A 57,671-nucleotide genomic window follows, 5' to 3' on the forward strand; every position below is an offset into this window, starting at 1 on the left:
TGAACCCTAACTAATAAGGAGTTGTTTGAAGTGATTGTAGTCGAAAAAACAATAATAGACAATCGAATCCCTACATTACATATTGTAAAAGACGAAAATAAGGATAAACCTTCACCTTTTGTTATTTTTATTCACGGTTTTAATAGCTTAAAAGAAAAGAATCTTCATTATGCTTATCTCTTGGCTGAAAAAGGTTTCCGTGTCGCATTACCAGAATCCATTTATCACGGTGAACGAAGCAAGGATATGAAAGAAGATGAACTAAAAATGCACTTTTGGAATATTGTTATTCACACCATAGATGAAATCGAACAAGTAAAGGACTATTTTCTGTCTAAAAAAATTATTGATGAAACCCGAATTGGTTTGGCGGGAACATCAATGGGTGCCATAATTACATTTGGTGCTTTAAAAAAGTATAGCTGGATAAAGGTTGCCACGAGTTTAATGGGGTATCCTTGCTACAAAGATTTAGCCCTTCACCAATTAAAGTATATAGAAACGAATATAGGGATTAGTATTACAAAGCAACAAGTAGAACGTGAATTAAGCAAATTAGACGATTATGACTTAGGTCAATCTAATGAAAAATTAGCTGGACGTCCTCTTCTTTTTTGGCACGGACAATTAGATGATGTTGTTCCTCATGAAGGTGCTTATGATTTTTATCAGAACGTAAAGCCAATGTATGTAAACTATCCGCATCGTCTCTCTTTCATTTCCGATCCAGACGAAGGACATTCAGTGTCAAATCAAGGGATTATGGAGACGGTTGCTTGGTTTGTTCAACATTTATAATGTATCGTCTTGTTAGATCATAAAGGCTTCTTTTTTAAATTTCAAGCAAAGTTCGTTATAATGGAGGAGACTATGAAGGAAGGAGTGAAAGTAAAATGGATGAAGCACTTAAGGAAAATTTAGAAGGGGCTTTAGAGCAGGTGATTGATCCAGAGCTAGGTGTTGATATTGTCAACTTAGGTCTTGTGTATGATATAGATTTATTAGAAGAAGGTACATGTAAAGTGACGATGACTTTAACTTCAATGGGTTGTCCACTTGCAGGCACCATTGTAGAACAAGTAAAAGCGGCTTTAGCTGATATCCCTGAAGTAAAGGAAACAGAAGTGGATATCGTGTGGAACCCACCTTGGACAAAAGATAAAATGTCTAGGTATGCAAAAATCGCCCTAGGAATTACTTAATTAATATATGATTATACTTGGATATTAAGGTAAAATAGTACCTTAATATCCAAGTAAATAGAGGTAACCTTGCACCTCTCCATATTCTGTTATATAATATGACGTAATTTCAGAAAATTTTAAATTTCAAAAATAATAAGGGTGGTTGACTTGAAAGTTGGAATAATTGGCGCAACTGGTTATGGTGGAATCGAAGTATATCGATTTTTACAAAAACATAAGAACGTACACTCATGTAAACTACTTACTACATCACAGCAAGACATCCCATATGCAAATGTATATCCTCACTTACATGGTATTAGCGACGAAAATTTAAATCTCGTCAATGAAGAAAAATTAAAAGAAGAACTTGATGTAATTTTCCTCGCAACACCTTCAGGGGTTTCAACAAACTTAACCCCACGTCTTATCAATGGAAAAGCTAAAATTATCGACCTTTCTGGAGACTTACGTATAAAAAATCAAGAGCAATATGAATCCTATTATCAAAAGAAATATCCTCCTAAAGAAGTTATTGACCAAGCAGTATACGGCTTGAGTGAGGTCAATCGAGAGGCTATTAAAGACGCTGATTTAATTGCCAATCCCGGTTGTTATCCTACAGCTTCGTTATTAGGTTTATATCCGTTAGTAAACGAAGGTCTTATAAGACCAAGTTCAATTATTATTGATGCCAAATCAGGGTTATCTGGTGCGGGTAAAACCCCTTCTTTAGTGTCAAGTTTCACAGAATCGAATGAGAACCTCAGAATTTATAAAGTTCATGAACACCAACACACACCCGAGATCGAGCAGCTATTGCAAAGTGTGAACGATCAAGTGGGGCCTATCACTTTTTCCACTCATCTTATTCCTATGACAAGAGGCATTATGTCAACCATATATGTTGAATTACATGAAGCTCAAAAAACAAATAGATTAAAAGAATTATATCAGTCTTATTACAGTCAAGAACCCTTTATCCGTATCAGAAAAGAAGGGCAATTTCCAAGTACGAAAGAAGTAGCTGGAACGAATTATTGTGATATTTCTTTAAAGTATGATCCTCGTTCAAACAGGCTGTTAATTGTTTCTGTCATTGATAATTTAGTAAAGGGAGCTGCTGGTCAAGCTGTTCAAAATATGAATTTAATGTTCGGTATTGAAGAAACGGAAGGGTTAGTCGATACCCCTATTTATCCTTAAGGAGATGAAAGAAGAAAGTGATTAACTTAACAGAAGTGAACATCAAAAAGAAGTCTGGTTCACCAATAAGTCCGAAAGGTTTTTTTGCTTGTGGACTACATATCGGTTTATATGAATCTAAAAAAGATTTTGGCATTCTTTATAGCGATACTCCGGCTAGCTGTGCGGCTGTTTACACGCAGAGTCATTTTCAAGCTGCCCCAATCCATGTCACAAAGAAAAGCATTGAACAAGCAAAAAAAATTCAAGCCGTTGTTGTCAACAGTGCCATTGCAAATGCTTGTACAGGGGAAGAAGGAATGGAAAACGCATTGGAAATGAGGGACTTAACGGCGGAGGCACTGTCTATAAAAAGTGAGCAAGTTGCTGTAGCTTCAACAGGAGTCATTGGTCAACAACTTGATATGGAAAAAATAAGAAATGGTTGTAAGTCTATAAAGTTATCGAATCAAGACCAAGCAGGAGAAGACTTTCAAGAAGCGATTTTAACAACAGATTTAGTCACAAAAACCTCTTGCTATGAAGTAGAAATTGATGGTGAAAAGGTGACCTTAGCTGGTACAGCAAAGGGTTCTGGTATGATTCATCCGAACATGGCAACGATGCTTAGTTTTATTTCAACGGATGCAAATATTGAGTCCAATGATCTTCAATCGGTACTTAAAGAAGTAGTCGATCAATCTTTTAACCAAATAACGGTAGATGGAGAAACATCGACGAATGATATGGTATTAGTAATGGCAAATGGTCAAGCCAAAAATGAAAGACTATCGCCATCCCATTCACAATGGACCCATTTTAAAGAGACCATGAAGCTTGTTTGCCAAGATTTAGCTAAACAAATTGCTAAAGATGGTGAAGGGGCGACAAAATTGGTTGAAGTAATAGTGGAAGAGGCATTTAATCATGAAGAAGCTAGAATTCTTTCAAAAAAAATAATAGGATCTAACCTAGTGAAAACAGCCATTTTCGGAGAAGATGCTAACTGGGGAAGAATTGTTTCCACTATTGGTTATAGTGATATTCAAGTCGAACCGAGTAAATGTAAGGTTTATATCGGAGATACGTTAGTATTTAAAGATGGTGTCGGTCAAAATGATTTTGAGCAAGAACTTACTGATTATTTAAAAAACAAAGAAGTTTTGATTAAAGTTCAATTAGGGTTAGGAAATGGCTATGCTCAAGCTTGGGGGTGTGATTTAACTTATGACTATGTCAAAATCAATGCCTCTTACCGAACGTAAACAAACAGCAGTCATAAAACTGGGTGGGAGTATGATTGATGAAATCTCTGAATCGTTTATTAAAAGTATTGATCATGTTCAAAAATATTATGATTGTTTAATTGTACATGGTGGTGGACCTCACATCAACGCAATGTTGAATAAATTGAATGTGACAAGTAGTTTTCATAAAGGTCAAAGACAGACGACTGCTCAAGTGATGGAAGCTGTCCAATTATCTCTATGTGGGGAAGTCAATCCTACATTAACCGCATTACTTAATGACCATCAAATTAAAGCCTTAGGTCTCTCTGGAGCTGGTGGGGCTTTATTGACAGGAGAACCGATTGATGAACAAACACTAGGATTTGTTGGGGAAATAACAGAGGTGAACACGGATCTTTTGTATAAGATTATGAAAATGGGTTATTTACCAGTTGTATCCCCAGTTGCAAGAACGAAGCAAGGGGTCAAGTTAAATATTAATGCAGATATAGCGGCTGCAGCTATCGCCTCGGCATTACATGCTGAAAAACTCATTTACATTACAGATGTGGAAGGTATTTTACGAGAAGGAAAGAAGCTACCGGTTGTGACGAAAGAAGAGGCGAAGGAAATGATTGCAAAAGGGGAAATTACAGGTGGTATGATTCCTAAAGTTCAGTCTGCCTTATCAAGCCTTCAAAAAGTCAAGGAAGTGATTATTTCAAGTGGAAGACAGCCGTTATTACAAAGTGATCAATTTGATGGTACAACTCTAGTCAAAGAGAAGGGAGCAATAATAAATTGAGTTATTTATTTCCTAATTATGGGCGAATCCCGCTGGAAATTGTTTCTGGAGAAGGGACAAACGTTTTCGATGATCGAGGTAATCGTTACCTTGATTTCACATCAGGAATTGGGGTATGTAATCTAGGTCATCGACCAGTTCAAGTAAAGTCAGCCGTTGATCACCAATTAGAGAAAGTTTGGCATACTTCAAACCTTTTTGAAAGCTCTATACAGGAAGATGTAGCTCAATTACTTTGTCAAAACAGTGGTGGAGATGCGGTTTTTTTCTGTAATAGTGGAGCTGAAGCAAATGAAGCAGCTATTAAATTAGCTAGAAAATTTAAAAAAAAACATCGGATGATCTCTTTTCAACAATCATTCCATGGACGAACAATGGCTACTTTAAGTGCGACAGGCCAAAAGAAAGTTCGCGATGGATTTGAACCTTTAGTGGAGAATTTCGAATATTTCCCCTTCAATGATATAGATGCTATTACTCAATTAACAGGTGATGATATAGGAGCAATCATCATTGAAGTTATTCAAGGAGAAGGCGGAGTGATTCCAGCTAATCAAGCTTTTTTAAAGGCAGTTGAAAAGAAGTGTAAAGAGCTAGATGCGCTATTAATAGTGGATGAAGTTCAGACTGGAATTGGACGAACGGGTGTACCGTTTGCCTTTATGCATTATGATATAAAGCCAGATATTATAACAGTAGCCAAAGGTTTAGGGAGTGGCTTTCCAGTTGGTGCAATGATTGGATCTGAGAAGTTAATCGGTTGTTTTTCAGCAGGTACCCACGGCTCAACTTTTGGAGGAAATCCCGTGTGTATGTCGGCAGCGAGAGCGACGTTAAATGTTGTTTTCACCCCGTCCTTTCTTATAGAAGTTAATCGTAAAAGTGAATTGATTATGAATAAATTAGATCAACTAAACAAACTTTCTTTAGTGAAATCAGTAAGAGGAAAAGGTTTGATGATTGGAATCGAATTAAAGCTAGAAGCAAAGGAAGTTCTTGCTGACTTGCGTAAAAAAGGTCTTCTCGTTCTACCGGCAGGGCCAAAAGTCATCAGGTTGCTTCCACCGCTAACTATAAAAGAAAGTGAGATAGAAGAAGGTTTATCTCTAATAACAAAGACGTTAGAAGAAAAGGAAACAATTCAATCAGTATAATAATCGAAAAAATAAAGGGGGAGACTAAAAGTAGCCTCTCCCTTTATTAAAAAATATTTCTATAGGACAAGATTAAGTAATAGTCCTTATCTTACAAAAATAGGAGAATGAGCACTCCAACAAACCAGCAATAGTAAGAGAAATATTTTAAATTTCCTCTCTCCATAATTCCCATAAACCAACGAAGAGAATAATAAGATGCAAAAATAGATGATAAAAATGCTAAGAAATAAGGAATCCACTTTTCACTTAAATAAGGGTCGTTTATTAAGTCTGATAATCCTAACATCATTCCCCCTACACTAACAGGGATAAATAGTAGAAATGAAAATCGAAAGGCTGTCTCCCTCTTCATTCCTAAGGCCATGGAGGCAACAATAGTTGCTCCTGAACGGCTGATTCCTGGTATAAGAGCAACTGCTTGAGCACACCCTACAATGATGGCATCTTTAAAAGATAGATCCTTGTCTAATTTCTTTCCTTTCAAATTACGAATTAAGAATAAAGCAAATCCAGTAATAATTAATGTGATAGCAATAGTATAAATATTTTCTTTAAAGATTGCTTCAATTTGATCATCAAATAGGACACCTACTAATCCTGCTGGAATGGTAGCTAGTATTAAATAGACGATAAATAAAAAATCACTCTTAGATTGTTCTTCTCTCGTAGTTATATAGCTCAATCCATTGACAGTTAAACGAGTTAAATCTTGACGATAAATGATTAATACGGCTATTAATGAGCCTGCATTGACTAATAATTCAAATGTAAACCCCTCTATGTTTAGGTCAAATAAATGTTGAACAATGACTAAATGACCGCTTGATGATACCGGAATAGGCTCCGTAAATCCTTGAAACAAGCCTAATAATATATATTTTATGATCTCTAAAAAATTCTCCAAGAAATGAATCCCCTCTCTAAAATGAATATCTATTTTTAACGTTGATATAGATACGTTTAGTTTTGAAAATTTAAAAGTACTATTTATCTTTAAACGTGCGCTTCTGCTTTTCTTTTCCTATCTTTTCATTTAACAATAATAATGGGTCTAGGTAAAGAGGAAATTTAAAATAAAGACTCATAAAAGAGTAAATGTTCATACGAAGATGAAGGTGGGGGAACAATAAAAACGGATTGCTTACTAACTTTGAAGGAGGACTTAATAATGGGGCAACAAAGACAATTTAAGCCTGGTCAAAAGGTTCCAAATAACGGTACGTATGTAGAAATTGGAGAAACAGGCTCAATGGTAAAAAACCCTAAAAAATTAAAATTACAGACAGGAGAGCATTTTCCTGAAACGTCAAATGACGATCGTTACTGGACGTACCAAAGAAAACCTTAATAGTAAAATTTAAACACAACAACCCTGCTTCTTTAAAGAAGCAGGGTTGTTAAAAAGACTCAATATGTAGTTTAAAAAACAATTTATGCTGATTTAGATTCTGTATCCATTGGTAAAACCTCACCAATAATAAAAATTAGCACGGTAGCAACTATTGCAATAATAGAAGCAGTACTAAAATGATAAGCTACACCGTTCATCGATGATACGATATATGCTCCCATATTGAATAGTAAAAAGGACCAAAAGAAACTCACGATAAAACGCACATTCATCACCTCATTATTTTGACAATTCTCATTCTATATTATCACACATACATTAAAGAATAAAACAAGTTTATGTGGACTTTTTGAACAACCACTTTTACTAATTTTTAAAAATAGGCGAATACCTCATACCATTTAATATCTTTTTCATACCCTATATGGAGCTAGGCAAAATGGAGGGAATGTATCTTCACATGAAAGGTGGTGGACTTGTGGCGGAGATTACAGAGAGATTTTTTCAGATGGAAAATCAATGGAACGTGATCCATTTACCTATAAAGCCCAGAGGGTTTGGGATATTAATTTTTGGTGATCAAAATCAATATGTAGAGAATGGAACAAGTTTTTGGATACAACATTATGGACGTAGACACTTACTTGATATATTGAGAAATGAGGGATATACCTTAATAAATTCAAATTTATATGGGAGTCATTGGGGTAGTCCTAAAGCAATAAAGTTAACTAAACAGTTGTATTCACATGTTCGTAAAAAAGAAATTTTAAACCGGAAATTTCACATATTTGCTGAAGGAATGGGCGCATTAGTTGCTTTGCAATTGATGGAAGAAATTCCTGATTGTATCCGGTCAGTAGGTCTGCTCGATCCTTGTATAAACCTTGTTGCTCACCTTCAAGAGGAGAGAGAATCAAAGTTCTTTTATTCACGACTTCGAGAAGAACTAGCAAAAGCATATCAATTTGATCCGAAAGAAATTGAAAAACAATCCTTTGTAAAAATAGAAGATTACCAATCTACAAAACCTGTACGTATTTGGCAAAGAATGACAGGTAGTCAATATCCTTATGATAAGCATAGTAGAAAGTATGAAGAATGGAGGAGGAAGCTCGGTTCACCTATTAAAATGACGTATCATTTAGCTGATGATTATTTTCGAATTCACCAATCTGTTTCTCGTTATTTTCAACAAAATGAAAAGGAACTATAAGAGGCTATGTTGGTCTTTCACTGTTCCTTTTCTTTCTTTTATCCAACCTTGAGCATACATATAAACTAAGGTATTTTTTTAGGAGGGGAAAACGGATGAAGAAGGTACTTATTTTAGGGGTAGAACATTTTATAGGGATACAATTAGCAAATAAACTTTTGGAAGAGGATGTTCAAGTAGATGGACTCATTCTGAAAGAAGATCATATGTTAGAGAGAGGGTGGAATAATGAAGCTTTATTGTTTATTGGCAGAAATTCCTTTTTTACAGTTAAACAAGAACAAGACTTAGATCTTTTTAATGATTCATATGATGATATTTATATGCTCCATTTTTTGTTCGAAGGATCATGGTTTAATACAAAGTCAATGATTACGAAGTGGTTGCATTATGTATATGAACATAATCCAAATAGAGTTATGGTCTTGTCGACATACGAGATTATAGGGGAAAAGCAACAATCCTTCGGTGAGAAAAACCAACCTCAACCTTCAACTAGACGTGGGGAACAATTATTAAACGCCGAAACATGGCTAGATGATCAGTTATCGTATACGACAATTTCCCATGTGTTTTTACACATTCCAACCGTATTTGGACCTTGGCAACCACCAAATCATTGGATAAGTGAATGTATAATTAGTACAAAAAATTCATCTAGTACAAGAGGAACAAAGATTATTAGAGATGTATTATATATTGATGAAGTTTTGAATAAAATAATAGACCCTCCAATTGATGGAAAGAACATTTCTTATTTCTTATCTTCTCAAAATGAAAAAAGAATACAGCAGTTTATTGAATTGTTGAATAGCCCTCATGTGATTTATTTACCAATTGAATTAGATGAATCAGTCGTAATTTCTGTACCTACCTTAATAAATATAGAAAAGGGAGTTCAGCGCCAAAAAGAGTTTTTAGTTTCTTACAAAAGGCGCTTGTCCATGTAGATATTTTTAATAAAAGAAACTATTATTTTACATTTCGCACATCTCTATTATCTTAAATATAATTCTTAATACCTTAATACCAAAAGGTTTTATCTTTTTTAGAGGTTTAATGTTAAATGGTATTACGCTAATTTCAGCTCCTTTTTTAGGTTTTTTCTTTAGAGTAACCTATGCAGAGAAATACCAATGTTTATAAAACCTCATTATACCAAGCTTTAAAATAATCTTAAATAATTGGATAGGATGCGAAATGTGAGTATTATCACATTTGGATTAAATAATTATTAAAAAAGTAATAGAAATGTTGCACAATCATTTCATTTATAGCTAAAATGAATACAGGTATAATATTTTATTTCTTAAAGTAGTCGTCGTTTTTATATGAGGAGTGTGATAGCATGAAACTTCGAATTAGCCTTATTTTACTCCTTCTTTTTTCACTTCTTGGATGTGAGCAAATGCAAACAAATAACCTTAATAAGGTCGGTCTTCTTGTTTATGAAACTGTAAATGATCAAGTTTGGGGAACAAAAGGTTATAAGGGCTTGTTAAAAATACAGTCAGAACTAGGGGTAGATGTCGATTATAAAGATCAAATGAATAATGAGAGTGCGATTAAGCAAGCGGTGAAAGAATTTGATGAGGATGGCATTAATCTAGTTTTTGGACATGGTGTTCAATATGAAGATACGTTCAATTCTTTAAGCAAACAATACCCATCGATGCATTTTGTGTTTTTTAATGGAGATGCGCAAGGAGAAAATGTAACCAGTTTAAATTTTGAAGCATATAGCATGGGTTTTTTTGCTGGAATGATTGCTGCTTATATGTCTGAAACTAAGCAACTTGGGGTCATTGCTTCTAAAGAATGGCAACAAGAGGTGGTTGGATTTAAAGAAGGGGCATTATTTCAAGATTCAAATGTTAAGGTAGACATAGAGTATACAGATGATTGGGATAATGTTCCGGTTGCTCAAAATAGGTTGGACTCATTACTTCAGAAACAAGCAGATGTTGTTTACCCTGCAGGTGATGGTTATAATGTTCCTGTAATTGAGAGGTTAAAAGAGGAAGGGAAATATGCAATTGGTTATATTACGGATCAAAGTGTTTTGGGAGAACAAACAGTTTTAACTAGTACTGTTCAGCATGTAGATGAACTGTATGTTCTTGTAGCAAAACGTTTTCAAGAAGGAAATTTAACAAGTGGTAACTTAACCTTTGGTTTTGAACAAGAAATCATTGATTTAGGTGAGTTTAGTCCTTTGATTGATGAAGATTTTATTGAGAAAATAGAAAATGATATTAAAAGATATAAAGAATCAGGTGAGTTACCTAATGAAAAGGAGTGATTTTTATGGATCAACATCCGAAGTCCTTAGAATTTATGCAAATTGCAATGAAACATTTTCCTGAAGCCAAAGAACAGTTAGAAAAGTTCGATGTAGAAATTACCATGGATATGGTTCAACCATTAATCGGCATTTTTTCAAAGGTCATGGCGGAAGCATATGAACTAGGTAAGGCTGATGGTGAAAGAGAGTGAAAGCTGAGTAGGGTGACTCCTACTCAGTTTTTTTAAAGTTTTATTCTTTTTTTTATATAATTAACAATGGGAGTAAATTCCTTTAACATTGGTTTTAATTCTTCGAGAGACTGAACGATATCATTGATTTGTTCCATCATTTGCATTTCAATTGATTCTTCTTCTTTAGCAGAAGGTTCCTCTTTTTGTACATTTTTTCTTCGTCCAAACATGATGTCATCAAAGACCGGTCTTTTAGTCGGTTTAACTGTTTCTTGTGAATTTGAATCGTTGTCACTTACTACTTGTTCACTAGGTAATTCATTTACCTCATTGACTTGATTTTCTTTTACTTCTTCATTTTTCTCTTTCGATTCTTCACTCAAATTTTTCTTGCTCCTTTCTTCATAGTATATATAACTATTTCGTGGGTGGGTCTATTTTTTAACGCACGATTAAGCTGTATTATTTTAATTTTCATTTTTAAAATTTTTGATGCTAGACATACGCGTACGCCTTTTTTTAAAAAGGTAAGAATGTATAAACTTTGTCCTTTATAAGAAGGTGCAAACATCGTTGTCTAGCTCCAGCGCCCAGCAACTCTTAAGTTTTTCGACGCACAGGAAGTGCTAGCATCATCGTTGCTCACAGGACGTGTGCGCCTTTAGATGATGTTCCATCTCTCTACGATAAGTCAACAGAGACGCCTCCAGGAGGGAGGTGGATCTACGTTGCCACAGGACGTGGCTGAACTTAGTAGATCCTCAGTTTCTGGCTTTTCGTGTTTCCTTTATCTCATATGGCGATGAAAAGGATGTTCTAGCATCAACGTTAGTCACAGGACGTGACTGTACTTAGATGACGTTCCTTTGCCCCTTCGATGCTAAACGGGCGCGTGCGCTTTTCTTATAGCTTATGTATTCGTTGTGTAATCGGTTTAGGCGGTTATACTAAAAAAATCATTCTATTGAATAAATGTTTGAAATAGGCTAAAATTAGTATCAAGTACTAGTAATTGATTATAAAGGGTGATAATGAATGAATGCTGGGATTATTGGTTTAGGCCGTTATATACCCGATAATGTTATTACAAATATTGATTTAGAGAAAAAAATGGACACCACAGATGAATGGATTAAAACAAGAACAGGGATTGAAGAAAGAAGAATTGCATCTGAAGAAATTGATACTTCACATATGGCTTATTATGCGGCTAAAGAAGCGATTGAATCGGCCAATTTACAAGCTGATGATATTGATTTAATTCTCGTTGCAACTGTCACTCCTGATCAATCGTTTCCCTCTGTTTCATGTGTGATTCAAGAACGTTTAGGGGCAACAAAAGCAGCAGCAATGGACTTAAGCGCAGCTTGCTCTGGTTTTATTTATGGAATGGTGACAGCAAAACAATTTATTGAGACCAATACTTATAAACATATCTTAGTAGTAGGAGTAGAAAAACTCTCTAAGTTAATTGATTGGAATGAACGTTCGACAGCCGTTTTATTTGGAGATGCAGCAGGTGCTGTCGTAATAAGTCAAGTTTCAGAAGGAAGGGGAATCCTCTCCTTTGAACTTGGTTCAGATGGTACAGGTGGACCACATCTTTACGAAAATGAACGAAAAAAAATTATTATGAATGGTCGTGAAGTGTTTAAATTTGCAGTAAGACAAATGGGGGAATCTAGCTTAAACGTGTTACACAAGGCTGGACTAACGAAAGAAGATGTGAACTTTTTAATTCCCCATCAAGCCAATATACGGATTATGGAAGCCTCAAGGCAACGATTAGAGCTACCGATAGAGAAAATGTCGAAAACCGTTCATAAATATGGGAATACATCAGCTGCTTCTATACCAATCTCTTTATATGAAGAAGTGAAATCAGGTAAAATTCAAGTTGACGATGTTTTAGTAATGGTAGGCTTTGGAGGAGGATTAACTTGGGGAGCAATTGCCATGAAATGGGGCAAATAAATGGGTAAGCGTTTTAATTAGATTTCTAGTTTTTTGCTTTAGCAAGATCGATTGAAAAAATAGCTTGTGTATAATTATTTTTTTATAGATATTAAATAGTGAGGTGTAAATGAAACAATGACAAGAAAAAGAGTGGTAGTTACAGGACTTGGAGCTGTTACACCGATAGGGTTAAGTGCAAACGAAACGTGGGAAAATGCGATATTAGGAAAATCAGGTGTAGGTGAACTTACACGTTTAAATAAGGATGATTATCCAGCAAAAGTAGCTGCTGAGATGAATGAATTTAACCCGGAAAATTATATGGAAAAGAAAGATGCTCGGAAAATGGATCGTTTCACTCAATATGCTTTAGCGGCAGCAAAAATGGCTGTGGAAGATGCGAGCTTAACGATTAATGACCAAAACGCAGAGCGAGTAGGTGTGTGGATCGGTTCAGGAATTGGTGGAATGGAAACGTACGAGAAACAATATGATGTGTTTAAAGAGAAAGGGACAAGGCGCGTGAGTCCGTTCTTCATTCCGATGATGATTCCTGATATGGCTGCAGGTCAAGTATCAATCTTTCTAGGTGCAAAGGGAATGAATTCTTGTACAGTAACGGCTTGTGCAACAGGAACGAATTCCATTGGCGATGCTTCTAAGGTCATTGAACGTGGGGATGCAGATGTAATGATCGCAGGAGGAACTGAAGCTCCTTTTACAAAAATGTCACTAGCAGGGTTTAGTTCTGTAAAAGCTCTCTCATTTAATACAGACCCAACAAAAGCAAGTCGTCCATTTGATTTAAACCGCGATGGGTTTGTCATGGGTGAAGGGGCAGGGATTCTCGTTCTTGAAGAGCTCGACCACGCTTTAGCAAGAGGTGCACATATTTACGCGGAACTTAGTGGTTATGGAGCTACTGCGGATGCCTATCATATCACTTCTCCAGCACAAGATGGTGAAGGAGGAGCAAGAGCTATGAACCTTGCATTAAAGGATGCAGGATTAAGCCCTAATGACATAGACTATATTAATGCACATGGAACAAGTACAGAGTACAATGACAAGTTTGAAACGATGGCCATTAAAACAGTTTTTGGAGAACATGCATATAAGCTAGCCATAAGTTCAACAAAATCGATGACGGGTCATTTACTAGGGGCTGCAGGTGGAGTGGAAGCAATCTTGTCCATTTTAGCGATCGAAAAAGGAATGATACCACCAACGATTAACTATGAAACGCCCGATCCCTATTGTGATTTAGATTATGTTCCAAATAAGGCAAGAAGAGCGGAAGTGAGAGCCATTTTAAGTAATTCATTTGGTTTTGGCGGTCATAATGCGTCGATCATCTTTAAAAAATATGAAAGCTAATCATCAATTTAAGAGAGCTATCCATGAAAGTCTTGGATAGTTCTTTTTTTATGCTTGCATAAACGAACCATAATCCTCCGGAATTCATAAAATGGGTTGTAGTGGAGGGGATTTTATTGGGCGTGAAAAACACAAAAGAATGGCTGGAGATTAACCGATCAAACTTATATATAAGTGAGCGTTTAAAGAGGTATTTTCAAGAAAAAACAAATGCTCGGTTTATACGAGATTTATTAATTCAGCATGGACTTTATAAAGGAACGATATCCAAAACCATTATGGAAGCCATGATCGAAAAAAATATTTGGAAAAGAGTTGCAGAATCATACGAGCAATTAAGAGAAGAGTGGCAAGGGAAGGATGTGCCAATTTTTATATTACCAGTTGACCCTACGAGCAACCGTATACAAAAGGAATTTAATGGTCGATCTGGACTAGCTTTTTGTGACAAACTTTTTCTTTTCTTAACTTCATCAGCTTCTGATGAAGATATACAGGCTATTTTAACACATGAGTATCATCATGTTGTTCGTTTGCAACATTACACAAAGAATGAGGAAGATTATAATTTATTGGACACTATTATAATGGAAGGTTTAGCTGAAAATGCAGTGAGAGAACGCTTAGGAGAAGGATATACAGCAAGTTGGGCGGAGGAAGTACCGGAAAAAATAGCATTAAAATGGTGGGGAAATCTTATTTTACCAAATTATCAACTTCCAAGAGACAGCAGAAAGTACCACCAGCTTTTATATGGAACTGGTTTTTATCCGAAAATGGTTGGTTATTCTGTAGGGTATAGGGTCGTGAAAGATTATATGAAAAAGTCTGAAAAAAAGACGGAGGAATGTTTTGATTTAGAGCCGAAAGCCGTGATTCAAAAATAAAGAGGATCTTAAGAAAAGAAATAAAAAGGCCGTTATTTTTTAGTCGTTAAAGAATAAGGAATATAAAAAGGACAATTGTGGAGATTTTGGAATAAATGTTAGTAATTCTGCCCATACTGAATCACAAATTCGATTGAAATGAGGGGTAGAGATGTTATTTCTTCATGATGTTTGGGTTAATTGGTTTGAGGGTGAAGAAAACGGTTACAACGTGTGTCACTACCATGAATGGAGAAAAGATGACGGAGTGGAGCTTCTTGATCAAGTACCTTTACTAAAACTGGATAAGCTCTTATATGATTATATTGAGAATAATCTTTCTGAATTACCATCAGGCTTACTTAAAGAAATTCATCAAAAAGCATATATAAGAAAGAATCATGAGCGAATTCAACTTGAGTATTGTTTCATTGTGACAGATGGAACGGGGATTATTGCTGTTGATACAATGGGATATGCAATTCCAATTAGAAAAAGCCGTTTAATTCCTAGGCAAGAACAATTAGTGTATGAAATGATAAAGGACGCTCAAGTAGAACAATATGATTGGACTGTTGAAGATAGTGAAAAATATCATCACATCTTATCATTGTCACCCGAACATATGAGAGGATTGACCCGGAAAGAAAGGCAGCTAAAACAACTTTTATTCATGGCTTTAGATCATTTACAATCAACGAAAAATACGGCTGAGATCCAATATTGGTATACAGAATGGGATCCAAGTATGTATAGGAATATAAGGAATAAATCATTCGAACAAACTTTTCAAATGCTTTATGAAGAAGTCATTGATGGTTGGGGAGAAAGGCATTTACACCTTTGTGAACGATTAGTGAAAGGGCAACCTTTCTTTGAAAAACTTTGGGACTTAGAACAAGAATATAAAGTGAATTAAAAAAAAGGGAGCGTACAGTATTTTAAACGCTCCCTTCTTCCATTGTTTATTTTTTGACTCTACCAAGTCCCATTGCTTTTTCCATCTTCTTTATCATTTTAATAGCAACTTTATTTGCTTTATCGGCTCCTTGATCTAAAATATCATCGAGTTCTTTAGAGTCAATCAGGTTATAGTAGCGTTCCTGAATAGGAAGAAGTGCATTTTTAACTACCTCAGCTAAATCTCCTTTAAATTCCCCATATCCTTTTCCTTGATACTTCTCTTCTAAGGAAGTAATTGAAACATTCTCTAATATAGAGTAAATCGCTAAAAGGTTCGAGACGCCAGGCTTATTTTCTACATCAAACTTTACGATTCCTTCTGAATCCGTTACTGCACTTTTTATTTTCTTTTCAATTTGTTTTTCTGAATCTAACAATGTAATAAATGATTTTTGATTAGGATCAGACTTGCTCATTTTTTTCGTTGGTTCCTGTAATGACATAATTCTTGCACCGACTTTAGGAATCATCGGTTCGGGAATGGTAAAGATGTCATTATATTTGTTATTAAATCTTTCTGCTAAGTTTCTTGTAAGTTCAATATGTTGTTTTTGGTCTTCGCCAACAGGTACTAAATTCGTTTTATATAAAAGAATATCGGCTGCCATTAATGGAGGGTATGTTAATAACCCAGCTGATACAGCTTCTTTCCCTTTTGATTTGTCTTTAAATTGTGTCATTCTTTCCAATTCTCCAATATAGGCAATACATTGCATCATCCATGCTGCTTGAGCATGTGCTGGAACTTCCGATTGAACAAAAATAGTTGCTTTTTCTGGATCGAGACCAACTGATAAATAAAGCGCTGCTAAACTTTTAATGTTTTTTCTAAGTTCGAGTCGGTCTTGATAAACCGTAATGGCATGCTGATCTACGATACAAAAGTAACATTCGTAATCGTTTTGTAATGGTACAAATTGTTTCATTGCTCCAATATAATTTCCTAGTGTGACATTTCCAGTAGGCTGTATGCCTGAAAATATGGTTTCCATTGTAACAACTCCTTAAATGAAATATAAAAAGGTCCACTCATCCCCGATAAAAAGGGACGAATGGACCGTGGTACCACCCTTATTGAAAGCAAGTTATTGCTTTCCACTTAGTCGTTAACGCCTGACAAACGTCTTTCCCTACTACTCGACATCCAATGATGGTTCTGTCAATTTCAGAAAAAAACTCGAAAGTCCATTCCACATTGCTTCATACTTGTTTACACCAACCACAAGCTCTCTTAAATGCTGGCAATATGTACTACTCTTTCTCATCGATTTAAAAGATTTAACTCATTCAATTATGTTGAATAAATATTATACAACACATCAATAATAAAAGAAAAGTAAGGATAGAAGCATTGTTGCTAATAGAGCCATTCCCGCAGTAAAGATGGCGGAAATATTAAATGATACTAGTTCAGAAGGAATGCTCATTTCTTCTAAATCATCTCTGTCCCATCTATTACTAATAGTGGGAAGAACTTTGCGAAAGCTGATCGTAATGGCGTCAAAGAACCCTTTTTTTGTCGTAAACAAAAATGAAGAGACGATAATAAGGCCACTCGCTAAATAAAAGGTACTATTGATGAAGTGGAGCAACATATTTGTTCTTTCAATTGAAAAACTGATCATTAGAGAAAGAAATAAAGAGATAGTATATATATACATTGTCTTTCTTAAGAGCATTGGTTCACCTATCCTTATATGAATTATCAATTCAAAAATAGTATATCCGTAAAGCGAGTTTCTTTCAATTATTGCAGAGTATATTTATAATTTTTGGCGAATAAACACCAATAATTTATATTTTTCAGTTATTTTTATATAGGTCTTTATACCTATTTTTTTCTCATTGAAAAGCATCGCATAAGAGTTTTTTAAATTTTTCTGTAAATTTAGTATGTACAAGATTCATTTTTAATATATAATTACATTTAGATTACAAATCAATTTTCAGGAGGTAAAGTTTATGTTAAAAAACAAATTTTCAGTATTTTTAATTTTATCATTAGTACTGAGCTTAGTTCTAACTGCTTGTAGCGGTGGATCTGATAATGCAGAAGGTGATAAAGATGAAGAAAAAGATACTACTGAAAGTGTAGAGCAAGTATTAAATACATTAGAAAGTGCTGAAATCCCAACGATGGATACCGTTATGGGAACAGATGCAGTATCATTTAACGTCATGAACCAAGTGTTTGAAGGTTTATACCGTTTAGGTGAAAATGATGAAGTTGTTGAAGGTTTGGCTGAAGGTGAACCGGAAATAAGTGAAGACGGTAAAACTTATACGATTAAGTTAAGAGATGCTGAATGGTCAAATGGAGATCCTGTAGTTGCAGAAGACTTCGTTTATGCTTGGCAACGTGCTGTAAATCCTAAAACTGGATCTGAATATGGCCCTTATATGATGGGTGGTAAAATTCTTAACGCAACAGAAATTGCGGCTGATGAAAAAGATCCAAGTGAATTAGGAATTAAAGCATTAGATGAAAAAACATTAGAAATTCAATTAGTGAAACCACTTCCTTACTTTGAATCTTTAATGACGTTCGCAACGTTCTTACCTCAAAATAAATCATATGTTGAAGAACAAGGTGATGACTATGCAAAAACTAGTGATAACCTTGTCTACAATGGACCATTTGTTCTTACAGATTGGGATGGAACAACAGCTACTTCATGGAACATGGAGAAGAGCGATACTTACTGGGATAAAGATGCAGTATCTCTTGAAAAAGTTACTGTAAAAGTAGTAAAAGAGCCAAGTACATCTGTTAATCTTTATGAGACAGGCGAAGTTGATACAATTGCTTTATCATCTGATTTTGTTGATAAATACACAGACCATGAAGATTTAATGCAATATGGTGAACCAGTTATTTTCTGGTTGAAATTAAATCAAGAAAATGAAATCCTTGCAAATAAAAATATCCGTATGGCTCTTAACTATGCGATTGATAAACAAGGCTTAACAGACGGTATCTTGAAAAACGGTTCAATTCCAGCATACTTCGCTGTTCCTAAAAACTTTGTTTCAAACCCTGACACTGGAGCAGACTTTAGAGAAGCGAACGGTGATTTCTTAGGATATGATGTGGATAAAGCGAAAGAGTATTGGGAAAAAGGGTTAGACGAATTAGGTATGGAAGAAGTTACGTTGGAAATATTAGGTGGAGACACTGAAACATCTAAGAAATCTGATGCGTATTTAAAAAATCAATTAGAGACAGTACTTGAAGGATTAACAATTGACTTAGCTCCAGTACCATTCAGTGTACGTATTGAGCGTGACAAGGAAATGGATTATCAAATTCAAGTTGCTGGATGGGGACCTGACTACAAAGACCCTATGACATTCTCTGATTTATGGGTAACTGATGGTGGACATAACTTTATGGCATATTCTAACTCAGAGTATGACAAACTAATTGAAGAAGCTAATACTACGTTAGCGCAAAAACCAGTAGAGCGTTTTGAAGCCTTACAAGAAGCTGAAAGAATCTTATTAGAAGAAGATGCAGCGATTGTTCCTCTTTACCAACGTGGTATATCTAGATTAACGCAACCATATGTCAAGGATCGTTACATTCATACATTTGGTCCAGATTTTTCATTCAAATGGACAAAAATTGAAAAATAATCTTACCTAATAAAATAAAAATATTAATGGGAAGAGAGTATATGAGCTATGTGTATATACTCTCTTTTCATCTTGAGTTGAAAAAAAATTATTTTTGAAGGATAATATGAAAGTGAAATTTTTTAGGAGGTGCTCTAGTTGGCCAAATATATTACTCAACGGATAATCTATATGGTTATCACTCTTTTTCTTATTACCACAATAACCTTCTTTCTCATGAAGATATTACCAGGATCTCCTTTTACTCTTCAAGATAAGCTTTCGGATGCACAAGTAGAAGTGCTGAACGAAAAATATGGTTTAGCTGATCCAGTACCTGTTCAATATGCAAATTACATGTTGAATTTACTTAAAGGAGACTTAGGGGTTTCTTTCAAGTTTGGTGATACGGAAGTTACCAAACTATTACTTGATCGGATAGGACCTTCTGCTACACTCGGATTTCAAGCAATGGTTTTTGGTGTAGTATTAGGTTTGTTACTTGGAATCATTGCGGCATTAAAACAGAATACTTGGATTGATTATTTTTCAACCTTTTTAACAGTTATCTTTGTTTCTATCCCTTCGTTTGTTTTCGCTGCGCTATTACAATATTATTTTGCAGTTAAATGGGAAATACTACCAGTAGCCTTTTGGGACAGCTTTGCTCATACCATTCTTCCTACGATTGCTCTAGGCGTATTTCCGTTGGCCATTACGGCTCGATTTATGCGTACCGAAATGATAGAGGTGCTGGGGTCTGACTTTATTACGTTAGCAAAAGCTAAAGGAGCAAACTTTTTTTGAAGTAGCTTTTAAACATGCTTTAAGAAATGCTCTTATTCCCGTGATAACGGTTTTAGGACCTTTAACGGTAGGTTTAATGACTGGGACGCTAGTTATTGAAAAAGTTTTCTCTGTTCCTGGAATTGGTGAACAATTTGTCACATCAATAATAGTTAATGATTATCCTGTCATAATGGGGACGACTATATTTTTCTCTGTTTTATTTGTTGTTGTTATTTTTATTGTGGATATTCTTTATGGGGTCATTGATCCTCGAATTAGATTAGCGGGAGGGAAAAAATAATGTCCGATAAACAATATACAGAAGATATAAAACCAGGTTTATTTGAACCCGCTAAAATGGACTTAGAGGCAACGGAAAAGATATCGAAGCCTAGTCTATCTTATTGGCAAGATGCTTGGCTTGTATTAAGGAAGAATAAAGCAGCTGTTTTCAGTGCATTTATTTTAATATTGGTTACTTTGTTAGCAGCATTTGCTCCATTATTAAGCTCTAAAGAATATGATGCACAAAACATTTCACATGCGAGTCTTCCTCCGAAAGTACAAGCGCTAGAGAATATTTCTTTTTTAGGTTTTGATGGAACGAAAACGGATAATGGTGTAACGACAGACGTTTATGAACAAAAAGGAGTCGATACGTACTATTGGTTCGGAACAGATAGTTTAGGTAGAGACCTTTGGACTCGTGTTTGGATGGGTACGAGAGTATCTTTATACATTGCCTTTCTAGCTGCATTAATTGATATGGTTATTGGAGTAGCCTATGGTGGAATATCTGGGTATTACGGTGGTCGTGTCGATAATTTGATGCAAAGATTTATCGAAATCTTAACTGGAATTCCTAACCTTGTTATCGTTATTTTAATGATTCTTGTCTTAAAGCCAGGGATATTATCTATCACCATTGCTATTGCATTGACAGGTTGGATATCTATGTCAAGGGTTGTTCGAGGTCAATTTTTAAAATACAAAAATATGGAGTTTGTGTTAGCTTCTAAAACATTAGGATTAGAGGATCGAAAAATTATAAGTAAACATTTAATCCCTAATGTATCGGGTGTCATTATTATTAATACGATGTTTTCTATTCCAAGCGCTATCTTCTTCGAAGCTTTTTTAAGCTTTATCGGTTTAGGTCTACAAGAACCAAATACTTCTCTTGGGGTGTTAGTTGAAGATGGATACAAGTCTATGCAAATCCATCCGCACATTTTACTGTTTCCAGCAATCGTAATCTCAATCATTATGATTTGCTTCAACTTATTAGCCGATGGTTTTAGAGATGCGTTTGATCCTAAAATGAGAGATTAAGAAAGGTAAGTGACGAAAATTGACGAATATACTAGAGGTGAAAGATTTAAATATTTCTTTTCATACGTTTGCAGGGGAAGTGCAAGCCATTCGTGGTGTTGATTTCGAACTTAAAAAGGGTGAAGTCCTTGCGATTGTTGGAGAATCTGGTTCAGGAAAATCAGTCACTACCAAATCGATTATGGGTCTTTTACCAGAAAAAGTATCCGATATTAAAAAAGGTCAAATCCTTTTTGAAGATCAAGATTTAACAAAGCTTTCCGAACGTGAAATGCAAAAGATCCGTGGGAAAGACATTTCGATGATTTTTCAAGATCCGATGACTTCGTTAAATCCGACGATGAGAATTGGTTCGCAAATAATGGAACCATTAAGAAAGCATCAAGGAATGAGCAAAGCCGCAGCTAAAGAAAGAGCGCTGGATCTTTTAAGGCTGGTCGGAATTCCAAAACCTGAAATAAGACTTAAACAATATCCTCATCAGTTTTCAGGAGGAATGAGACAACGTGTGGTAATCGCGATAGCCTTAGCTTGTAATCCGAAAGTACTAATTGCTGATGAACCGACAACAGCTTTAGACGTAACCATTCAAGCACAAATTTTAGAATTAATGAAAGATTTACAAAAAAAAGGTTGAAACTTCGATTATCTTTATTACTCATGACTTAGGTGTTGTCGCAAACGTTGCTGATCGAGTGGCCGTAATGTATGGAGGACAAATTGTCGAAACGGGAACGGTTGACGAGATTTTTTACAATCCTCAACATCCGTATACGTGGGGTTTAATTAGTTCAATGCCAGATTTAGAGACGACTAGTGATGAACTATATGCTATACCAGGTTCTCCTCCTGATTTAACCGATCCACCTAAAGGAGACCCATTTGCCGCAAGGAATGAATACGCGATGAAAATTGATTTTGAAAAACAGCCTCCACTTTTTAAAGTTTCCGAAACTCATTATGCGGCAACGTGGTTGCTCCATCCTAATGCACCGAAGGTAGAACCGCCGAAAGCAGTAAGAATGAGACAACAGCAGTTCAACGCGAACAAGGGGGTGTAAGGAACGTGGCAGAGAAAATTCTTGAAGTGAAAAATTTAAAACAACATTTTAATATAGGAAAACCGAATGAAGTAAAAGCAGTAGATGGAATCACGTTCGATATTCGTGAAGGTGAAACATTTGGTTTAGTTGGTGAGTCAGGGTGCGGTAAATCAACAACAGGTAGAACCATTATTCGTTTATATGATGCCACAGATGGACAAGTTCTTTTTAATGGAGAAAATGTTCATGGGAAAAAATCAAAGTCTGAACTTAAAAAGTTTAATCGAAAAATGCAAATGATTTTCCAAGATCCTTATGCTTCGTTAAATCCTCGTATGAAAGTTGAGGACATTATTGCTGAAGGAATCGACATTCATGGATTAGCTAAGGATAAGGCTGAAAGAAAGAAAAAAGTTCATGATTTATTGGAAACGGTAGGGCTAAACAAAGAGCATGCAGGTAGATATCCACATGAGTTCAGTGGTGGACAACGTCAACGTATCGGTATTGCTAGAGCATTAGCAGTTGATCCAGATTTTATTATTGCGGACGAACCGATTTCAGCATTGGATGTATCAATTCAAGCACAAGTAGTAAACCTACTTCAAAAACTTCAAAAAGAAAAGAATTTAACGTATTTATTTATTGCCCATGATTTATCAATGGTCAAGTACATTAGCGATCGTATCGGTGTAATGTATTTTGGTAATATGGTTGAGATTGCTGACTCGGATGAGTTATATAAAAACGCTCTTCATCCGTATACAAAATCACTTTTATCAGCTATTCCACAACCAGATCCTCATTCAGAAAGAAATAGAAAACGTGTGGAGTATAACCCATCTGTTCATAACTATGATGAAGGTGAAGAACTTCAATTACGTGAAGTAAAGCCAGGTCATTGGGTGCGTTGTTCGGAAAAAGAATTTAAGCAATATCAAAATCAACTATCGTAATGAATAAAAAGGTATTTGTCTATATTTAATATAGGCAAATACCTTTTTATCATTTGTGAGAACTGCACACTCAAATTTTTATCGCCTTAATAGCGTACTCCACCCTTTTTGAGTCTGTTTTGACATACGATAATGCTGATCTATTACACTCTTTCTAAATAACTTAGTTGCAACTGTATAGACAATAGGTGAAAAGAAAGCAAGGATCGAAATTGAGACCAAGAAAAATAAAGAAAAATCAATCCAAAATGCCATGTTACACCCTCCTTCAAGTAAACTAAAAATTGTCTCCCTCTCTCAATTAACCAGCAAAAACTGAAAATGAAGGTTTTACTGTTTTTTTTCGATTTCACGATAAATTTCAAAAGAAAATCCAATATATCATAAAAAGGTATTGCATACTTACTTTTTTATAGTATAATGAATATAGATTACTTATTTACACTTATTATAATTTAAGAATGAATGATTCTTAAAGAGGAGTGAAAAGAGTTAATGGTTACTTTGTACACAGCACCTAGCTGTACGTCTTGTCGAAAAGCAAAAGCATGGTTAGATGAACATCATATAGAATATAAAGAACGTAATATTATTTCAGATCCACTGAATGTTGAGGAAATTAAAGAAATTTTCCGCATGACAGAAGATGGAACAGATGAAATCATTTCAACGCGTTCAAAAGTTTTTTCAAAGTTGAATGTGCAAATTGATTCTTTACCATTAAAGGAATTGTATCAATTAATTGAAGAAAATCCAGGTTTACTTCGTAGACCGATTATTATGGATGAGAAACGTCTTCAAGTAGGCTACAATGAAGATGAAATCCGTAGGTTCTTACCACGTAAAGTACGTACGTATCATCTTCGTGAAGCACAACGTATGGCAAATTAACATAGAAACTTATATAAAGTTGAATTAGAAATGTAAACAACACTTCTAATTCAACTTTTTGTTATTTTTGATGTAATGGAAGAATAAATGACGGCAGTAATCGTAATGGAAAACATAAGAATAAAGGGGAGAGCCGAGACCATTTGTGGGCTTTCATGTAATAGGAAAGCAATACTTTCGTCTTGTATAATCATTTCTCCTGCTGTGAATGCTAATATTGCACCACCAATATAAAGGATTAATGGGAAGCGATTCATAAGTGATAAAAGGATTTTACTTCCCCAAACGATGATGGGAATAGACAGGGATAATCCAAATGCAACGAGTAAAGTGTTTCCTTTTGCAGCGCCAGCTACGGCTACAACGTTATCTAACCCCATAAAAAGATCAGCTAAAACAATTGTTTGAACGGCTTTCATTAACGTATAAGGGCTGTTAATTTTATTTTCATTTCCCTTTTTATCAATAATAAAAGAAAATGCTATATATAATAATAGTAAACCACCTAACACTTGAATAAAGGGTACTTTTAAAAGATAAACTGTGAATATTGTCAATAAAATTCTGATCAGGATAGCTAGAAATGTACCAATAATAATCGCTTTATTCCTAATGTGTAGAGGGAGATTCCTACAAGCCAGTGCAATGATAATCGCATTATCTCCACCTAAAATAAGATCGATCCCAATGATCGTAAATATTGATAATAATTCATCCATTCTTCAAAAACCTCACTTATTCTTTGTGGCTTGTACATTATATGAGCCATGTACCAAATATATTCAGGAGGATATTGCCCTGATTTTTAAATTCCAAGGTTTTTTTATTTCTTTATTGCCCTTTTTGTCATACAATAGGAGTACAAGATAATATGGTGTCCTTAATTTTTGGAGACAGACTAGAGTTATAGAACAAGAAAAGGCTTTCTTGTTTATCACAGAGAGTCCACTTGGTAGCTTTTGTTTGTGCAGTCTTGTCTTTAATAGGGGGTTCATATCCCTTCAATTTGAAAATGAGAAGGGAAGTGTATAAAATGGATATTGAACGTATTAATGAAAATACTGTAAAGTTTTATGTTTCATATGTCGATATAGAAGACCGAGGATTTAATCGTGAAGAAATATGGTATGATCGCGAAAGAAGTGAAGAGTTGTTTTGGGATATGATGGATGAAATTTCTGAAACAGAAGGATTTAAAATTGAAGGGCCCCTATGGATTCAGGTACATGCCATGGATAAAGGACTTGAAGTGGTTGTAACAAGAGCTCAAGTTTCAAAAGATGGACAAAAATTAGAGCTACCGATTGCAGATGACAAGCTAAAGTCTGTACCAGTAGATGAAAATATTGATTCAATACTAAATAAATACTTTAACACTTCATCAGATACTGAAGAGGACATAGAAGAATCTGATCAAGAACAGTTAGATATTATGCTCATATTTGATGACTTTGAAGATTTAATTTCATTAGCTAAATTATCTTTAGAGGGATTTAATAACTCTCTATTTTCATATAATGACAAGTATTATCTTTATATCGAGTTTAACGATGAAGACGATGATGATTGGATTGAAGATCAATTAAGTCGCTTATTAGAGTTTGGAAGTGAATCTCGAATAACTGTTCATCGGCTCCTAGAATACGGAAAAATGATCGTAGAAGATGGTGCTCTTTCACAAATAAAGCAGCACTTTTCATAAGAAGCTTCTTGAGAGAAGTTTCTTTTTTTTAAGAAAAATTTTAGTATAGTGTATTCGATCATGAAAATAATAACATTTAGGCGTTATAAATTCTGTGAGGTGATCGTATGGAGATAAATCGAGTGAGACAAATTTTATCATCATCAGCTGATATTGATGTTGAATATCAAGGGGCAGCTGTTTGGATTGATGATATTAGTGAGGATGGACTGACTGCCACTGTTCATTTAAGAGGCCCTTTAGAGCAACGTACGATTGTTCCAGTTAGAGATTTACATGAAATAAGTTAATGTCTCAAATAATTATATCATAGTTAGGCTTATGAGCTTTTAGCATAAGCCTTTTTATGATACAAAAAGAAAAATCAATTTTGCATTTTTGAAGCTGAAAAGACATTTTTTCAATAAGAAAAACTTCAAAAATGAGATAGTATCCTTCATCATTTATCAACTTTACTCTGTTGATAAAAAAGTAGGTATAGATATAGTAGTATGTATATAGTTTTTTAAGAAGGTGATCCTCTGTTTGTAGCAATAACCGATAAAGGTCATAAAATGTTCGCGGAGAGAGCGAAAAGACAAGGAATTTATTATTGCCCTGGATGTAAGCAAAATGTGCAATTAAAAAAAGGCAGTAACAGACTTCCTCATTTCGCCCATTATAAAAATAATATTTGTACATATACTCAAGAAGGGGAGTCACAGCAGCATTTAAAAGGAAAGTACATTTTGTATCACTATTTTAAAAAGCAAAAGAAACAAATTCAGTTGGAACCTTATTTTCAACAAATCAAACAACGACCGGATTTATTTCTTGTTGATGAAAGACTCGTAATAGAATACCAATGCAGTGTGATACCGACTAAGTTAATAAAACGTCGTTCTAAAGGATATGAAGAAATGACGTATAAATCAATTTGGATTATTGGGTCTCACCTCATAAATCGACTAGGAACATATCAATATCGTTTAACACCTTTTCATTGGACAATGATAAATGATTTTCCTGCAACCTCTTCTTCCTCACTATATTTTTTAGATTCTACAAGTTTAATAACCTTACACAATTTAATTCCTTTTTCAAAACAAAATGTTTTTGCACTTTCATCAAGACAATCTTTAACGAATGATAGGAGGTGGAACCTTAAAAAAGAAGCACTTTTTGAGAATTGGTGGAAGAAGGTACAAAAAAATAGACTTAAACCGATTAGACATTTATCAAGAAAAGAAAGAGAACTGCAAAGCTATTTATATGAAAATTTTCAATTATCTTATAACTGCCTGCCTTCAGAAGCTTATTTGCCGCTATCGTCAGGTTGGATGGTGGATGAGTCCGTTTACTTATGGCAATCATGGTTGTTAATGATGATTAAAGAAGAGGTAGATCCACTTTTTCGTGTAGAAAAATTACTATGGAAACTCAATGCCCTTACCATTCATTTTAGAAAACCACCTAAAGAGGCGGTCTTGGAATATTTATGTCACCTACAATATCTTAAAATCATTGATAAGGTTGGATCGAATATATATAAAAAACGCAACCCCATTATTATTAGCAATGATTTAGCAAAAAGTTTAAAAAGAGATGAACAATTGATGGATTTTTATCGAAAAAATAAGTTTACCTAGTCAAAAATCGGGCATATACATTTGCTTAAATAAAGATGATTCCTTATGATAAATATAGGAAAGGAAAGGGGTATTGAATTATGAGTGAAAAAATGACAAAAAGATTACCAAAAAGAGATGAAATCAACATAGAAGATACGTGGAGATTGGAGGACATTTTTGAAACTGATGATCAATGGAATGGAGAGTTCGCAGACGTTAAAGAACTCTTCCTAAACTTGAATCTTTCAAAGGAAAGTTAGCTGAATCTAGTCAAACTTTATTTGAAGGTCTGCAATATGCTGATGAAATTTCAGAAAGAATTGAAAAACTTTTTACATATGCACATATGAGGTACGACCAAGACACAACAAATTCTTTTTATCAAGGATTGAATGATCGTGCAATGAGTTTGTATTCACAAGTTGCAAGTGCTACGGCCTATATGATTCCCGAAATTTTAGACATCGATGAAAGTAAGTTAACAAACTTTTTAGAAGAAAACCAAGAGTTACAATTATATGCTCATGCATTAGATAAAATAAATAAAAAACGACCACATGTTTTGAGTGCTGAAGAGGAAGCCATAATCGCGCAAAGCTCTGAAGTATTTGAAGCATCCAGCAATACATTCGGTGTGCTTAATAATGCCGATCTTCAATTTCCATCAATAGAGGATGAAAATGGGGAAGAAGTCCAAATAACCCATGGGAACTTTATTCGTTTTTTAGAAAGTGAAAACCGTTCTGTACGTGAGAAAGCCTTTAAAGCGGTTTTTAATACGTATAGTGATTATAACAATACGTTCGCCTCTACTTTGAATGGAGCAGTAAAGAAAGATAATTTATATGCAAGACTAAAAAAATACGAAAGTGCAAGACAGGCAGCGTTAAGTGTTAACGATATTCCTGAGAAAGTTTACGATCAATTAGTCACAACAGTGAATAAATATTTGCCTTTATTGCACCGATATGTTGAGTTGCGTAAAAAAGTATTGGGTGTAAAAGAGCTACATATGTACGATTTATATACACCTTTAATAAAAGAGGTGGATATGAAAGTTACGTATTCAGAAGCAAAAGACTTGTTATTAAAAGGATTAAGCCCAATGGGAGACGAATATTTAAGCATCTTACAAAAGGGATTTGATGACCGCTGGGTAGATGTTTATGAAAACAAAGGCAAACGAAGTGGAGCATATTCTTCTGGGGCGTACGGAACAAACCCTTATATCCTAATGAACTGGCAAGATAACGTTAATAACTTATTTACGCTTGCCCATGAGTTTGGCCACTCATTGCATAGCTATTATACACGTAAAACGCAGCCGTACACTTATGGAGACTATTCTATTTTTGTAGCTGAAGTTGCCTCGACAACAAACGAAGCTTTGTTGAGTGATTATTTATTAAAAACGTTAGAGGATGATCAAAAGCGTCTCTATATTTTAAATCATTACCTTGAAGGATTTAGAGGGACGGTTTTCCGTCAAACGATGTTTGCGGAATTTGAGCTTGAAATTCATACAAGAGCCCAAAATGGAGAACCTTTAACTCCGCAATTATTAAGTGAGATTTATTATGATCTTAATAAAAAATATTATGGAGAAAACATGGTTGTAGACGAGGAAATTGCAGTTGAGTGGGCCCGTATTCCTCACTTTTACTATAATTATTACGTCTATCAATATGCAACTGGTTTTTCAGCTGCAACTGCTTTAAGTGAGCAAATTTTAACTGAAGGAAAGCCAGCTGTTGAACGATTTGTAGAATATTTAAAGGCAGGTAATTCTGATTATCCAATTGAGGTGTTAAAGAAAGCAGGAGTTGATATGACCACTTCAGAGCCTATAGAAAAGGCTTGTAAAGTGTTTGAACAGAAGTTGAATGAAATGGAGAGCTTATTGCAAAGGAACAGCTAATTTTGTGAGTATCTAACTGCTCTATAGAGAAAGCCCCCGCTTATGTTAGGACGGGGGCTTTTGTGTATCTAAAATCCTTTGAAGGTTTTTCGATGGTTAATTTGATAAAAGGTCAAGAGAATTGCGAAAAATAAAAAGATCGACGAAAGAGTGAGGGGGAATAAATCCATTAAGGCTAGTATTTGCAATCCAAAACAGATGATCCACCCGATAATGGATAGTAGCAAAACCAAGTGTTTCTTTTTCATTGCTCGTTAACCTCACTTACCTCATATAGAACTTGTTTTACTAAAGTTTATTCATATATTCATTAAAAATGACTGAAAGCTTAAGGATATTTAAAGAGGCTGTTCAAAAAGTCATGAAAAATTGCTGTCGAATAACTTTGTTGTCTCGCTATTCCACTCCTCATGTACAGAGAACGTACACTGTGGTGCTCATAGCTTCGTCGCCTCGTTCTTCTCGGCCCTTTTCCCCCTACTTTTTGAACCCTCACTTAAATAGAAAATTACTTAAAACTTGTGACAAATTAATGAACTTGAGAAAAAAACCTTGTCAAAGTTCGACATAATCTGATATGATTAATACGTGAAATTGATCACATAACAAACATTTACCCCTTTGTTTGACCGTGAAAAATTTCTCCCATCCCCTTTGTTGTCGTTAAGACATATAAAAGAAGCTATGGTTCGGTCATAGCTTCTTTTTTAATTAATTTAAGAAAGCGGTTACAAAAGTCAAACATTATAAAAATCCAGCAGATTAATCTGCTGGATTTTTATAACGCCAGAAAGTCCCATGCTTCACAGGTACTTTTTCAACTGTTTGTTTTAATAAATACTTTTTCATTTCTCTCTCGACATCTACCTCTTCCATATTGTAAACAACGGCAATTTCCTTCGTTGCAACGAATTGATAAAACTTTAAAAAAGCTTCTAATGGAGGAGTTTGTGATGGTTTAAGTTTTGTTTGTAACATTTCCTCTAAAACTTTTACGTATGTTTCATAAGAATACATCCCAGTAATTTTTAGCCCTGATTCACCATCTACTTCGTTAAAGAAAACGAGACTAGGTATTTGTGAAATTTCCATTTCAGATGTAATTTTCATATCGCATTGTAAAGCTTTTGCTGCACAATTAGAATGAAGGTCTTCTCTAAACTCCTCTAAATCTAAACCGACAGATTCTGCTATACTAAGTAAAACAAAATAATCATCTATGTTTTGCTTTTCTAAAAACAACACCTCTTGCAATTTTCTTAGGAATCGTAATCCAGATTTCCTGCCTTGTAATTCTGCCGCTTTTATTGCTATCGAAGCAGAATAAGGTGATGATATTGGATGCTCGAACCAAATGTTCCCATCGCATGACATACCAGTCCTTGAAGCTGTTTTTTCCCATACTTTTGCAAGTTCAAGGGGTTTGTGTTTTTTTGATCTATTGAGGGTATTAATTTTACCACTAACAATATATCGTAATGTGAAGAATCTGCCATACTCGATTTTTAATTTTTTAACAATTGGTTCCAACGCCCAACATTCAGGGCAAATGGGATCAATGAACATATAGATTTCTAATGGTTTCTTAGCATTGGCATGGCAATGAGAGAAGAATTGGGCAACATCGTTAGTTCTTAGTGATGTCATGCTTGATCATTTCCTCCTTCTACGCTGTTTCCACATTCATCTTTTGAATTCACCATATGATGAGCAGTTAGTGTGAGCCGATCTAATAAGAAGCTTCTAATATCATTCTCCAATCCTACTTCATCCACAGCTTGTTCCATACAAGATAACCAAGCGTTAGCTCTTGCAGGAGTAATAACAAATGGGAGATGGCGCGCTCGAAGCATTGGGTGTCCATGTTCACTTGTGTAAATAGGGGGACCACCTAAATATTGTGTTAGAAATTGTTTTTGTTTCCTAGCCGTTTCTGTTAAATCATCAGGAAAGATAGGTGATAATAATGGATGTTGCTTAACGTTTTTGTAGAATAGATCGACGAGTCTAGAAAGACGCTGCTCCCCTATTGCTTCATATGGTGTATAGGATGGTTTTGTCATGTTGCTAACTCCTTTAACTGCACACTTATTTTTACCATTCATTTTATCAATGGAATATAATTTTCTCAAATATATCACTTCGAATTTATTGAAAATAGAGCTATTACTGTAGAGACTCCATTTCCTAAGCATTTATTATCATAGAGAGTTTTTAAAAAAAGTGCAAATGAAATGTTTAGGATTAGGTGGATTCACGATGCAGGATATCATATGTTAAATGAAAAACCTTATGAGACATTTTGTCATCATAAGGTTAGCTTAAGTATGTATCTTTTACTTTAGAGACGTAATTTTGTGTTTCTTTAAACGGAGGGATTCCTCCATATTTGTCGACATTTCCTGGACCAGCATTATATGCAGCAAGGGCAAGAGAGACATCTTGATCATATTTATCAAGAAGGCTTTTTAAATATTTGGTGCCACCTTCAATATTATCTATTGGGTCAAAACGATTTTTAACGCCTAGTCCTTCTGCGGTTTTGGGCATTAACTGCATAAGACCAGCAGCACCAGCTGAACTTTGTGCATTTGGATTAAAATTGGATTCTTGTTTTATAACTGAATAGATTAGTTTTTCGTCTACCCCGTATTTTATGGCTGCTTGTTTTATTATGCTCTCAAAGTCGGTTGACTCACTTTTTATAGGTGACAAATGGGTAAATGGATTCATAGATTCTGTTGGTGCACTTTGATTATTATTTTGTTTAGAGATCAGTTCGTTTAATACTTGACCAAATGATGTTGTTGCTTGTTGAGAGGTATTAATAGAATGAGTTCCGATATTTCTTAATGCTTGTATTTCAAATAGTATTTGAAAGTCATTAATTTTCATATTTCTAGTGCCCCTTTTAAGACTTAGTTGCTGATCTTCATTATTAGTCGCCAAACGTTCGCTTCCGCTTTTCCTAGTATTTTGCTTCGTAAAAGCGTTGAATTTTATTTTTAGTTGGACGCGCTGGTATACGATGTTTACTTAGTAGAGAATGAAAGTCCACTTTTCCTTGACCATAATCTTTCACTTCAAATTCAAGTTCAAAGTCTTCTTTGTTTAAATATCGACTATAATCTAAAACAATTAACCCGTTTTTTAGTTTTTTTTCGGTTCGAAACGTAATTAATGATCCAAGGCATATAAGTTCTTGATTAATTAATGATAACTCTTTCAATTGATCAAAAACGGGTCCTTCTTTTTTTACATTTGACTGAATTGCTTGTTCAAACTCTTCATTACTTAAAGGTTGATGAGTTTCTAGTAATCCATCTTGATATGGTTGTTTTAAAGTCCATTGATAAATATCGTTCTTTTTTCTTATTCGTAAAGCTATGCCATGTTGTTTTAAAAGGAAATCTTGGGTGTCAAAATAATAATTTGTTTGTTTGAAGATTTGTTCTGTATTTATTTTATAATTTTCTAAAAGAAGCTTGTATTCTTTTTCTGTTAGCATGTTTTTAAATTCGATTTCAATTTCTTGTGTCATTTGTACTCCCTGCCTTTAGTAAAACTCTCTTTTCTTTCACCTTGATTTGTCCTACTTCTCTTATGATACAATAACATAGGAATAAATATCAGTAGAAATGTGGAAGGAGTTTCAGATGAGAACAAGACTAGAAGTGATAAAAGCAACACAAATGGAAGGGAAAATTCTTTTTCATGTTGAAGAAGATATAGAAGAAAACTTAGTAGCAACTGGTCAATTAATTACGGATCAAGATAATGTTGCTTTCATATATTTATTAGATAATGGGTCTAACTATATTTATTTATCTTTTAAAGAGCCTATTTGGTCGAAGTTAAGTGACCTAGTAACGAACGATGATAAGCCGTACATAAAGGTGGGTAAACAAGAAATTGAGTTGACTCATTTTCTTGCAGAATTACATTATTTAATTGACAATATTGACGGTAATGCTAATTATGGTGTAGAAATGGAGCAAAAAGTTAGACAATATTTTATAAATACCTAATAACATATATTGCAATTATAGTTACTCTATATTTATTTAGGGAGGGGCCAATGACATCGATTGAAAATCAGTGGGAAAATTTTCTTTCTCCATATAAACAGGCTGTTGAAGAATTAAAAGTAAAGTTAAGAGGAATAAGATCACAGTTTGAACTGACAGAAGTTCACTCGCCAATAGAGTTTGTGACTGGTCGAGTAAAGCCAATCGCTAGTATTATGGATAAGGCGAAAAGAAAAGGCATTCCTCTTAATCAAATTAATGAAGAAATGCAAGATATTGCAGGAATGCGGATCATGTGCCAGTTTGTTGACGATATTCATCATGTTGTACAAATGCTCCGTGATCGAAATGATATGGAAGTTTTAGAAGAAAGGGACTATATTGCTCACACTAAAGATAGTGGGTATAGGTCGTTTCATATAGTCACTCGTTATCCAGTTCAAGGAATGGAAGGAGAGGAAAAGATTTTAGTTGAAATTCAGATACGAACTCTTGCGATGAATTTTTGGGCAACAATTGAACATTCACTAAACTATAAATATAGTGGTAATATACCAGAAGAGATTAAAAATCGACTTCATCGTGCATCTGAAGCGGCCTATCAGCTTGATGAGGAAATGTCACAAATTCGTGGTGAAATTCAAGAGGCTCAAGTCATATTTTCTCGCAAAAAAGATACTGAATAAAGGGATGGGTGATGAAATGAAGTTTGCTGTAACGTCTAAGGGTGATGAAAAGTCTGATTTGTTAGCAAGTAAGATGAAGACCTACTTAATGGATTTCCTCCTTGAATATGATGAGGATCAGCCTGAAATTGTCATCTCTGTAGGAGGAGATGGAACGTTATTGTACGCATTTCATCGCTATCAAAACCGTTTAAAGGATACGGCCTTTGTAGGAGTTCATACTGGGCATTTAGGTTTTTATGCAGATTGGGTTCCTGATGAGATTGAAAAGCTCGTCATTGCCATTGCTAAAACCCCATATCAAGTGGTTGAATATCCTTTGCTTGAAGTTATTATTCGTCATAATTCAGGTGGTCGTGAAGCTCGTTATTTAGCATTAAATGAGTGTACGGTAAAAAGTGTAGAAGGATCTCTTGTTATGAATCTAGAGATTCGAGGACAAGGTTTTGAAATTTTTAGAGGAGATGGATTATGTATATCTACTCCTTCTGGAAGCACGGCCTACAATAAAGCGTTAGGAGGAGCGATCCTACATCCTTCCATTGAAGCTGTCCAAATTGCTGAAATGGCCTCCATTAATAACCGTGTCTTTAGAACGATTGGTTCACCTTTAATTCTACCAAGTCATCATACCTGCCTTCTAAAACCTGTGAATGATGTGGACTTTCAAATTACGATCGATCACTTGACCTTACTTCATAAAGATGTAAAATCAATTCAGTGTCGAGTGGCTAAAGAAAAAATTCGTTTTGCTAGGTTTAGACCTTTTCCGTTTTGGAAACGTGTGAGGGATTCATTTATTGCTGAATAGTGTACGATCATGAAAGAGAGGTCTTCATTACCTTTCTTTCATTTTTTTACCACTAAATCGGTTTGGAGAGGAACAAATATCATGAAATCATTCCAGTTAAATTGGGTTGTAGAGGAAGGTGGAGTACTTCTTCGCGATTTTTTCAAAGAGAAGACGGTTTCTCGATCTGCCTTAACAGACATTAAATATAATGGCGGAAAAATAATGGTTAATAATAAAGAAGTAACGGTTCGATCCATCTTGCAAAAAGGAGACAAGGTTCGATTAGTATTTCCGCCTGAAAGTCATTCTTTATCCATGCAAGAGGAAATGATTCCTTTGGATATTGTATACGAAGATGAGCATTGTTTAGTCTTAAATAAACAACCGTACATCCCGAGTATTCCATCCAGACTACATCCGAAAGGTACCATTGCTAATGGACTGCTTTTTTACTATAGAAAACAAGGGATAGATCGTACTGTTCATATTGTTACTCGACTGGATAAAGATACATCAGGACTAATGTTAATAGCTAAACATCGTTACAGTCACTCTTTATTTTCTTTGCAGCATCAGCAAAAGCAAGTGAAGAGGACTTACTATGCAATGGTTCATGGTGAAATAGAAAAAGACTTCGATGTGATTGATTCTCCTATTGCAAGGAAGGAAGGTAGTATCATTGAACGATGCATACATCCAGATGGTCAGCATGCTGTTACTTATTATAAAGTAGTAAAAAGATTTCATGATCGATCGTTCGTTCAGTTAGCACTTGATACTGGACGAACCCATCAAATTCGGGTGCATATGAGCTCAATGGGTCATCCTTTATTGGGAGATACGTTATATGGTGGTGAGAAAACGAAGATCTTAAGGCAAGCTTTGCACAGCAAGAGTTTACAGTTTTTTCACCCTATTTTAGAAAAGACACTTTATTTTGAAACGGACATTCCCGATGATATAAAATATTTGTTATGAGTGCGTGTTCAAAAAGCAGGGGAAAAAGGGCCGAGAAGAACGAGGCGACTGCTTAAAGGAACGCAGGCTAAGTTCAGTCACGTCCTGTGAAAACGCCTGCGCTAGCCCGTCCTGGGCATCGAAGCACCACAGTGTACGGCAAGGAAAGGGATCACGAGCTAAAGACGTCCCCATCCTAGGGACAACGATCGTGCTAGCCAATCCTGGCGTCGGAGCTTGGAATAGCGAGACAACAAAGTTATTCGACAGTAATTTTTCATGACTTTTTGAACAACCTCTATGAGAATCTTGTAGGATCATAAGGCATGCTAATAGCCTTTTGAAACATAAATTTCTTTTCAGGGTAACGAAAGGCAGTTAATTTATTTCCAAAAACCACGCCAGTATCAATATTATAGGTGTTATTCATCACACGTGGTTCCAAAACAGGGGTATGACCGTAAACAATCATCGGCTTTCCTTGATAATTAACTGCCCAGTCTCTTCTTTCTGGTCTACCGCTCTCTAGAATCTGACCTGTAATATCTCCATATAAAACGAAGGTTTCAATGTGTTTATTCTTTTTCCCGATGTCTTTCTCCAAAATTCCAGCATGTGTAATGACTAAGTTTTCATGATCTAAAATATGATAAAGAGACGACTCTTCATATAATTGGATAAAACTTTCTTTAATATGTTCTTGGCGAATAGGTTTTAGTTCGTTAAATTCGGCGACAGTTGTCTCAAGTCCATGCTTTTGTTGCACTGGATTTCCAAGAAAAAAACGATATAGTTTATTACAATGGTTACCCGGTGCATAAAAGGCAAGCTCTCTTTTGACAAGCTCAGTTACTACTTCGATCACCTTAATTGAGTTTGGTCCTCGATCTGTTAAATCTCCAACGAAAGCTAATTTTCTTCCATCTGGATGAATGGGAATACGATCCCATGTGTACCCCATTTGTTTTGTGAGTAAGGAAAATTCCTCATAACATCCATGAATATCACCTATAATATCTACCTTTACCATATGATCAGCTCCTCGTCCTTGTAATTGAATAGTATACGAATTATAATGCCCTAAATTTCCATCATATTGCCTTATTGAATTCTTAAATCATCAAAAATTTGGGGAGAATAAGACTTTAAAAAACAAAATATCTACAAAAAATGATATCCTGATTTTCTCGGGTTTCTAATGTTTTATTTATCATATATAGAATATTTGAAGTGGCTAAACGGGCGCTTCCTCTTTTCTTATTACTATTATTACAGACATAACCCTGGGCTTTTTGTTAAGATAATGAAGTATAGAGTAATTGGAAGGAAGGTTAAGTTATGGAGGATCAAGTTGTCTTTGATGAAAAAGCTTTAAAAGAATATTTACGAAATGAACAAATAGATCCCTTTCGTGAAGAGTTTATACAACTCCATTCTTATGACCAAGCAAAATTTTTCTTAAAACTCATAAAAAGTGATAGAATTCGTCTATATCATTATTTATCCCCAGAAGAAATGGCGGATATTTTTCAAAATATTGAAGAGGATGAAAACCCATATAAACTATATTTAGAAGAGATGGATCCTCATTTTGCTGTTGCGATGATTTCTAGCATGTATACGGATGATGCAGTTGATGTCTTAAATGAGCTTGATAAAGACCAGGTAGCCAGTTATTTATCACTCATGCAAGATGAATCGGCAAAAGAGATTCGTGAACTTCTGCATTATGAGGAATTTACCGCAGGTAGTATTATGACAACTGAATATATTGCCATTCATTCTAATCAAACGGTTCGTTCTGCCATGCAAATACTACGTAATGAAGCACCGAAAGCTGAAACCATTTATTATGTGTACGTCGTAGATGAAGAGGAAAAGCTTGTAGGTGTTATATCATTGAGAGACTTAATCGTTTATGATGATGAAACGATGATTGTTGATATTATGAGTGACAGGGTTTATTATGTATCCGTTGCTGACGATCAAGAAGAAGTAGCCAGAAAAATGAAGGATTATGACTTTTTAGCTTTTCCAGTTGTGGATTTTCAGCAGCATCTTTTAGGAATTATAACAGTTGATGACATAATTGATGTTATAGAAGAAGAGGCTTCAGAGGATTATTCAAAATTAGCGGGTGTTCCTGATGTTGACGCCTATGACAAAAGTGCTTGGGTTGCTGCGAGAAAAAGGTTACCTTGGCTAATCATACTACTTTTTCTTGGAATGTTTAATGCGAGTATTATTGGTCAATTTGAAGAGACGTTAGAATCAGTTGCTATGCTAGCGGTATTTATTCCACTAATTGCCGGGATGGCAGGAAATACAGGAACTCAATCATTAGCTGTTGCTGTCAGGAGAATTACGATAGGAGATGAGCAAAGGGATAGCTTTTGGAAATTGTTTATGAAAGAGGCTGGTACCGGGTTTATTACTGGGGGGAGTTTGTGGTATTGTAGTGACTCTTGTGATCTTCTTATGGCAAGATTCCTTCTATTTAGGAATTTTAGTTGGAACTTCTATTTTCCTTACTTTAATAGTGGCTACAATTGCAGGGTCTGTTGTGCCAATGATCATGCATCGTTTTAAAGTGGATCCAGCGGTTGCTTCAGGACCATTTATTACAACTATTAATGATATCATTAGTATCATTATTTATTTTGGTTTAGCAACTTTTTTTATAAATCAATTGCTACTATAATTGCAATATTGTATATTCATACAGAGGATGTTATGAAAGTATTTAAAATAAATTGAGGTGGTGAACGAAATTTTACTTTCAGTTTTAATGTAGTGAAATGGATTTCACACCTTTTACATAACAAATGAACGTTTTTTTGAGAAGGAGGTAAGTGAATGGAACACGGTCAAGCTTCTGTTACATCACTTGTTATTGTTGTTATAATTGCATTTTTAACACCGCTTATACTTCATCGGCTGAAATTAAATATTATCCCAGTCGTGGTAGCTGAATTAATTATGGGATTAATTATTGGGAAAAGTGGTTTTAATATTGTTCATCCTGATACATGGCTTGAAACTCTCTCCACGCTAGGGTTTATATTCTTAATGTTTTTAAGTGGTTTGGAGATTGATTTTACCGCCTTTGCGAAAAAAGGTAAACAACGAGAAAAGTTGCCAAATGGTAAAGATACACCGAACGCATTTTTAGTAGCATCCATTGTTTTCGTAGGGATCTTTATCATTTCTTTATTTTTATCATACTTATTTGTATGGACCGGTTATATCGATAATGGGTTTTTAATGACATTAATCATTTCCACGATCTCTTTAGGGGTTGTTGTTCCAACCTTAAAAAGTGAACACATTATGAAAACCAACATAGGGCAAATTATTTTACTTGTTGCAGTTATTGCAGATTTAGCGACAATGATCTTATTAGCTGTTTTTGTATCCATTTATGGAGGTGGAGATAACAATACTTGGCTGTTACTTGTTTTGTTTGGTGCAGGAATTGTATTGTTCCTTGTAGGGAAAAAATTCCAAAATCGTTCATTTGTAGAGTCCATGTCTAAGGGAACCATTCAAATTGGTACACGAGCTGTTTTCACCCTAATAATTTTGTTAGTAGGAATTTCAGAAAGTGTAGGGGCAGAAAACATACTTGGTGCATTTTTAGCGGGAGTATTAGTCTCGTTGTTATCTCCAAATCAAGAGTTAGTTCAAAAATTAGATTCGTTTGGATATGGCTTTTTAATCCCGATCTTTTTTGTGATGGTGGGCGTAGAGTGGATGTTTGGAGTTTGTTATCTGAACCAAAAATGCTTACCTTAATTCCTTTGCTGTTATTAGCTTTATTTCTGTCAAAAATAGTTCCTGTATATTTTATTCGCAGATGGTATGATAATCGAACAACCATTGCAGCAGGATTTTTGTTGACGTCGAACCTTATCACTTGTGATTGCAGCGGCGACGATTGGAGAAAGAATAAATGTCATTGATGAAAATATGTCTGGTGCACTTATTTTAGTTGCTGTCATATCAAGTGTTATATCACCGATCGGATTTAAGAAGATATTCCCACAACAAGAGGTAACGGAGGCTCGCCAAAAGGTTGTCTTCATTGGTGCAAACCAGATGACTTTACCTGTTACAAGAGAGCTCAATAAAAACATTTTTGAAACAACGGTTTTCCATACACGTCAAGATAAAATAGATAAAAAAATTGTGGAATCCGTGTTTAAAATTGAGGAGCTATCCGATTATTCTTTAGCTACGTTAAAAGAATTAAATATATTTAAAGCTGATATTTTAGTAGTTGCGACTGGCGATGAAGATCGAAATGCAGAGATTGCCATATATGCGAAAGAAACAAATAGAGTAAAACGAGTAATCGCAAGTGTGGCTTCTCCAAGCTTAGCTGATTCCTTAAAAGAGCATGATATAGATGTGTTCTCTGTATTGTTATCAACTAAGACCCTTTTAAGAGCTCTTATTGAAGCGCCAAGTGTGATGAGAATTCTTCAAAATGAAGAAACAACGCTTTATCAAATTAACATGAATAATTATAATTACGATGGAATTTACTTAAGAAACTTCCCTTTTACAGGAGACATTATTTTTGTCAGGATTTTTAGAGGGAATGATTCGATTGTTCCTCATGGTGACACAGAGTTAAAAGCTGGAGATCGATTAATTGTCACTGGTTCACGGGAATATGTAGATGAATTAAAGGTAGAGCTTGAGTTCGTAAACTGATTGCTTGAAAAATTGATCATTCATGATACTATTAAACTAATCATAAATAAAACTGCTAGGGGAGCCTTTAGGAAAAAGTACGATAATGTACATATAAAAGGCTGAGATTAAAGTGAAACTTTAAGACTCTTAGAACCTGATTCTGGATTATACCAGCGTAGGGAAGTGGTTTGTGTACGTTTCTTTATGTAGCGTTTACAAAACCACTTTCTTTTTTCAGAGAGTGGTTTTTTTATGTTTTTGACAAACAACTCATAATAAAGGATAGTGAGTCAAGCCAATATGCTTATACACGCGATAACTGATGATCGTCTTCCTGTTTCCCAATTGGCAAAGAAAATAGAAGACATTAGCCAAAAAGTAGATGGGATTCAAATTAGGGAGAAAAAGAAATCAGATCAACAATGGAGAACTTTACTTAATATGCTGTTAGAGAGAGGTGTGCAGAAAGAGAAGTTGATTATTAATCACCGTCTCAATATTGCAATGGAATTTGGAATTAATCAAATTCATTTACCTATAAATAGTTATCAGGTTGAAGAAGCAAAAAAAATAAATCCAAATTTTACAATAGGGGTCTCAGTACATAGTAAAGAAGAGGCAAGGAATCGACTAAATGAAAAGATTGATTATTTATATTATGGGAATGTGTTTAAAACATCCTGTAAGCCAGGAAAGAAGGGAAAAGGGAATCAGTCTTTAGAAGAAATTGTTCAAATAAGTACCGTCCCTATATTTGCGATAGGTGGGATTGATCATCAATCTATTCCAAAAATTAATCAAAAGAAAGTGGCTGGAGTTGCCGTAAGGTCCTTTATTTTTTCAAGTATCGATCCTGTTTCCGCCATTTTACTTTTGAAAGGAAGAGGGGGAACTTCATTGAATTTTGATTTAGGTGTGATTGGTGGAGGAATCATCGGTCAGTCGATTGCCTATCAACTAGCTAAAGAAGGGCTTAAAGTTGTAGTATTTGATAACGGTCAACTTCAATCACAAGCAACCAATGCAGCTGCTGGAATGTTAGGTGTCCATACGGAAAATGAAGAGCAAGATCTTTTTTATGACTTTTGTCGAGAAAGTCGAGATTTACTCCCGCTCTTATCAGAAGAATTATATGAAGAAACAGGTATTGATATTGAACATGTCCAAACGGGGATGTATCGTTTATCGTTACAGGAGCAAGAAAGGGATTCCTTTAAAGGATTGGGTGCAAGAGTATTCTGAGATTGCTTGGCATGATTATAAGGAAATCAACCGTCGTGAACCATGTATATCAGAGAGTATACATGGTGGAGTATTTATGCCAAACGATGGTCATGTTTCCCCGGTAAATCTTCTTTTCGCCTTTAGACGCGGAGCTTATCAACTAGGTGCCGTAACTTTTGATGAAACAACTGTAATGGATGTAAAACCAGTTGAAGATTACGTTGAAATTCATACAGATAAGGGAATTTTTCAGACGAAGCAAGTTGTGATCGCATCTGGAGTTTGGAGCGGTTTTTTCTTTGAGAAGTTAGGGTTATCAAATGTAATGCATCCTGTAAAAGGGGAATGCTTATCCGTAATGCCGAAGAGAAAGCTATGTACGAATACACTATTTTATGAGGATTGTTATATTGTGCCTAAACGGGACGGCAGAATGATTATTGGAGCTTCGTCAAAAGCGGGAGATTGGACAGATGGCTGTTCTACTCATTCTGTTCAACAGTTGTTATCAAAAGCGTATAACCTTATACCAGAATTGACCTCTGCAACATTAATCAATAGTTGGTATGGAATAAGGCCGGATACAAAGGATCATAAACCGATTATTGGAAAACACCCTGACCATGATCATGTGTATTTTGCTACAGGCCATTATCGCAATGGGATATTACTTGCCCCAATGACAGGGAGACTCATGAAAGAAATGATAGTAAATAAAACAGGTGAGTTTGATCAATTTAAGAAGGAATTTTCCATTGAACGTTTTAAGAAGGAGGCGATTACATGATGAAACTATTGCTAAATGGGCAAGAGGTCGAAATTTCAGAAGACAATTTAACAATAAGTAAGCTTCTGCAACATTATGATATAAGCGAAAAAATAGCCATTGTGGAACAGAATGAACAAGTTGTAAGTAAAGAAAAATATTCACAGCAACCAATTGTTGATGGTGACCGAATAGAAATCGTTCATTTCGTAGGAGGAGGATGAAAATATTAAAAATAGAAAATAAACAATTCCATTCAAGGTTATTATTAGGGACAGGGAAATACCCCGATTTTGAAACACAATATCAAGCTGTAACAGAATCCAAAACAGAAATATTAACATTTGCCGTAAGAAGAATGGATATTTTTGAAAAGTCACAGCCTAACCTACTAGAAAAGTTAGATTTGAATAAATATACGTTGCTTCCAAATACAGCAGGAGCTAAAACGGCAGAAGAAGCCGTTCGAATTGCGCGCTTAGCTAAAGCTTCAGGGCTTTGCGATATGATTAAAGTGGAAGTGATTGGCTGTGATAAAACGTTGTTACCTGATCCAATTGAAACGGTAAAAGCATCTGAAATTCTATTAGATGAAGGATTTATTGTTTTACCGTACATATACGATGATGTTGTTTTAGCGAGAAGGCTAGAGGAATTAGGTGTTCATGCCATAATGCCAGGAGCTTCTCCTATTGGTTCGGGCCAAGGGATTATAAATCCATTAAACTTACAATTCATTATTGACCAAGCGAGCGTTCCCGTTATCGTAGATGCAGGTATCGGATCTGCTTCTGATGCCGCACTTGCCATGGAATTAGGAGCTGATGGTGTACTTTTGAACACTGCTGTAGCTGGAGCAAAGAATCCTGTGCAAATGGCTAAGGCGATGAAATTAGCCATTGAAGCTGGAAGATTAAGCTTCGAAGCTGGTCGTATCGAAAAGAAAACCTATGCTCGTCCAAGTAGTCCTTCAGAAGGGATGTTCACTTCATAATGGAGCGTTATTCTAGACAAATGTTATTTGATCCTATTGGAGAAATAGGTCAAAACCAAATTAGCTCGACACGAATTTTACTTGTCGGTGCTGGGGCATTAGGAAGTGCAAATGCTGAAATGCTCGTTCGTGCAGGAGTAAAGGAAATAACGATTATTGACCGAGATTACGTGGATTACTCAAATCTTCAACGTCAACAGTTGTATAGTGAACGAGATGTTGAGGACCATCTTCCTAAAGCTATTGCTGCTGAAAAACGTTTAAGTCAAATTAATAGCCATGTCAAAATTACTGGGGTTGTCGATGATTTTTCGGCTCATAACGCAGAAAAACTAGTCAGTCATGTTGATTTGATTATAGATGGAACCGATAATTTTGAAACTAGATTTCTAATAAACGATTTAGCTATTAAAAAAGAGATTCCATGGATTTATGGAGGGTGCGTAGGCAGTTATGGGATGACGTTTGCTATAATTCCAGGAAAGACTCCTTGTTTGCATTGCTTGTTAAAAGAACTCCCTTTGCAGGGAGTTACCTGTGAGACGAGAGGTGTCATTAGCCCAGTCGTCCAAGTGGTTGCAGCTCATCAAGCGACTTTAGCATTGAAATGGATGGTGGGAGAGCGTATTGATTCCACGATTACTTCCTTTGATTTATGGTCAAATCAAAATACATCCATGCATTTTGATTCGTTTAAGGATGAACATTGTGAAACGTGTGGAAGAACGCCAACTTATCCATATTTACAAGGTGAGCAAACATCGAAAACAGCGGTTCTTTGTGGAAGAGATACTGTACAGATTCGGTCAAATCCCCTTCCTTTACAAACAATAGCCAAAAGGATTAAACCTCATGTTCATAAGCTTATTATCAATGATTATTTGTTATCATTTTCCACCGATACGTATCGAATTGTTTTATTTCAAGATGGAAGAGCTTTAATTCATGGGACAAAAAATATACACGAAGCGAAAACGTTTTATCATAAATGGATTGGTTGAACAGATTAAAATGAATAAGAGGAAATGGGGATATTACAGGGATGAATGAAATAAAAAAAGTGTTAACAATAGCAGGATCAGATTCTGGTGGGGGAGCTGGAATACAAGCAGACATAAAAACATTTCAACAGTTTCACGTATTTGGAATGACTGCCATTACGGCTGTTACGGCCCAAAATACAACAGGTGTTCAGGGGATTTATCCTCTCGCTTTAGAAGGAATCTCTAAACAAATTGATGCCGTTGCAACAGATTTGCGCCCTGATGCGGTTAAAACGGGTATGCTTTTTAATGAAGAAGTAATAGAATTAGTCTCCACAAAAGTGAAAGAACACAAAATAACGCAACTAGTGATTGATCCCGTGATGATTGCTAAAGGAGGACAACCTCTTTTGCAGTCAACTGCTGTAAGGAGCATGAAAGAAAAGCTTATTCCTCAAGCTTGCGTCATTACCCCAAATATACCTGAAGCTGAAGCGTTAGTTGGAATGAAAATTGAACGTTTAGATGATCGGAAGAAAGCTGCGAAAGCTCTTCATAACTTAGGAGCTAAAAATGTCATCATAAAAGGTGGGCATGATTCAAATGACCAAAAAGTAGTGGACCTTTTATATGATGGAGAAGAGTTTCATTACTTTGAAGGGGAGCGTGTAAACACTCCACATACCCATGGAACTGGTTGTACGTTTTCAGCAGCTTTAACTGCGTGTCTTGCAAAAGGTTCTTCGATTGTCGAGGCGACTGAGATTGCTAAAAATTATATACAAGAGGCGATTCAGAATACACTTCATTTTGGTTCAGGGCATGGTCCAACAAATCATTGGGCTTACCATATGAAAAAAATCGATTGAAATAAGAGGAACATACGGCATTGTATGTTCCTTTTTACTTTAAGAAAAATCAATGATATAATTAAGACTAGGTTCTAATAACATGTAATAAGAAAAGTTCAAGCGCACGCCCTTTTAGCAACGAAGGGTAAAATAGGAACGTCAACGTTTGCACATCATGTGCGTCTGAGTTGCTGGGCGATGAAGCTGGACACCGGTTAAAACCACAAGCTAAATAAGAACCTATTTATATATTTTTTTAAATTAAATATAGGAGGATTGCAATGAATCTTTCATTAGAAGGTAAGAATATTGTTGTCATGGGTGTTGCTAATAAACGAAGTATTGCTTGGGGAATCGCACGTTCTTTACATAATGCTGGTGCACGGATAATTTTTACGTATGCTACAGAAAGGTTAGAAAAATCTGTAAGACAATTAGTCGAAAGCTTAGAATCTGATCAACATATGATTATCCCATGTGATGTTACGGATGATAAAGATATTGCTAATTGTTTTGCTTCCATTAAAGAGAAAGTTGGAGTAGTGCACGGTTTAGCTCATTGCATTGCTTTTGCCAACACGGATGAGTTACGTGGAGAGTATCTAAATACGACTAGAGATGGCTTTTTACTAGCCCAGAATATTAGTGCTTACTCTTTAACAGCGGTGGTCAAAGAAGCTCGACCATTAATGACTGAAGGGGGAAGTATTGTCACCATGACTTACTTAGGCGGCGAGCGAGTGGTGGAAAATTATAATGTCATGGGTGTTGCTAAAGCTTCACTAGAAGCAAGCGTGAAATATTTAGCTGAAGATGTTGGAAAAGAAAATATTCGCGTAAATGCCATCTCTGCAGGACCGATCCGAACATTAGCTGCAAAAGGAGTTGGAGATTTAAATACCATTTTAAAAGACATAGAAGAAAGAGCACCACTTCGTCGTACTACATCACAAGAAGAGGTTGGGGATACAGCATTGTTCCTGTTCAGTGATTTATCGCGTGGAGTGACGGGTGAAAATATTCATGTGGATTCAGGGTTTCATATTATTGGAAGGTAAAGAATTATGGGTTTAAGATAATGGTGAAAGTTTGGCTTTTAACCTTTTAATTAAACCAATGTTTTTTGTTACACATAGATCAAACATGAAAGCTTCCTATAGAAATGAGGTCTGGTCAAGACTCTGTAATGTGAGGGACTAGTAAGGAAGGTTGCCAAGTCGTCCCCAGAAATTGAATGTATTTTAGTATCTTAAAAAGTGCAAGTCCTTGTTAATTGGGGTCCTTGCACTTTTGTTTTTTTTATATTACGTTCAAATTCCTCTTGATTCTGAATATACATGATAAGAGATTAAATTATCTTTAATTAGAGGAGGTATTTTTTAATGCCTAAACAGCCTAAAGTAGAGCCCTTACATTACATTGTGCAGCCTAAAATATCTTATAAACAACCGAAGATGCAAGACTCTTTTCAAAAGAAACTGAAATATAAGAAGATAGAGGAGACCACTGAAAATCAGAAAATGGATAAGCAAGTGAGAAAAAAGAATTTATTTCAAACATTAAACCCTCGTGAGAAGATTGAGTTCATACTCAAGCTCCAAGAAAAAGTTCCTCAACCTGAATGTTGTATAACAATTCAAGATGTAGAAATTAAATGTACTATTCAATCTCTAAAAAGAAATTATGTAGAAGTAAGGAAAACGGCGACAGAAGATATTATGTATTTAAATGTTGAAGAGATTAAAGATGTTACGATGAAAGATAAAGATCGAGATTAAAATAATAAACCTCTTGAATTATTTGTGTTACACTTTTCACTTATCCACATATGCTAATGAAGAGGGTGAGCTTATATGGAATGGCAGCTTATGACCTTTCTTTTGCTTGTTTTGGCTTCATTTAGATTAACACGTCTTCTTGTTTTTGATAAAATTACCTCTTTCATTCGAAAACCTTTTATTGAAGAATATGAAGAAGAAAATGAAGAAGGACAAAATATTACTTTTTGGCGTGTTAAAGGGGAAAGGGATACAAAAGTTTTTTGGAGAGCTTTTGAGTTGCTACTGGTGCACGGGAGTTTGGAGCTCATTTGGACTTTATATAGGGTATTTATGGTTTCCCTTGATTTTCGAACCAATAATCTTTTTATTGGCTATAGCCGGTGCTGCAGGTATCATTGAAAATTTTTTAGACTAATAGTTCATTCGATGACCTTCTTAATGAAAAATATGGAATCCTGTTATTACATGAACATCAAAAGAATATGCCCTTCTTATTTTTTAAGGTGTAGGAATATTAAGGTTGACCTTTTGATGATGCAGACAAAATTGAGTCACTCTAATTCCCTTTCTTACTATAAGCCACCGTGAAAAAATATAATGAAATTGTAGATGAGGGATAGGTAAATGAAAGAGTCAATTGAAAAAGGGAAAGTAACGGTAATTTTAACAAGTTATAATAAACCTAAGACTGTGACTAGTGCAATAGAAAGTGTGATGAACCAAAGTTATAAAAATTGGGAATTATTTATAATGGATGATTCTTCAAATATACAGACGCATAATGAAATTAGAAGAATAATTGGATCACTAACGCAACCTTCTGATAAAAGAATATTTTTTTATAATAGTATGGTAAAGGATCAAGATAGATACAAAACAACTAGATATGCTACTTTAATTAATCAAGCAATTGAATTATCTTCAGGTGAATTTATTACGTATTTAACTGATGATAATTATTATCTTAAGAATCGACTTCAAGTTATGGTTCAACATCTGAATCGCTATCCTAAATTTGAAACTGTATATTCAAAACAAGTAATAAAGTTTTTAGATGCACGAGGTAAGGTGTTGAAAGAGAGAATTAGGGGTACAAAAGGAATTTTAAATAAACCTCAAAACAAGGTAGATCATTGTTCGGTCATGCATAGAAGAGTTCTCTGTGAAAGAATAAAAAAGAGATATGGTTCTTGTTGGGATGATGATAGTTCAAATTGGCATAATGGAGATGCGGCTTTTTGGGATAGAATGGTTAAATACTCTCCATTCTATCCCATAGATGAAGTATTAGACATATGCTTTAAAACACCCCATTCATTTCAGACACTTAATGCTTATGTTCCTTCAGATTTACCGAATGGTATTGTTATTAAAGATATGTCTAACCAGTTTTTTCTTATAGAAGATGGGAGTAGAAGATTAATTGAAATAGATAAATTTAAACATAATTATAATCATAACGTTGCTGTGAATATTCCAGATCCCATACTTTTAAAGTATCCAATTGGTGAACCAATAAATACAAAAATTTTTAATGAACCGAATCTTTTTCCAAACTACCGCTTTGTGTTTGAAGAAGAAACAAGAAAAGTGTATTTTACTGAAAATCATCAAATAAGAAGAATTAGATCTCAAAACTTAAAGAAACATTTTAATTTAACCCATAGTAATATGATTGATTTAAAAAAACAGTTTATAAAGAAGTTTCCTATCGGACCAGATGTAGAATGGGAAATTGTCAATAGTAAGTCGATCATGGATGGTTTGTTATATAAGTTTAAGTTAAACTATTATGTCGCACAGAACCACAAACTTTGTTTGATACCTAATAAAATACTCAAACGTTTAAAGTATCATGAAGGTAGGGCTATACTCTTGAACAGAATTCTAGTTGATCGAATGGAAAAAGGAGTTCCTTTTAATTGGAATGTAAAAAGGTATTAAGAATGAGGAACTTGGACTATTTATTTTCAGAATAAGAAAATAAATAGTCCTTTTTCTAAAGGAAAAAATGTATAAATTTTGTCCTTTATAAGGAGTTTTTTTCATTGTTGTCTAGCTCCCTCGCCCAGCAACTTCGACGCACACGCCTCTAGGAGGGAGGTGGATCTACGTTGGCTACAGGACGTAGCCGTATTTAGTAGATCATCCTCTTCATTTTATCAACGTTAGCTTTCGCTTTGCATTTCTTTACCTTTATGAATACTCGAATCATAAGAACGTATAAATGGAATAAGGTAGGATGAAATTCAAATTAATCGAATGTCACCTACAGTTGAAACTAAGTTATTGTGTTTTTTATTCTTTTTTTAGATATTTTTTTACATAAGAATATAGTTCTAAATCAATTAAATTATGTCTTTTAATTGTAGCGATTTGGACAGGAGGAATAGTGCTGTTAATGGGGCGCATGTTGTTCTTATTTAAAACAACATTCATTTTTACTTTCCAGTTAAATTTAGTTGAAAATAGAGTTAAGGATTTTTCGAATTCCTCTGTTATGCCAGCTGTGATCTCTCCTGAATTGATACGTTCTTTTATTATCTTTAAATCAGCGATAGTAAGGTTTTGATGGGCATGATAGCCAAGTAAAAACTGACTTTGCATGTTTTGTAAGATTGGCAAGGAAGCATATTCTTCCAATGAAAGGTGTTTATATAAATGATAATTTTCATGTTGAGGTCTTCTAGCAATAAAGTAATACTCGGATATGACTCGATCAATCGGGTTTCTTAACAAGGTTATATAATGGTATTTATTTGGTTTAAAATATTCATGAGCTCCGTAACGCATATGACCAATTACACAGTCATAGTTATGATTGGATATCTTGGTTAAAGTTTTCTTTATTGGTGGTCTATAAACTTCAGCGATATTTTGGTAATTTTGTTTAACTATATGTTTTAATGATGTGCCACCTGTTTTGGGGATATGGAGGTGAAATAACATGTTAATTTTCCCTCCTCATTAAGTTGTCGAAATTGTTTAGTTTCCTCTTTTCTTTTGGAGTTAGTGTGGAAATCTTTTTTTGAAGTCTTTTTTGCATTTGTTCGTATAAAATATAGTCAAGTTGATTTTTTTTTCTGATTTTTTGAATCAATTGGTCGGGTATACCATTCTTTTTTAATCGATTTTTATTTGTGTTTAACATTTTGTAGTGCAAGTTTTTCCAATTAAGTCTTTTGCCTAACATAAAAATGGATTCGTTAAACCTTTCAGTAATTCCGATAAAAAAATAATCATTGTTAATATTTTTTAAGGCTAAATCTAAATCAGGTGTAAATTTTCCTGAAAGGATTCTTGTTTGATGGTTATTTAAGGGCACATGAAAATCTGGGTGTTCCTCATTGATAAATTGTTTTAGAGAATATTGATTTGCAAGCCGATAAAGTCTGTTATTGGGTCGAGACTTAATAAAAAAATAGGTTGACAATACTCGATTAACTGGATCACGTAAAAAAGTGAAATAGTGAGCGGGCCTGTTCAAACTTTTATGAACCCCATATTTATGGTGCATATAAACATATTTTACTTCTAAGGGTAAATGATCAATGGTATTGCTTGTTTCATAATATTTACAGTTGTTTTGGATGATCGACCGGATGGTTAGTCCACCCGTTTTCGGAATGTGAGTGAAAATGATAACTTTTTTAGGCATATTTTAGGCACTTCCTTTATTCTAGATACAATAATATATGATTGGGATCGATTGAATGGGAAACGTAGAAAGCCCATTTATATAATTTAATAAAGGGTCGGGAATTGTTTAAGTGTTCGCTTAGTAGTGTACCTGTAACAGGTGGAGGGTTTTGCCTAGCAGATGAATGGGTAAAAACCTCTTTAATTCATTTTAGACAACAAAATGTTGGAGGTATAGTCTGTCCATGCGGATTTGTTTAGTTTTTTGCAGAATACGGGCTCAAAAATTCATTATTTATAGAAGGGAACAAATGTTGTTAGTTTCCATTTACAATTGAAAAAATTTTTTCTAATCGATTTGTAAATGTATGTTTAGAAATAACTTTTTGATAGGCTTCTTTTGCAATCTGGTCACGTAATTGTTTTCTAGGAAGATAGTAATGTATTTTTTCTAAACAATCCTCAAGGTTTTTGAAGGTAACTATTTCTTTTTCTTCTTCAAAATAATCATAAACGTCTTCAACCCTTTGTTTTATCTGAAATGCCTGGCATGCCGCTAAGTCAAAGGTGCGATTATTTATACTTTTATTATTGACCCCTCTTATAATATCATTATGTTTGTCAGTCATCGGTCTCAATAAATTTAGATTAATCTTTCCAGCATTGTATATGCTAGAAACTTTTCTTGGATACTTCCATGGACTAATGGATACTCTTTTTCTCTGGGATGGAGTAAGCTCATTAAACCATCTGCCAACTAACTGAATTTTATAGGGGGTTTCGTCAATTAATGTTTGAATGATTTCTTTTCTATTTTCATAAGGATAGCCAACCAGAGTAACATCAAATAGTTGTTTTTGATTTTCTTTTGGAGGTCTATACGTTCGTAGATCTGTTGCAAGTGGTAAATGATAAACATTTTTGTGTTGTTTACTTTTATAAAATCGCTGACTTGCTTGGTCAATTGTAAAAACATAATCGTAATGAAAAAAGTATTCAGCTGTGTATCTTAAGTAGTAAGGGTCTTCTGTTAACCAAATGCAAGTAGGAATTTGATGATTCTTTATGATAGATAGTTTTTTATTTGATAACTTATCGCCTACCATTGTCAACATAAGATCAAAGGATTGCCTATTTAATACCTTATTTAAGTTTGTTGTAGGTTCAAAAGGATCGAAAAAAGAATATGAAGAGCCTAGTGAATTCAAGGCTCTTTTGATACACTCGTCAAACCACTCATAAATTCTTTTATGTCCTGAAGAAATATAGAGAATATTCATTGATGCACCTCCTAGTTTATAATTATTTTATTTAAAAAGGGGATACCTTCTTTAGCATTTTGAAAATATATAAATCCCTCGATGATTAAAGGGTCTGTTAATTTATCTTGTTCTACTGCAATTTGAAAATTAGCAAAGGTGAGTTGTTCTTTAGCGTTCAATTCAGTTAGCTTTATTGGTTTTAACCAGTATTCACCATAATTAACTACTTTTTCTTTCCAATTTTCAATGGCGTATTCCCATTTCTCTTCTCCGTCATCTTCTTCTAAAACTAAGGAATCATCCATCTGTCTTCTGGCGATTTTACCGCTGAAAGTAGCCTCTTCTTTCAAAGACGTTCGTATACAAAGAATAGGATGCAGGTAACTTTGATCGGTAAAATTTTGAATGATGGCATTTCCGACAACAAGGATAAGCTTTTCTTCTTCTTTAGGTGTAATAATGGAGTGGGTGAAGTAACTGGTTATTCTGTCTAGCTTTGTGTCATTTACCGTTTCTGTCTGTTCTTCTTGTTCTTCTTTATGGGATTCGCTGTCACTCTTTTTTTCTTCTTCATATTGTTGTATCAATTGGTCTTTCTCTTTAAGTAAATCATCAATTTGTTGTTGTAGTTCTCTTTGTTGTTTTTCATACTTCTTTTTTATTTCCTCTTGTTCTTGTTTGTAAGCTAAACTTTCAAAAACTGAAGAATGCAAAAGGGATCGTTTCTCCAGTTGAGATAATAATTGTTTTTGGATTTTTTGTTTCTCTTCGTTTAATGCATTTTTTTGCTGGTCAGTCAGTTTATCATCTAAAAGTTTTTTATCTGCTCCTTCAATACGTTGGCGTAATTGTTCAATTTCATTGTTAAAATCCTTGCTCGTTTCTAGGTCATGTTTAAATTGTTTCAGAAGCTCATTTTCTTTTTTTAGATTTTTTGCTTTGTTTTCTATAGTAGAAAGTTTTTTAGATAGTGCGTTTTTTTCTTGAATACTTTCTTCTAATTGTTTTTCTTTATGTTCATGTTCTGTTAGTAAATGTTCGATAACATATTGATGAAGTTCAATTGTTTCCTCTAATTCTTTGGTAAACTCCATACTACTTTCTTCTAATTGTTTTTCTTTATGTTCATGTTTTGTTAGTAAATGTTCGATAACATATTGATGAAGTTCAATTGTTTCCTCTAATTCTTTGGTAAACTCTATGCGTTTCTGTCTGTTTTTTTGTACGTTTGTTTTTAACAAAGAGATGTGTGCATCTAATTGAGAGAGTGTTCGTTCGTAATCTTCTTTAGCTAGTAAGTAATGATCATTGGACCGAATCATTGACTTGTAATAAGAAAGCTTTTCTTGTCCTTCTTTTAGTTGCTCCAAGGCTCGATGTAGTCTTCTTTCAAAAAGCCCAACTTCAGATTTGTAGTGAATGACTTGCTGTTGAAGTTGAATAAGTCTTTCCTTGTCAGTGAATTTTGTATAACTCAACGGTCAACACTCCTTTTTATCACTATTCGTCCTTGTATCAATTTTTGAACAATCCTTTAAACAAAGGTCGTTCGGTTTTAAAACAGTCAAATAAACCTATGGAATATTTCTTCTTTTAAATTATATGTATGATAAAAGGGGATAGATAATATCTGAAATCTAATAGTTGTTCAAAAGAAAGAGAGGGGAGATTAAAAGCTTCTCCCCTAAAAAAGTATAAGTTTGGGTTAGCAATGTGTATTAGGAGGAAATAGTTCAGGACATTGTGGTGGGAATCCTTCAACAGGACATAGACCAACCGTATCAATTTCGCTACGCGGTTTACAAAATCTAGCTTCTATCTCAAGTTTAACATTTGCTTCCATTTGAACATCTAGGCAAAGAGTAATTGAAATATCAACTTGTTGGAATGTGTCATCGGAACATATTAAGCTTGCATCACATTCAAAGAAAGTGATTTCTGCATTGACATTTGTACCATTTGGAGCACATAAGAAGAAAGTTTGGGCTGTTGCAAAAGAAATAGGGTCAGAAATACAAAGTTTGTTACCAAATAGGTCACAAATTTCTACAACAACAAAACCTTTCACGAGTACTTTTACTTTTTCTAAAATAATGGTTTTTCCATTAGGTAGAGTAACAGAAACTTCTTGTCGACCTTCAGGTTGAACAATCTCAACGACAGTTAAAGCTCCAGGTTTTGATGGATCGACAGGATTTCCTAAAGAATCAGTAAGGAAGCACTTAACTTCAAAATCGATATAATGGAAGATTTCGCAAGGGTCCTCAGGGCAGCCAGTAGCACTTCCAGTTACACCTTGGCAATCAAATCCTAATTCTGATAGCTTATTAATACTAATTAAAGGAATATCGACTTGTCGATTTACCCAATCATACACTTTTGGAACACGAATACAGACTTTGTGTCTATCATGATGACTCATGTTTATTTTACCTCCTATGTTTGTTGTCATTATTTACGACTAATGTATACTATGTTAGGCGAAACAAAGTGTGAGTAAAACGCACAGTTTTTTTATAAATTTCTAAGATACTATCTATTGAAGAGAAAGCTTTTAGTTCATTTACTATCTCCCCTTATTATAAGTTCTTCAATAAAGTATCCCCCTTTAGTGCGTGTTCAAAAAGTAGGGGAAAAAGGACGCTGAAGAACGAGGCGACTGCTTAAAGGAACGCAGGCTAAGTTCAGTCACGTCCTGTGAAAACGCCTGCGCTAGCCCGTCCTGGGCATCGAAGCACCACACAGTGTACGTTAAGGAAAAGGATCACGAGCTAAATACGTCCCCACCCTAGGGACAACGCTCGTGCTAGCCAATCCTGGCGTCGGAGTGTCGGAAAAGCAAACCAACAAAGTTATTCAACCGACATTTAAGGAACATCATCTAAGTTCAGCCACGTCCTGTGGCTAACGATGATGCTAGGCCATCCAGGCCATCGTAGGGCTTTTTGAACAACCTCCTTTAGAAGAAAATGTTTTTAAAAAAGAATGAAAAAACGAAACGGTTTAGTAAATGATGGTCCACTCATTAAATAATCACTTCCTTAAATAACCCCCCCATTGATTTTTGAACACGAAATAGTAATGTGTTTAAAACAGAAATCCCCCAAATTTTTATTTTTATCAATGAAAAATGGTCACATACCCAATTACATTCATAAACTAACCTATAGGAAGAAGAAAGGAAGTGAAATCATGATTCAAATTGAAAAAGAAGTGCTTGATCGAATGAAGTCAGAACTGATTTTTTTTAAAGAAAAGGCGGCTAAATCATCTCATTTAGAAATCCTATTCCAAGATCAGCAAATAACGATAAAGAAACTCAAAAGAGAAATCAATCAACTTGTAAAGCAGATAACTGAATTTGAAACTCAATTTGACGAGGAGCAATATAATGAACAAAGAATTGAAGAACTTCTACAAGATAATGAAAAAAAAGATAAGAAAATAACAATGTTATCAAAGGAAACTCAAAAAAAGGATGAAATCATTTCTAACCTAAAGGAAGAAAATGAACAAATAAAAAATAAACTTACTCTTAAAGAGACCCAGCAAAAGGTCCTTGAATCGTTATCTCAAGAAGTGGAAGAGGAAAGTGAAGTTCAAGCTGAATTACCCTTTCATTTAGAAACAACAGAGCAAGAAAATGATGAAGATGATATAGAGGAAATGGATTTCATTAATGATGAGCAGTCACCAGTTGATGAAGATGCTTGGTTCTATCGAAACATTCAAGAATTGAATCAATCGAGACATATGCAACGACAGAGAGGGGAGCGAAAGAAAAATTATAGAAGAAATGAACAGAAAAGGAATAGGAAAGTAGTGAGAAGACCTGAAATTGATTTTTTATCATTAGAAGAGTCTAATTTCAATAAATAGGAGAACTCTTTCATACCCCTACAACATATAATGATTAAAGAAATAACGCATTTGAGATTGTTCAAAAAGTTCTACAACTATCAGGAAGTTCAAGCATTATTATTGTCCAGGACGTCGTTGAACCTTTGTTTTGACGTTCCTTAATTAAACCGCTTTTAAAGGTTAAATACACCTATTTCGTAATGCTCGCTTTAGTGTGAACAAAGTGCTTCAGCTTTTCTATTCAGTGTCCTTCTCCCTGCTTTATGAACACACACCTTAGGTGAAGAATATTATTATGTCATAAATAATTAAAGGACATCCTAGTACTTTTTGAACTTCTCCCTATATTGAAAGGAGTTCTAAAAAATGAGAAGACCTAAAATAAATAATTCATCAAAAAAGGGAAATACGCAAACAAAGACCTATTCTTCCTATCAAAAATCACATCCAAAACCATCAGTTAAATCAACGAAAGGCTGTAACTGTGGTAAAAGATAAGAAAAGGGCTCAATAACGAGCTCTTTTATTTATTGTGGAATTTTTTCTAACTTTTGAAAGCAAACGATAAATAGAAAGACAAGCTTAGATCAAGACTATAAAAAAGGAGTGATAAACATGTTGACGGCCATCATTCGTTCTATCTGCATTATTGTCGGCCTCTTTTTTATAGCTAAGCTTTTTGGGAAAAAACAGCTTTCAAAATTATCTTTTTTTGAATATCTAGTTGGCATTACTGTGGGAGACATAGCTGGTGCTTTGTCATTGGATATGGATTTAGACTTAAAAAGCGGTGTTGCAACCATTATAATTTGGGCGATGGTTCCTATTGTTATTTCTTATGGATCAATTAAGAGTCAAAGGTTTCATAATTTTATTGAAGGGCAACCCACGGTTTTTATTGAAAATGGGGTCATTGATGAAAATAATTTACGAAAAGAGAAATACACAGCGGATGAATTGTTAGAACAGCTAAGAAAAAAATCTATTTTTTCATTTGCAGAAGTACAGTATGCCATTTTAGAAACAACGGGCGAACTTAGTGTGTTATTAAAAAAGGAACACCATCCTGTAACGATAAAAGATTTAAACATTCCATTTTCGAATACTCCTGAACCGAAAACGATCATCATTGATGGGGAAATAAAAGAGAATATTTTACAAGAGATTGGTTTATCCAAGCGTTGGATTCAAGAGGCAATACGTCGATATGAAAAAAGAACTGAGGATGTATTTATAGCTGAAATTGACCATCAAGGCAGGCTATCAGTTGATTTCTTTAATAATAGTACAACAAGCAAGAAAGAATATTTCTCTAAAACCTTTAGAGAGAAGTCTACATATTATGATAAATGAAAGGAGGGAGTCAAATGAATCAACTGCATGAAGAATTCATTAAATGGTTTGAAGGGAAGCATTCCAATCATGAGGAAAGCATGAGGAAAATGGATCAGTGGAAACGAGAAAAAAATGAAGAAATAATGGAATTAGAACAAAAGGGGAAACAATTCGAAAGACAGATGGA

Annotated in this window: 56 protein-coding genes, 6 pseudogenes, 1 riboswitch and 1 other annotated feature (1 of these 64 running past the window's edge); of the genes and pseudogenes, 45 read left to right on the forward strand and 17 right to left on the reverse strand. The window is 34.7% G+C overall.

Annotated features, from left to right (window positions below; all coding sequences use genetic code 11):
* Positions 1–30 precede the first annotated feature (30 nt).
* The 6 genes from LC087_RS01470 to LC087_RS01495 all read left to right on the forward strand — a co-directional run bounded on the left by LC087_RS01470 (position 31) and on the right by LC087_RS01495 (position 5,557).
* Positions 31–798, forward strand: a complete 768-nt coding sequence (locus LC087_RS01470) for a prolyl oligopeptidase family serine peptidase (protein WP_226538735.1) — start codon at positions 31–33, stop codon at positions 796–798.
* Between the two features lie 95 nt (positions 799–893).
* Complete coding sequence (locus LC087_RS01475; RefSeq protein ID WP_226538736.1) at positions 894–1,202, forward strand: metal-sulfur cluster assembly factor; 309 nt, start codon at positions 894–896, stop codon at positions 1,200–1,202.
* A 150-nt stretch (positions 1,203–1,352) separates the two neighbouring features.
* A complete protein-coding gene (argC, locus tag LC087_RS01480) occupies positions 1,353–2,390 on the forward strand; it encodes an N-acetyl-gamma-glutamyl-phosphate reductase (RefSeq protein WP_226538737.1) in 1,038 nt (345 codons plus the stop codon).
* A gap of 17 nt (positions 2,391–2,407) precedes the next feature.
* Positions 2,408–3,634, forward strand: coding sequence for a bifunctional glutamate N-acetyltransferase/amino-acid acetyltransferase ArgJ (gene argJ, locus LC087_RS01485; protein WP_226538738.1), 1,227 nt, complete (start codon positions 2,408–2,410; stop codon positions 3,632–3,634).
* Entirely contained in the window at positions 3,597–4,403 is an 807-nt protein-coding gene (gene argB / locus LC087_RS01490; RefSeq protein ID WP_226538739.1) for an acetylglutamate kinase, read from the forward strand. The genes argJ and argB overlap by 38 nt, the downstream gene beginning before the upstream one ends.
* On the forward strand, positions 4,400–5,557 hold the full coding sequence (locus tag LC087_RS01495; RefSeq protein ID WP_226538740.1) for an acetylornithine transaminase: 1,158 nt from the start codon (positions 4,400–4,402) through the stop codon (positions 5,555–5,557). The genes argB and LC087_RS01495 overlap by 4 nt, the downstream gene beginning before the upstream one ends.
* Positions 5,558–5,648: 91 nt before the next feature.
* On the opposite strand, the gene LC087_RS01500 is transcribed toward LC087_RS01495, so the two are convergent.
* Positions 5,649–6,464 carry an undecaprenyl-diphosphate phosphatase gene (locus LC087_RS01500; RefSeq protein WP_226538741.1) on the reverse strand — a complete coding sequence of 272 codons (816 nt, stop codon included), beginning with the start codon at positions 6,462–6,464 and terminating at the stop codon, positions 5,649–5,651.
* A 264-nt stretch (positions 6,465–6,728) separates the two neighbouring features.
* Between LC087_RS01500 and LC087_RS01505 the strand changes: the two genes are divergently transcribed.
* Positions 6,729–6,908 (forward strand): YjzC family protein, encoded by a 180-nt coding sequence (locus tag LC087_RS01505; protein WP_226538742.1) that lies wholly within the window; start codon positions 6,729–6,731, stop codon positions 6,906–6,908.
* An 83-nt stretch (positions 6,909–6,991) separates the two neighbouring features.
* Here LC087_RS01505 and LC087_RS01510 read toward each other — a convergent pair whose 3' ends face one another.
* The gene (locus LC087_RS01510) at positions 6,992–7,177 is read right to left on the reverse strand and encodes a YjzD family protein (RefSeq protein ID WP_226538743.1); all 186 of its coding nucleotides are present in this window, start codon (positions 7,175–7,177) and stop codon (positions 6,992–6,994) included.
* 173 nt (positions 7,178–7,350) lie between these two features.
* On the opposite strand from LC087_RS01510, the gene LC087_RS01515 reads away from it, so the two are divergent.
* The 4 genes from LC087_RS01515 (at position 7,351) to LC087_RS01530 (ending at position 10,623) form a co-directional block, all read left to right on the forward strand.
* On the forward strand, positions 7,351–8,127 hold the full coding sequence (locus LC087_RS01515) for a hypothetical protein (protein ID WP_226538744.1): 777 nt from the start codon (positions 7,351–7,353) through the stop codon (positions 8,125–8,127).
* 95 nt (positions 8,128–8,222) lie between these two features.
* Positions 8,223–9,077: an NAD-dependent epimerase/dehydratase family protein gene (locus LC087_RS01520; RefSeq protein ID WP_226538745.1), complete on the forward strand. Its 855-nt coding sequence runs from the start codon at positions 8,223–8,225 to the stop codon at positions 9,075–9,077.
* Between the two features lie 398 nt (positions 9,078–9,475).
* Positions 9,476–10,429, forward strand: coding sequence for a BMP family ABC transporter substrate-binding protein (locus tag LC087_RS01525; protein ID WP_226538746.1), 954 nt, complete (start codon positions 9,476–9,478; stop codon positions 10,427–10,429).
* A gap of 5 nt (positions 10,430–10,434) precedes the next feature.
* Entirely contained in the window at positions 10,435–10,623 is a 189-nt protein-coding gene (locus LC087_RS01530) for a ComZ family protein (protein ID WP_226538747.1), read from the forward strand.
* A gap of 32 nt (positions 10,624–10,655) precedes the next feature.
* Here LC087_RS01530 and LC087_RS01535 read toward each other — a convergent pair whose 3' ends face one another.
* Complete coding sequence (locus LC087_RS01535) at positions 10,656–10,988, reverse strand: hypothetical protein (protein WP_226538748.1); 333 nt, start codon at positions 10,986–10,988, stop codon at positions 10,656–10,658.
* A gap of 652 nt (positions 10,989–11,640) precedes the next feature.
* Here LC087_RS01535 and LC087_RS01540 point away from each other — a divergent pair.
* From LC087_RS01540 to LC087_RS01555, 4 genes are all read left to right on the forward strand, one after another.
* Positions 11,641–12,579 carry a beta-ketoacyl-ACP synthase III gene (locus tag LC087_RS01540; RefSeq protein ID WP_226538749.1) on the forward strand — a complete coding sequence of 313 codons (939 nt, stop codon included), beginning with the start codon at positions 11,641–11,643 and terminating at the stop codon, positions 12,577–12,579.
* A gap of 117 nt (positions 12,580–12,696) precedes the next feature.
* The gene (gene fabF / locus LC087_RS01545) at positions 12,697–13,938 is read left to right on the forward strand and encodes a beta-ketoacyl-ACP synthase II (protein WP_226538750.1); all 1,242 of its coding nucleotides are present in this window, start codon (positions 12,697–12,699) and stop codon (positions 13,936–13,938) included.
* 122 nt (positions 13,939–14,060) lie between these two features.
* Positions 14,061–14,825, forward strand: a complete 765-nt coding sequence (locus LC087_RS01550; RefSeq protein WP_226539052.1) for a DUF2268 domain-containing putative Zn-dependent protease — start codon at positions 14,061–14,063, stop codon at positions 14,823–14,825.
* Positions 14,826–14,976: 151 nt separating this feature from the next.
* Complete coding sequence (locus LC087_RS01555; protein ID WP_226538751.1) at positions 14,977–15,723, forward strand: YjbA family protein; 747 nt, start codon at positions 14,977–14,979, stop codon at positions 15,721–15,723.
* A gap of 46 nt (positions 15,724–15,769) precedes the next feature.
* Here the strand turns inward: LC087_RS01555 and trpS are convergent, their stop codons facing one another.
* A complete protein-coding gene (gene trpS, locus LC087_RS01560; RefSeq protein ID WP_226538752.1) occupies positions 15,770–16,759 on the reverse strand; it encodes a tryptophan--tRNA ligase in 990 nt (329 codons plus the stop codon).
* 49 nt (positions 16,760–16,808) lie between these two features.
* Positions 16,809–17,041 (reverse strand) — a binding site (T-box leader).
* Positions 17,042–17,086: 45 nt separating this feature from the next.
* Positions 17,087–17,446 carry a DUF3899 domain-containing protein gene (locus LC087_RS01565; RefSeq protein WP_226538753.1) on the reverse strand — a complete coding sequence of 120 codons (360 nt, stop codon included), beginning with the start codon at positions 17,444–17,446 and terminating at the stop codon, positions 17,087–17,089.
* Between the two features lie 283 nt (positions 17,447–17,729).
* Between LC087_RS01565 and LC087_RS01570 the strand changes: the two genes are divergently transcribed.
* From LC087_RS01570 to LC087_RS01590, 5 genes and pseudogenes are all read left to right on the forward strand, one after another.
* Positions 17,730–19,403 carry a peptide ABC transporter substrate-binding protein gene (locus tag LC087_RS01570; RefSeq protein WP_226538754.1) on the forward strand — a complete coding sequence of 558 codons (1,674 nt, stop codon included), beginning with the start codon at positions 17,730–17,732 and terminating at the stop codon, positions 19,401–19,403.
* 138 nt (positions 19,404–19,541) lie between these two features.
* A pseudogene (gene opp3b / locus LC087_RS01575) lies at positions 19,542–20,472 on the forward strand (oligopeptide ABC transporter permease).
* The gene (gene opp3C / locus LC087_RS01580; RefSeq protein ID WP_226538756.1) at positions 20,472–21,503 is read left to right on the forward strand and encodes an oligopeptide ABC transporter permease; all 1,032 of its coding nucleotides are present in this window, start codon (positions 20,472–20,474) and stop codon (positions 21,501–21,503) included. Before opp3b ends, opp3C begins: the two are co-directional and overlap by 1 nt.
* A 19-nt stretch (positions 21,504–21,522) precedes the next feature.
* A pseudogene (locus tag LC087_RS01585) lies at positions 21,523–22,564 on the forward strand (ABC transporter ATP-binding protein).
* A gap of 5 nt (positions 22,565–22,569) precedes the next feature.
* Positions 22,570–23,502 (forward strand): ABC transporter ATP-binding protein, encoded by a 933-nt coding sequence (locus LC087_RS01590; protein WP_226538758.1) that lies wholly within the window; start codon positions 22,570–22,572, stop codon positions 23,500–23,502.
* A 78-nt stretch (positions 23,503–23,580) separates the two neighbouring features.
* On the opposite strand, the gene LC087_RS01595 is transcribed toward LC087_RS01590, so the two are convergent.
* Positions 23,581–23,757 carry a hypothetical protein gene (locus LC087_RS01595; RefSeq protein ID WP_226538759.1) on the reverse strand — a complete coding sequence of 59 codons (177 nt, stop codon included), beginning with the start codon at positions 23,755–23,757 and terminating at the stop codon, positions 23,581–23,583.
* A 240-nt stretch (positions 23,758–23,997) separates the two neighbouring features.
* On the opposite strand from LC087_RS01595, the gene spxA reads away from it, so the two are divergent.
* Positions 23,998–24,393 carry a transcriptional regulator SpxA gene (gene spxA, locus LC087_RS01600; protein ID WP_226538760.1) on the forward strand — a complete coding sequence of 132 codons (396 nt, stop codon included), beginning with the start codon at positions 23,998–24,000 and terminating at the stop codon, positions 24,391–24,393.
* Between the two features lie 50 nt (positions 24,394–24,443).
* Here the strand turns inward: spxA and LC087_RS01605 are convergent, their stop codons facing one another.
* Entirely contained in the window at positions 24,444–25,112 is a 669-nt protein-coding gene (locus tag LC087_RS01605) for a TerC family protein (RefSeq protein WP_226538761.1), read from the reverse strand.
* A gap of 314 nt (positions 25,113–25,426) precedes the next feature.
* Here LC087_RS01605 and mecA point away from each other — a divergent pair, with 314 nt between their 5' ends.
* From mecA to pepF, 4 genes and pseudogenes are all read left to right on the forward strand, one after another.
* A complete protein-coding gene (gene mecA / locus LC087_RS01610; RefSeq protein WP_226538762.1) occupies positions 25,427–26,095 on the forward strand; it encodes an adaptor protein MecA in 669 nt (222 codons plus the stop codon).
* Positions 26,096–26,202: 107 nt separating this feature from the next.
* A complete protein-coding gene (locus tag LC087_RS01615) occupies positions 26,203–26,385 on the forward strand; it encodes an H-type small acid-soluble spore protein (RefSeq protein WP_226538763.1) in 183 nt (60 codons plus the stop codon).
* A gap of 264 nt (positions 26,386–26,649) precedes the next feature.
* Entirely contained in the window at positions 26,650–27,723 is a 1,074-nt protein-coding gene (locus tag LC087_RS01620; protein ID WP_371932639.1) for a competence protein CoiA, read from the forward strand.
* 80 nt (positions 27,724–27,803) lie between these two features.
* Positions 27,804–29,623: pseudogene (gene pepF, locus LC087_RS01625) on the forward strand (oligoendopeptidase F).
* Between the two features lie 762 nt (positions 29,624–30,385).
* Here the strand turns inward: pepF and LC087_RS01630 are convergent.
* The 4 genes from LC087_RS01630 to LC087_RS01645 form a co-directional block, all read right to left on the reverse strand.
* On the reverse strand, positions 30,386–31,270 hold the full coding sequence (locus LC087_RS01630) for a ClpXP adapter SpxH family protein (RefSeq protein WP_226538765.1): 885 nt from the start codon (positions 31,268–31,270) through the stop codon (positions 30,386–30,388).
* Positions 31,267–31,686 carry a globin domain-containing protein gene (locus LC087_RS01635; protein WP_226539054.1) on the reverse strand — a complete coding sequence of 140 codons (420 nt, stop codon included), beginning with the start codon at positions 31,684–31,686 and terminating at the stop codon, positions 31,267–31,269. The genes LC087_RS01630 and LC087_RS01635 overlap by 4 nt, the downstream gene beginning before the upstream one ends.
* Before the next feature lie 253 nt (positions 31,687–31,939).
* The gene (locus tag LC087_RS01640) at positions 31,940–32,518 is read right to left on the reverse strand and encodes a lytic transglycosylase domain-containing protein (RefSeq protein WP_226539055.1); all 579 of its coding nucleotides are present in this window, start codon (positions 32,516–32,518) and stop codon (positions 31,940–31,942) included.
* Between the two features lie 73 nt (positions 32,519–32,591).
* Positions 32,592–33,164 carry a CYTH domain-containing protein gene (locus tag LC087_RS01645; protein ID WP_226538766.1) on the reverse strand — a complete coding sequence of 191 codons (573 nt, stop codon included), beginning with the start codon at positions 33,162–33,164 and terminating at the stop codon, positions 32,592–32,594.
* A gap of 115 nt (positions 33,165–33,279) precedes the next feature.
* Between LC087_RS01645 and LC087_RS01650 the strand changes: the two genes are divergently transcribed.
* The 4 genes from LC087_RS01650 (at position 33,280) to LC087_RS01665 (ending at position 36,108) form a co-directional block, all read left to right on the forward strand.
* Positions 33,280–33,651, forward strand: coding sequence for a UPF0738 family protein (locus LC087_RS01650; RefSeq protein ID WP_226538767.1), 372 nt, complete (start codon positions 33,280–33,282; stop codon positions 33,649–33,651).
* A 50-nt stretch (positions 33,652–33,701) separates the two neighbouring features.
* On the forward strand, positions 33,702–34,337 hold the full coding sequence (locus LC087_RS01655) for a GTP diphosphokinase (protein ID WP_226538768.1): 636 nt from the start codon (positions 33,702–33,704) through the stop codon (positions 34,335–34,337).
* Entirely contained in the window at positions 34,261–35,148 is an 888-nt protein-coding gene (locus LC087_RS01660; protein ID WP_226538769.1) for an NAD kinase, read from the forward strand. Before LC087_RS01655 ends, LC087_RS01660 begins: the two co-directional genes overlap by 77 nt.
* Positions 35,149–35,229: 81 nt before the next feature.
* Positions 35,230–36,108 (forward strand): RluA family pseudouridine synthase, encoded by an 879-nt coding sequence (locus tag LC087_RS01665; protein WP_226538770.1) that lies wholly within the window; start codon positions 35,230–35,232, stop codon positions 36,106–36,108.
* Between the two features lie 277 nt (positions 36,109–36,385).
* On the opposite strand, the gene prpE is transcribed toward LC087_RS01665, so the two are convergent.
* Positions 36,386–37,117 (reverse strand): bis(5'-nucleosyl)-tetraphosphatase PrpE, encoded by a 732-nt coding sequence (prpE, locus tag LC087_RS01670; protein ID WP_226538771.1) that lies wholly within the window; start codon positions 37,115–37,117, stop codon positions 36,386–36,388.
* A 308-nt stretch (positions 37,118–37,425) separates the two neighbouring features.
* Between prpE and mgtE the strand changes: the two are divergent.
* The 13 genes and pseudogenes from mgtE (at position 37,426) to LC087_RS01730 (ending at position 49,331) form a co-directional block, all read left to right on the forward strand.
* Positions 37,426–38,788 (forward strand): annotated as a pseudogene (gene mgtE, locus LC087_RS01675) (magnesium transporter).
* A 155-nt stretch (positions 38,789–38,943) separates the two neighbouring features.
* Positions 38,944–40,049: pseudogene (locus tag LC087_RS19525) on the forward strand (cation:proton antiporter).
* Positions 40,006–40,806 (forward strand): potassium channel family protein, encoded by an 801-nt coding sequence (locus tag LC087_RS19530; protein WP_371932640.1) that lies wholly within the window; start codon positions 40,006–40,008, stop codon positions 40,804–40,806. Before LC087_RS19525 ends, LC087_RS19530 begins: the two are co-directional and overlap by 44 nt.
* 47 nt (positions 40,807–40,853) lie before the next feature.
* Positions 40,854–40,987: riboswitch (TPP riboswitch) on the forward strand.
* A gap of 101 nt (positions 40,988–41,088) precedes the next feature.
* The gene (locus LC087_RS01685; protein ID WP_306019837.1) at positions 41,089–42,030 is read left to right on the forward strand and encodes an FAD-dependent oxidoreductase; all 942 of its coding nucleotides are present in this window, start codon (positions 41,089–41,091) and stop codon (positions 42,028–42,030) included.
* Entirely contained in the window at positions 42,014–42,799 is a 786-nt protein-coding gene (locus LC087_RS01690) for an FAD-dependent oxidoreductase (protein WP_371932641.1), read from the forward strand. The genes LC087_RS01685 and LC087_RS01690 overlap by 17 nt, the downstream gene beginning before the upstream one ends.
* A complete protein-coding gene (gene thiS, locus LC087_RS01695; RefSeq protein ID WP_226538776.1) occupies positions 42,796–43,002 on the forward strand; it encodes a sulfur carrier protein ThiS in 207 nt (68 codons plus the stop codon). The genes LC087_RS01690 and thiS overlap by 4 nt, the downstream gene beginning before the upstream one ends.
* Positions 42,999–43,772: a thiazole synthase gene (locus tag LC087_RS01700; RefSeq protein WP_306019838.1), complete on the forward strand. Its 774-nt coding sequence runs from the start codon at positions 42,999–43,001 to the stop codon at positions 43,770–43,772. Before thiS ends, LC087_RS01700 begins: the two co-directional genes overlap by 4 nt.
* Positions 43,769–44,773 carry a ThiF family adenylyltransferase gene (locus LC087_RS01705; protein WP_226539056.1) on the forward strand — a complete coding sequence of 335 codons (1,005 nt, stop codon included), beginning with the start codon at positions 43,769–43,771 and terminating at the stop codon, positions 44,771–44,773. The genes LC087_RS01700 and LC087_RS01705 overlap by 4 nt, the downstream gene beginning before the upstream one ends.
* A gap of 41 nt (positions 44,774–44,814) precedes the next feature.
* Positions 44,815–45,624 (forward strand): bifunctional hydroxymethylpyrimidine kinase/phosphomethylpyrimidine kinase, encoded by an 810-nt coding sequence (gene thiD / locus LC087_RS01710; RefSeq protein WP_226538778.1) that lies wholly within the window; start codon positions 44,815–44,817, stop codon positions 45,622–45,624.
* A gap of 263 nt (positions 45,625–45,887) precedes the next feature.
* Positions 45,888–46,664, forward strand: coding sequence for an enoyl-ACP reductase FabI (gene fabI, locus LC087_RS01715; protein ID WP_226538779.1), 777 nt, complete (start codon positions 45,888–45,890; stop codon positions 46,662–46,664).
* 324 nt (positions 46,665–46,988) lie between these two features.
* A complete protein-coding gene (locus tag LC087_RS01720) occupies positions 46,989–47,384 on the forward strand; it encodes a CotO family spore coat protein (protein ID WP_226538780.1) in 396 nt (131 codons plus the stop codon).
* Between the two features lie 75 nt (positions 47,385–47,459).
* A pseudogene (locus tag LC087_RS01725) lies at positions 47,460–47,802 on the forward strand (DUF1360 domain-containing protein).
* A 209-nt stretch (positions 47,803–48,011) separates the two neighbouring features.
* Positions 48,012–49,331 (forward strand): glycosyltransferase family 2 protein, encoded by a 1,320-nt coding sequence (locus LC087_RS01730; protein ID WP_226538782.1) that lies wholly within the window; start codon positions 48,012–48,014, stop codon positions 49,329–49,331.
* A 354-nt stretch (positions 49,332–49,685) separates the two neighbouring features.
* Here LC087_RS01730 and LC087_RS01735 read toward each other — a convergent pair whose 3' ends face one another.
* From LC087_RS01735 to LC087_RS01755, 5 genes are all read right to left on the reverse strand, one after another.
* Positions 49,686–50,336, reverse strand: a complete 651-nt coding sequence (locus tag LC087_RS01735; protein WP_226538783.1) for a sulfotransferase family 2 domain-containing protein — start codon at positions 50,334–50,336, stop codon at positions 49,686–49,688.
* A gap of 1 nt (position 50,337) precedes the next feature.
* The gene (locus tag LC087_RS01740; protein ID WP_226538784.1) at positions 50,338–51,045 is read right to left on the reverse strand and encodes a sulfotransferase family 2 domain-containing protein; all 708 of its coding nucleotides are present in this window, start codon (positions 51,043–51,045) and stop codon (positions 50,338–50,340) included.
* Positions 51,046–51,343: 298 nt separating this feature from the next.
* A complete protein-coding gene (locus LC087_RS01745) occupies positions 51,344–52,306 on the reverse strand; it encodes a CgeB family protein (RefSeq protein ID WP_226538785.1) in 963 nt (320 codons plus the stop codon).
* Positions 52,307–52,317: 11 nt separating this feature from the next.
* Complete coding sequence (locus LC087_RS01750; RefSeq protein WP_226538786.1) at positions 52,318–53,766, reverse strand: coiled-coil domain-containing protein; 1,449 nt, start codon at positions 53,764–53,766, stop codon at positions 52,318–52,320.
* Positions 53,767–53,993: 227 nt separating this feature from the next.
* Positions 53,994–54,710: a BMQ_0737 family morphogenetic spore coat protein gene (locus LC087_RS01755; protein ID WP_226538787.1), complete on the reverse strand. Its 717-nt coding sequence runs from the start codon at positions 54,708–54,710 to the stop codon at positions 53,994–53,996.
* Positions 54,711–55,480: 770 nt separating this feature from the next.
* Between LC087_RS01755 and LC087_RS01760 the strand changes: the two genes are divergently transcribed.
* The 3 genes from LC087_RS01760 to LC087_RS01770 form a co-directional block, all read left to right on the forward strand.
* Positions 55,481–56,167, forward strand: a complete 687-nt coding sequence (locus LC087_RS01760) for a hypothetical protein (protein WP_226538788.1) — start codon at positions 55,481–55,483, stop codon at positions 56,165–56,167.
* Between the two features lie 597 nt (positions 56,168–56,764).
* Positions 56,765–57,502 carry a DUF421 domain-containing protein gene (locus LC087_RS01765; protein ID WP_226538789.1) on the forward strand — a complete coding sequence of 246 codons (738 nt, stop codon included), beginning with the start codon at positions 56,765–56,767 and terminating at the stop codon, positions 57,500–57,502.
* A gap of 14 nt (positions 57,503–57,516) precedes the next feature.
* Positions 57,517–57,671 carry the 5' portion of a hypothetical protein gene (locus tag LC087_RS01770; RefSeq protein ID WP_226538790.1) on the forward strand. Its footprint extends 79 nt past the window's final position, so 155 of the gene's 234 nt are visible here — the first part of the coding sequence; its start codon is at positions 57,517–57,519; its stop codon lies off the right edge, out of view.

This window comes from Bacillus carboniphilus (assembly GCF_020524035.2).
Lineage (GTDB): Bacteria > Bacillota > Bacilli > Bacillales > JAIVKR01 > Bacillus_CC.

Bases quoted from the DNA above. Each gene is read 5' to 3' on its own strand.
- LC087_RS01565 (WP_226538753.1), bottom strand. From the start codon at position 17,446: ATGCTCTTAAGAAAGACAATGTATATATATACTATCTCTTTATTTCTT.
- LC087_RS01655 (WP_226538768.1), top strand. From the start codon at position 33,702: ATGACATCGATTGAAAATCAGTGGGAAAATTTTCTTTCTCCATATAAA.
- LC087_RS01765 (WP_226538789.1), top strand. From the start codon at position 56,765: ATGTTGACGGCCATCATTCGTTCTATCTGCATTATTGTCGGCCTCTTT.
- LC087_RS01595 (WP_226538759.1), bottom strand. From the start codon at position 23,757: ATGGCATTTTGGATTGATTTTTCTTTATTTTTCTTGGTCTCAATTTCG.
- LC087_RS01520 (WP_226538745.1), top strand. From the start codon at position 8,223: ATGAAGAAGGTACTTATTTTAGGGGTAGAACATTTTATAGGGATACAA.
- LC087_RS01700 (WP_306019838.1), top strand. From the start codon at position 42,999: ATGAAAATATTAAAAATAGAAAATAAACAATTCCATTCAAGGTTATTA.
- argB (WP_226538739.1), top strand. From the start codon at position 3,597: ATGACTATGTCAAAATCAATGCCTCTTACCGAACGTAAACAAACAGCA.
- LC087_RS01745 (WP_226538785.1), bottom strand. From the start codon at position 52,306: ATGAATATTCTCTATATTTCTTCAGGACATAAAAGAATTTATGAGTGG.
- LC087_RS01735 (WP_226538783.1), bottom strand. From the start codon at position 50,336: ATGTTATTTCACCTCCATATCCCCAAAACAGGTGGCACATCATTAAAA.
- thiD (WP_226538778.1), top strand. From the start codon at position 44,815: ATGAATGAAATAAAAAAAGTGTTAACAATAGCAGGATCAGATTCTGGT.
- LC087_RS01640 (WP_226539055.1), bottom strand. From the start codon at position 32,518: ATGAAAATTAATGACTTTCAAATACTATTTGAAATACAAGCATTAAGA.
- LC087_RS01505 (WP_226538742.1), top strand. From the start codon at position 6,729: ATGGGGCAACAAAGACAATTTAAGCCTGGTCAAAAGGTTCCAAATAAC.
- LC087_RS01515 (WP_226538744.1), top strand. From the start codon at position 7,351: ATGGAGGGAATGTATCTTCACATGAAAGGTGGTGGACTTGTGGCGGAG.
- LC087_RS01530 (WP_226538747.1), top strand. From the start codon at position 10,435: ATGGATCAACATCCGAAGTCCTTAGAATTTATGCAAATTGCAATGAAA.
- LC087_RS01570 (WP_226538754.1), top strand. From the start codon at position 17,730: ATGTTAAAAAACAAATTTTCAGTATTTTTAATTTTATCATTAGTACTG.
- fabF (WP_226538750.1), top strand. From the start codon at position 12,697: ATGACAAGAAAAAGAGTGGTAGTTACAGGACTTGGAGCTGTTACACCG.
- LC087_RS01540 (WP_226538749.1), top strand. From the start codon at position 11,641: ATGAATGCTGGGATTATTGGTTTAGGCCGTTATATACCCGATAATGTT.
- LC087_RS01730 (WP_226538782.1), top strand. From the start codon at position 48,012: ATGAAAGAGTCAATTGAAAAAGGGAAAGTAACGGTAATTTTAACAAGT.
- opp3C (WP_226538756.1), top strand. From the start codon at position 20,472: ATGTCCGATAAACAATATACAGAAGATATAAAACCAGGTTTATTTGAA.
- LC087_RS01665 (WP_226538770.1), top strand. From the start codon at position 35,230: ATGAAATCATTCCAGTTAAATTGGGTTGTAGAGGAAGGTGGAGTACTT.
- thiS (WP_226538776.1), top strand. From the start codon at position 42,796: ATGATGAAACTATTGCTAAATGGGCAAGAGGTCGAAATTTCAGAAGAC.
- LC087_RS01605 (WP_226538761.1), bottom strand. From the start codon at position 25,112: ATGGATGAATTATTATCAATATTTACGATCATTGGGATCGATCTTATT.
- LC087_RS01755 (WP_226538787.1), bottom strand. From the start codon at position 54,710: ATGAGTCATCATGATAGACACAAAGTCTGTATTCGTGTTCCAAAAGTG.
- LC087_RS01650 (WP_226538767.1), top strand. From the start codon at position 33,280: ATGAGAACAAGACTAGAAGTGATAAAAGCAACACAAATGGAAGGGAAA.
- mecA (WP_226538762.1), top strand. From the start codon at position 25,427: ATGGATATTGAACGTATTAATGAAAATACTGTAAAGTTTTATGTTTCA.
- LC087_RS01645 (WP_226538766.1), bottom strand. From the start codon at position 33,164: ATGACACAAGAAATTGAAATCGAATTTAAAAACATGCTAACAGAAAAA.
- LC087_RS01615 (WP_226538763.1), top strand. From the start codon at position 26,203: ATGGAGATAAATCGAGTGAGACAAATTTTATCATCATCAGCTGATATT.
- LC087_RS01475 (WP_226538736.1), top strand. From the start codon at position 894: ATGGATGAAGCACTTAAGGAAAATTTAGAAGGGGCTTTAGAGCAGGTG.
- LC087_RS01760 (WP_226538788.1), top strand. From the start codon at position 55,481: ATGATTCAAATTGAAAAAGAAGTGCTTGATCGAATGAAGTCAGAACTG.
- LC087_RS01660 (WP_226538769.1), top strand. From the start codon at position 34,261: ATGAGGAAATGTCACAAATTCGTGGTGAAATTCAAGAGGCTCAAGTCA.
- LC087_RS01630 (WP_226538765.1), bottom strand. From the start codon at position 31,270: ATGACATCACTAAGAACTAACGATGTTGCCCAATTCTTCTCTCATTGC.
- LC087_RS01685 (WP_306019837.1), top strand. From the start codon at position 41,089: ATGCTTATACACGCGATAACTGATGATCGTCTTCCTGTTTCCCAATTG.
- trpS (WP_226538752.1), bottom strand. From the start codon at position 16,759: ATGGAAACCATATTTTCAGGCATACAGCCTACTGGAAATGTCACACTA.
- LC087_RS01740 (WP_226538784.1), bottom strand. From the start codon at position 51,045: ATGCCTAAAAAAGTTATCATTTTCACTCACATTCCGAAAACGGGTGGA.
- LC087_RS01525 (WP_226538746.1), top strand. From the start codon at position 9,476: ATGAAACTTCGAATTAGCCTTATTTTACTCCTTCTTTTTTCACTTCTT.
- fabI (WP_226538779.1), top strand. From the start codon at position 45,888: ATGAATCTTTCATTAGAAGGTAAGAATATTGTTGTCATGGGTGTTGCT.
- LC087_RS01555 (WP_226538751.1), top strand. From the start codon at position 14,977: ATGTTATTTCTTCATGATGTTTGGGTTAATTGGTTTGAGGGTGAAGAA.
- spxA (WP_226538760.1), top strand. From the start codon at position 23,998: ATGGTTACTTTGTACACAGCACCTAGCTGTACGTCTTGTCGAAAAGCA.
- LC087_RS01620 (WP_371932639.1), top strand. From the start codon at position 26,650: ATGTTCGCGGAGAGAGCGAAAAGACAAGGAATTTATTATTGCCCTGGA.
- LC087_RS01635 (WP_226539054.1), bottom strand. From the start codon at position 31,686: ATGACAAAACCATCCTATACACCATATGAAGCAATAGGGGAGCAGCGT.
- prpE (WP_226538771.1), bottom strand. From the start codon at position 37,117: ATGGTAAAGGTAGATATTATAGGTGATATTCATGGATGTTATGAGGAA.
- LC087_RS01720 (WP_226538780.1), top strand. From the start codon at position 46,989: ATGCCTAAACAGCCTAAAGTAGAGCCCTTACATTACATTGTGCAGCCT.